This window comes from Halocatena pleomorpha (assembly GCF_003862495.1).
GTDB lineage: Archaea > Halobacteriota > Halobacteria > Halobacteriales > Haloarculaceae > Halocatena > Halocatena pleomorpha.
In genome coordinates this window covers 55,849-97,815 of the sequence record NZ_RRCH01000017.1, presented here as the reverse complement: position 1 = coordinate 97,815, position 41,967 = coordinate 55,849, and the positions used below count along the sequence as shown (strand labels likewise).

Genomic DNA, 41,967 nt, shown 5'->3' with positions numbered 1-41,967 from the left:
CGCACGCGGCCACCATTGTCGAACCAGCCGGTGGTGACCAGCTCGCCCGTCGCCTCATACCGCGTGATGTTCGCAATGCCGGGTAGGTCGTCGTACGCCACCTGTGACCGGCCAAGCCCGGCAGTTGCTAGAATCTCCTCGATCTGGGTGGCGTGCGCACAGCCCGTGCTGCGACAGGGCTTACACCACACTCCTGTCCCCACGTCCATCACGTAGTACAGCTCAGCCTTCGAGATCCGTTCTCGATCGTCGAGGGTCGAGATGTTCACCGACTCACCAAGCCGATCCCAGAACTGAAACACTGGCAATGTCATCGGCGGCCCTCCAGTAATGGACACCCCACCCGATGCGCGTGCCGCGACCGAATCGGACGGCCACAGTTCCGACAGCGCGTACGCTGGTCACGTTTCTGATACGATTCGACACCGTTACATGTCTCTGTTGCGTTCCCAATCATGGGTCGTTCTTGCAATGAGGACCCCAGCGTCGGGTGCCTTCTACACCCGGCGCGTTTCAATGAACGCGCACCGTCTCGTGGCTGGCGTCCCCATTTACCGTTCGTTACCCCATCACTCATAAAGGTACTGATGTAACGTATATTGTTACAGAAGCGTCTCGGTGAATCTGCTGGAACGGTGCTACGCTGCGACCAGTGGCCGACATCCGGCTCATTAACACCACAACGCTGAGAGATGCTGAGAGATAGAACGAATCATGAATAACAATTCATTGTCATTATCGCACCAACTGTTTGGATCGGTCCCAACGGAACACCGTTTTACGCGCTGACCTTCTCCGTATTCGTATGACCGACCCGGCGACAGAGGGACACGACGCCCCTCAAGCAGTCGGACGTAGTCCGGCGACACTCGACGTAACGATCGTGGACGGCTACGTCGACGAGCCGGCGCATTTCGGCGTTCCGCCGTACATCTCTACGTATCCGCGCTACACCGCTGGCGCGCTCGTCGACGCTGGCGTTCCAAAAGAACGGATCACCTACCACACCATCGACGCGCTCCGGGATGATCCGTCCCGCCGCGAGGACATCGAAACCGCCGATCTGTTCATCTACGTCGGCGGCATGACCGTTCCCGGAAACTACGTGGGTGGGACACCGGCAGAACCGGAGGAAGTCCGTCGGATGGCGTGGACCGCGACCGGCACGACGCTCGTCGGCGGCCCGGTCCGATTCGGTGTCGGCTCCCAAAACGAGGGAGCAACCGACACCGAACGCGACGATCTCGACTACGATTTCGTTGCGAAAGGCGACATCGAGGCCGCTGCGTACGACCTCGTGACGAACGGGCTGGAGGGCTTTGGCAACCGCATCCGAGAGACCGAGGAGGTCACCCGCTGGGCCAGCAAGGGCGCGTTCGTCGTCGAAAGCCACCCCAACCACCCCGGCTACCTCATCGCAGAGCTCGAAACCGGCCGGGGCTGTCCGTACCGCTGTTCGTTCTGCACGGAGCCGCTGTACGGAAACCCGACGTTCCGCCCGCCCGAAACCGTCGTGAGCGAAGTCGAGGCGCTCGTCGACCACGGACTGCGCCACTTCCGACTCGGCCGTCAGGCGGACATCCTCGCGTACGGTGGTGACGGCGAACGGCCCAACCCCGACGCGCTCCGTTCGCTGTACGGCGGCATCCGTGCGGCGATCCCTGAGGATGGGCCGCGAACGATCCACCTCGACAACATGAACCCGATCACGATCGTGAACTGGCCTGAACTGGCTCGGGAGGGAATTCAGATCATCGCTGAGCACAACACGCCGGGGGATACGGCCGCGTTCGGACTCGAAAGCGCTGATCCGGTCGTACAGGAGGAGAACAACCTCAACGTGAGCGCGGAGGAATGTTTCAAAGCAGTGAAAATCGTGAACGAGGCCGGCGGCTGGCGACCCGGCGAATCGCCCGGCGGCGGGCCAACACACGGGACACAGGCCGAACGCCTGCCAAAGCTGCTCCCCGGTATCAACCTCTTGCATGGACTAAAAGGCGAGCGCGAGGAGACGTACGAGCACAACCTAAACTTTCTCCACAAGGTGTACGACGCGGGGCTGATGGTCAGACGGGTGAACATCCGGCAAGTGATGGCCTTCGATGGCACTGAGATGAGCGATACAGGCGCTGAGATCGCCCACGACCACAAGCGACAGTTCAAACAGTATAAACAGACGGTGCGGGAGGAAATCGACAATCCAATGCTCGAACGGGTCGCTCCCCGAGGGACTCGTCTGCCGGATGTTCATTTGGAGTATCACAAGGACGGAAAGACGTTCGGTCGCCAGCTCGGCACGTATCCACTGCTCGTCGCAGTGCCGGGCGAACGCCAGCTGGGTCGTTCGATCGACGTTGCGATCACGGACCACGGCTACCGGTCAGTCACCGGCGTTCCGTACCCGCTTGACCTCAATAGCGCCTCGATGGATGAGCTGACTGCGGTTCCGGGGGTCGGACGGAGCCGAGCCGGAACGATCGTCGTGAACCGTCCTTACTCCTCGATCGACGACGCCACTGGTGACCTCGATATCGACGTTCACGACTTCACGACCGTCGATCGAACCGGTGAAGAAACGTCGTCTTGATCGTCCGAACGAAGTGATATCGGTTCGGATGCGACTGGCCCTAATGCGGAATGCTCTTTAGGAAGTGTGCTGCACCACACAGCAATGAGTACTGAGGTGAGTGTCGTCCTCCCCGCGTACAACGAGGAGACCCAAATCGAGCACACGGTGCGGACGACGCTTGATACGCTCGCCTCGTTTCTTCCGAACGGGAGCTACGAGGTGATCGTCGCGGAGGATGGATGTGATGACGCTACACCGGAAATCGCTGCGCGCATGGCAGACGAGACGGACGCAGTCCGACACGTTCACAGCGACACCCGTCTCGGGCGCGGGCGAGCGCTGGAATACGCGTTTCGGCGCTCGAACGGCGATACGCTCGTCTATTTCGATACAGATCTTGCGACTGATATGTCCCACCTTCAGGAGCTGGTCGAGAGCGTTCGCTCCGGAGAGTACGATGTCGCAACCGGCTCCCGGTGGATTCCAGGATCGGTCGCTGACCGACCCGTCAAACGCAGCCTTCCGAGCCGCGGGTTCAACTGGCTCGTCAGACAGTTACTCAGCTCCGAACTCCGCGATCACCAGTGTGGGTTCAAAGCCTTCGATCGAACGGTGCTGTTTTCCGTGCTCGATACCGTCGAAGACGAACACTGGTTTTGGGACACTGAGGTGTTGGTACACGCCCAACGACAGGGATATCGCGTTAAGGAGTTCGCTGTCGACTGGGAGCCTATCGAGGACACGAAAGTCGATCTCATCCGGGATCTCGCCGGGATGGGGAGTCAGATCCTCCGGTGTTGGTGGGCGTTCACCGTCCAGCCCCGCATCACTCGGGGCGTGACCATCGTGGGGGGTGTGTTGCTCGTCGTGGCAGCCATCGCGCTCATGTCCGTTTACATCGATCCAACCGAAGTCATCAATGAGATGCAGCAGGCGAATCCGTGGTATCTCGCCGGCGGAGCGGTTGTGTATCTCTTCTCGTGGCCGCTCCGTGGAATGCGGTACCGCGATATCCTCAGAGAGCAAGGATACACTGAAAACACGTGGTTCCTCACGGGAGCGGTGTTCATCAGTCAAACCGGCAATCTCGTCATCCCTGCGCGGATCGGTGACGCCGTTCGTGCGTACGTAGTGAAAATGCGTCGGGAGATCCCATACGCCTCTGGTTTCGCGTCGCTCGCCGTCGAGCGCGTGTTCGATCTTCTCACGATCACTGTTCTCTCAGCAGTCGTGTTTCTCGGGTTGGCTGTTTCGAGCGTCGACGTGTGGCAGCTCGGGTCGGTGTTCCAGAACGGATCGCAAAGCGGTCGTACTGCGCTCATTGTCGCGTTCGGTGTCGGCGTGGCGGCGATCATCGCCACGTTCGCCATCATTCTGAGTGCGCGATCCGACCGGAATTACATCCGATCCGCGATCACGGCCGCCAGTTCCGACACCTACGCCGACCACATGGCAAGCGCAGTCGAACGGTTTGCTGGCGACATCCAAACCGTGACCAACTCTCCGAGTGCGTTCGTTCGGGTCGGTGTGAGTAGCATCGCCATCTGGACGCTTGATGTCGTGACGGCGCTGTTCGTCTTCGCCGCCTTCGACATCGATCTCGCGTTAACGACGTTCATCGCCGTCGGCTTTTTCGCTGTGAGCGTCGGTAATCTCGCAAAGGTGCTTCCGCTCTCGCCCAACGGCGTCGGACTGTACGAAGCCGCGTTTTCGATCATCGTTGTCGTGTTCACACCAGTCGTCGGTCCAACCGCGTTCGCAGCTGCGACCGTCGATCATGCTGTCAAGAACGTCATGACGGTGGTCGGTGGCATCGTCTCAACATTCGTGTTGAACGTCTCGCTCACCACCGCCGTCAAGGAGAGTCGAGAGATCCAACCGAGCGAAACGGATTGATCCCGATCTACCTGACGTGTAACCGAGCGCAAAACATTGATCGCTCGATTCGGTCGGTATTGCGGGTCAACGGAGGAACAAATGAACTCCTGTTCCGTCGTAGTGAGTGTATATCCCGTACAGTAGATACCGGAACGGTTAAGAAGGTTTCGACCGAATATAAAAAGTACTGAGCGGACATCCGGGGGTTTCGGGGAGTGGTCTGCCCGGATAGCACCCGCCCTCATCATGAGCGATTCGAACACGCGAATCCGAGAACGTACAGAGGAACAGGAGACGGAGGACACAGGAGAGACGGTAAACTGTCCGGAGTGTGGTGGCAAACTCGCAACGGACAGCGAACACGGTGAGACGGTTTGTATAGAGTGTGGGCTGGTCGTCGAGACGGACGAGATCGACCGTGGACCGGAATGGCGAGCGTTCGACGCCACCGAGAAGGACAAGAAGTCCCGCGTCGGTGCCCCGACGACCAACATGATGCACGACAAGGGGTTGTCGACAAACATCGACTGGCGCGATAAGGACGCCTACGGCAACTCGCTTGGGTCTCGTCAACGCGCGAAGATGCAGCGGCTGCGCAAGTGGAACGAGCGGTTCCGGACACGGGACTCCAAAGAGCGTAATCTGAAACAGGCACTTGGCGAGATCGACCGCATGAGTTCAGCGCTCGGTCTGCCCGAAACCGTGCGCGAGACCGCGTCAGTGATCTACCGACGCGCACTCGACGAGAATCTCCTGCCGGGGCGCTCGATCGAGGGGGTCGCAACGTCCGCCGTGTACGCCGCTGCACGGCAGGCAGGAGTTCCACGGAGCCTCGACGAGATATCCGACGTGTCTCGCGTTGAGAAAAGCGAGATCGCACGCACCTACCGGTACGTCGTCCGAGAACTCGGTCTCGAAGTCAAACCAGCCGATCCCGAAAGCTACGTGCCACGGTTTGCGTCGTCGCTCGGTCTCTCTGATGAGGCCGAAAACAGAGCGCGCCAACTCCTTCGCAGCGCCAAAGAACAAGGCGTTCATTCAGGGAAAAGCCCGGTCGGATTGGCTGCTGCCGCGGTGTACGCTGCTGCTCTCCTCACGAACGAGAAGACGACACAAGCAGCCGTCAGCGAAGTCGCTGACATCTCCGAAGTCACGATTCGTAATCGGTACCACGAACTGCTCGAAGCCGAACAGGATCTACCAGCGTAATATCACATCGGTCGGCCGCCGCTCTATCTTCCCGACAGCTTTCTCTTTCAAATTGATATTTATTTTTTGATGCGGTGTGGGGGATTCTATGATCTAGAAAATATGTGTACTGATCCTCAAAACCCGATTTTATCTGTCGTTATTGAACAGATATTTATCACAAATCACTGATGGTATTTCCTTTTTAAACATGTAGTTGACTATCTGATGATTAATGCTTTCGCATACCACACGCTATATTGGGGATAGAGAGGCTCAGATACTTGTTTTATATGGCTCCGTTTTGTGGCCTAATTTCATATAACTGTATTGCACAGTAAAATAATCCGCCCGGGTAATACATCATAACAAAAAGGGTTTTTACCCTATCGAGATACCATACTGGTGGGTGTAACAACCAACGAAATGGTTAAGAACGAACAATCAACAGATAACACACGACGGACATTCTTACAACTAGTTGGCGTAACGGGAGCTGCCACTGCCGGATTCGGTACGTTTAGCACCAGTGCAGCCGCGAAATCCTCGTCCACGACTACGACGATGACGATCGATCTCACCGCTGATGACCTCGTACCGGCTAATAAGTACCTCTCGCTCTCGTTTACGGAACTCGTTACCGACGAGATCGAGACGTTGACCGTCTTGGTCAATGGAACACCAGCTTCGAACGCCCAGATGTACCAAGTTAATGATGAAACCTCTGGCGTACTCGTTAGTGTGTTTGACATGCTAACGAACCACGACATGGAGGCGGGACAAACCATGTCCATCGAGGTGAAAGGTGAGACGGTTTCAGGGAAGTCATTCAAGGGGACTGATAATATCAACGTTATTGATCCGACCAACGTCCTCGAGAGTGCGACCGATAGTGATGTTTCGGACATCGCAGACGCGGCGAACAAGATAACGGATACTGTCGATTCGAACGGCGTTCTCGGCAAACCATCGAGCAAGATGTATCGACAGCAGATGTACTGACGGGTGAATTTGACGCATAAACATCCGGTGTCTGATCTTTTCTGACTACTGTATTTATTGGTGCCGTCGTCGCGAGCCGTCGCTATCTTCCTTCAAGGAGAGACTCCCGCCGTTTACGGCGTTGACGAGACGCGATGCGTCTCGTTCGCACAGCAGAACGCTTCGCGTTCTGCGGACGGGCGTGAATCCGACAATTGGGGTCTCAAAATAATCGGTATCGAAAACAATATCGGTAACGGTGGGTTCCTTACTTGCCTCGTCCGTCGTCGCTTCGGATACTCGGACGGGTGTGTTCAGTTCCTTTGCCGCGCTGTCTGAGTCCGCGTCCGCGCTGCCCTGCGCTGGTCGTCCCGTGGAACGCCCGGCTCTTTTGGGTGTCGTCACAGATCCAGTTGAGATCGTCGTCGGCTTGGATCGCGCCGTGCTCCGGATCGAGCAGGATCGCCTCGAACCACTTCTGTGAACCATCCTCTCCCACCCAGTAGGAGTTAAGCGTTCGTAGATTCCGGTATTTGCGTTGTGCGCGCTCTTCTGCGATGCGCTGGAGGTTCTTCCGGCGTGTGATTGGGTTGACCCCCTGCCGTTTCGAGCGCCGGCCGGCGGTAAACCGTTGTTTGCGAGCGCCACCCTTGCGGACACTCACCCGCACGACGACGACGCCCTGTTTTGCCTTGTAGCCGAGCGAACGGGCCTTATCGAGCCGAGTCGGGCGCTCGATCCGCTCGATCGCACCTTGTTCGCGCCATTCCTGCTGGCGTTGCCACTGCAGCTCCGCCAGTTTCCCGTCTTCGGGAGACTGCCATGCCTCACGGATGTGTGAGTAGAAACTCCGTGCCATTTCGATCACCGACGGGCGTCGTATGGTTCAACCGTTGCGGTCACATCCCGACCTGTTCAGACAGGTGCCCACTGGTGCCCGTCACAGCCAGCGAGATACCGATGTTTCGCTCGGTTCGCACTTAGCAGCTTCGGACCGCAGCTACTGAGTCATAATCCTAATTACAGAAATCTGTTTGAGAGAACACTTTAGCTGGTAGAACGGTAATACTGGTATCATGAGCAGAGCGGACATTCAGGTGAATGAGAATCGGCTCGCGCCGGCGGAGGCGTTCTCGATCGTGGGTAACGAGACGCGGCTTTCGATTCTCAAGGCGCTGTGGGCCACCGACGATCGGCCGGTGCGGTTCTCGCGGCTTCGCAAACGGGTCGGGATGCGCGACAGCGCGCAGTTCAACTATCACCTCGATAAACTCACAGGACAGTTCGTCGCTCGGACCGACCGGGGGTACGATCTCCGGAGCGCAGGCGAGCGCGTCGTTCAGGCGGTCCTTTCGGGATCGTTCAACGAACATCCCCACGTTGAACCGTTCACCGTCGATTCGCCGTGCACGCGGTGTAGTGGATCGCTGCGAGCGCGGTATGAGGACGAACAGCTTTCGATCGGCTGTCCGGAGTGTGGGCGAGGGCACGGCACGTATCCGTTTCCGCCGGGTGGACTCAACGATCGGTCTCGTGATGAGCTACTCACCGCCTTCGATCAGCGTGTTCGTCACGTCTACTGTTTAGCCGCTGATGGGGTTTGTCCGGCGTGTGCCGGCCGGATGGAGACGACGATCGTTCGAGAGGGATCGTGCTGTTTGGGTGTCGGGCTGCGCGCCGAACACGTCTGTGTGCAGTGCAACCACGACCTCTGTTCCGCGATCGGGTTGAGTCTCCTCGATCAGTCTGATGTCGTCGCGTTCCACAACGACCACGGTATCGATCTCTCCAGTACGCCGTACTGGCGGTTCGACTGGTGTGTCAGCGACGATCGAACAACGGTGCTCGCAGAGGACCCATGGCAGCTGCGCGTCACGATCCCGCTCGATGACGAGACGCTCTCGATCGATCTCGACGCGGATCTGACAGTCCGTCACGTCGATCGATCGTGATCGTACACTCACTGAAACGGTGACGGCTCTTCGATCTCGAAGCGCGCGCCGCCGGTCCGGCCCTCTGTGACACTGATCGACCAGCCGTGTGCTTCAACGATTGTTTTGACGATAACGAGACCAAGTCCGGTTCCCTCCTCGGCGGTCGAGTACCCCCGATCGAACACCCGTTCTCTTTTTTCAGGTGGGATTCCGGGACCGTCGTCCTCGACGTAAAATCCGGCGGTTCCGAGCATCCCCACAGTGACAACGACATCCGGCCGACAGTGTTCGATCGCGTTCCGGAACAGGTTTTCGAACAGTTCTTGTAAGCGTTGGCTGTCGGCGTCGATCTCTGCCAGCGGTCCTTCGATAGCGAGCTCTCCCTGTTCGCTGCCGGCCATCTCCCACGCCTTTCGTACGACGGTAGCAAGGTCAGTCGGCGTCGGCGTACTGACGATTTTCCCCTGCCGTGCGAGCGTCAACACGTTTTCGATGAGCGACTCCATCCGCTGCAGCGCGTCGTTGATGTCGTCCAGATGCCGCGAATCGTGGCGTTCCTGAACGATGCTGAGCTTTCCCGACGCGATTCCGAGGGGCTGTCGGAGATCGTGTGACACCACGCTGGCGAACTCCTCAAGTCGCTTGTTCTGTCGTTCAAGTTCGTTCTGGCGGCGCTTTTGATCCGTAACGTCTTGATAGATCGCGTATCCCCTGTCCGGATCGGCGCCCACGGACATCTGTGCGGTTGAGAGACGGAACGTCCGAAGCCCGTCTTTCGTCTCCCGCGTCACCTCCACTTCGATCTGATCGCCACGAGTGACGTGTTCGTTGAGTGCATTCGCTTGGGTTTCTTGGCCGCTCGGTAGAATAACAGCGTCGAGCGATCGACTGACGACTTCCTCTTGAGAGTAGCCAAACACGTTCTCGAACGCCGTGTTGACCGCCTCGATGTGCGGTGCACCGTCTTTCATGACGTACTGCACGGTTGGTTCTGTGATGTTCTCGAACAGGGCGGCGAACTGATCGCGTTCGTCTCGAAGTTCCGCCTTAAGATCTTGCTGTTTTGAAACGTCTCGAACGACGCCGACTGTTCCGTTGAACGTCCCGTTGTGCGTGAGTAGCGTGATGTTCGTTTCACACGGCAGCGTCGATCCGTCTGCGGTCGTCAAGGCGATCTCGTAGGATTTGCTCATCCGGGTTTTGGCGTCGTTGTCGAGTAACTCTTGAATGTGGGCCTTACCGTCGGAGATCGCTTGATCGTCGAGCACCAGCGAGGCGTGTTTCCCGATGATTTCCTCACGAGAGTAGCCCGTCAGATGGAGACCCATGTCGTTGACGAACGTGAACCGCCCGTTCGCGTCCAATGCGTACACGATGTCGCCGGCAGTGTTCACGAGCGATCGATAGCGTTTCAGCTCCTTTTCCCGGCGCTTTCGAGGGGTAACGTCTGTAAGAAGCCCGAGCACTACAGAGGTGCCCGTCGTGTTGATCCGGTCGCTGCGAACCTCGACGTGAATCAGCGTTTCGTCTTTTCGGGTTCCACGAAACGTGTGTAACGGATCATCGATAAGGTTCCACTCCCGCCGTTGGAGGTGTTCGATGAAGTGCGGTCGGTCGTCTTCGTACACGATATCCGGAACCGACAGCTCAGTCACCAACTCCGTCCTCGAATAGCCGAATATCTCCGCCAGCTCTTGGTTGACGTACTCGAATTCGAGATCACGGGTGAGGAACACCCCGATCAGATTTGATTCAGCGAGCCGACGGAGGGTAATGTCGTCCATCGGTGAGAGCTGTCCGCTTGCCTGAGCGGGAGATCTCTGTTGCCAGTGGACGGGCGGATCACTCGAAACTACGTTTCGAATTCGCTTAGCAAGCTTTCTGTAACAGTCGTCATCTGGCGTTCGTTTTACGTACTCCGAGACGCCGGCAGTGATCGCTCGGCTGAGTAGCTCTGTCGATTCGCTGTCGGTGAACAGAACAAACGGGACATCTGGGGTTCCATAGTCACGTCGTATCCGCTCACGAACTGCGATGGCGTCGATCCCCGATCGGTCGTGTGCACAGACGAGACAGTCAACCCGACTCCCGGTAAGCGTTTTCGAGAGATCCCGAGTTCCCGCCGTGGTTGCGCTGATCTTCCCATCGACACGTTCGAGAGAGAGCGCTGTCGCGTTCGCTCCCACGGGATCATCATCGACGATAAGAACGCTTATCGACTCACCCATCGTTGGTATCCTTCCATCCCTGCTAGCATAGAACCCTCAGACATCGAAACCGGAGGATTTGCAGTCGGTTCCCTGTTCCGATCGATCGACGGCTGGTGTCGAGGGCAGCGCCCGTCGAATCTGTTCCGTCCTCCGACGTTCGGTGTACACAGTACAGTCTCATTCGGTACAATGATGCGAACGATAGTGGACCCGCTGGAAGCCGTCTGTTCCACGAGCTGTGTAGCCGCCACCTCCTGTCCGAACCTACCCTCGATCCTGCTGAAACGGCGGTCTTGTTCGAGCGTGTGTCCCGGTTACAACGGCGTTCGGCTGGTGTGGTCCGACCCGGATCCGTCCTCCGGTCCCGACCGAGAACGTTCTCCACAGTCCTCGCGCGTATGGACGATTCGACGGTCGGAGTAAGGCAGCGAGTCCTGCTCACACGAGGTTTCGATTCCAAGCCGGCCGTAAAATCACTTACGGCATTGCAGAGAAAGTATCACCATTCGTTATTTTCTTCTTATTGGTAGTGTGGGTAATAAACGACCGTGCTGATCATCGTTACTGACGATCCGGGTACGTCAGGACCTCGTTTGCGTCGGTATGTCGATATCTTTATCGGAATAGGTACGGCTGTCGGGTTCGTGACCGAACGTATGAGTAGTATCGAAGAAAAGCGGGTGTTCGATACATCGACCGGGAAAACCGACGTGTTCGTCGCTACCGGACTCGGTATCGCTCGCGTCGAGTGTTCTGGTGGTTTGGTTGGCGGGTTCGAATTGGTTCATCAGTGTACCGCTACCGACATCGCCACCGCGGGGGGACGGATAGCTGTCGGGACCGAAACGGCTGTGCTCGTCTGGCGCGATGGGGACTTCGTTGCGACGGGATTCCGTTCGCAGACGGACCAGCAGCAGGCAACCGAACGGAACCCAGTAAGCGCAGTCGGGTTTTCCGATGGACTCGTCGCTGCCGGTCCGACTCGGATCGCACGACACACCGATGGGACGTGGCGTGATCTCCGCGTGGAGGGGACTGATTCCGATGTTCCGGAGGTCAACGCGTTCGCCGGTCCACTGGTAGCAACTGACGCGGGTGTGTACCGCGTCGAGAATGAGAGTCTCTCGTCGGTCGGACTGGAAGACGTTCGGGACGTTTCCGTGGCCGGGACGCCACTGGCTGGGACGGAGACCGGACTGTACCGGCTCGAAAACGGGTGGGAGCCCGCGTTCGAGAAGTCGGTACACTGCCTTGCAAGCGACGGGAACCGCGTTCACGTGGGGACCGACGAGGGGGTATTCGTCCGTTCGAAACGGCCGGAATCAAGCGAACAATGGGAACGGGTGGCGCTTCCGACACCCGAACGGATCGCCGGCATCGCGTACGGCGAGTCGACGTACGCGGTGACGGTCGATGGGACGTTCCTCGTCGAATCTGAGGACGAATGGCGTGCGCGATCACTCGGACTGCCGGCTGTCTCTGGGATCGTTGTGCCGTGAACGAAAACCGGTTTAACTGCCGCTCTGTACTCCACAACCATGATACTACCCGGATCGACGGCGCAGTCCCTTGCCGCTGCGCTCGCGGCCCAGACGAACGACTCGCTCGCTGTTCCGCAGACGACTCGGTTTGCTGATGGAGAATTCAAGGTTCGCGTTGCGTCGAAAGACGACCGAGCCGTCATCGTTTGTTCGACCGTCTCTGCTGAGTCTCACATCGAACTCCTGCAGCTACAGGAGATCGCCAGTCAATTCGCAGAGGAGGTTATCACCGTGCTTCCTTACATGGGGTATGCCCGGCAAGACGCGGCGTTTACGGCGGGCGAGCCCGTCTCTGCCCGGGCCGTCGCACAAGCCATCTCGACGAACACGGATCGGGTGCTCACCGTCACGCCCCACGAAACCCACGTACGAGACTTCTTCGGCGTTCCGTGTGACATCATCGACGGCGCGCACCTGCTCGCTGATCCACTCCCCGATAATCTCACAAAGCCACTGTTTCTCGCCCCCGACGAGGGGGCGACCGACCTCGCTGGCACCGTTCGGGACGCCTACGGCGCCGGTGAAACCGATTACTTCGAGAAGACCCGCGACCGCGACACCGGCGCGGTCGAACTCAAGCCGAGTGAAACCGATGTGACTGGTCGGGACGTGATCGTCACCGACGACATCATCGCCACCGGATCCACGATGAGCAAGGCGATCGACCACCTGCGAGCAGACAGCGTCGCCCGCGTGTTTGCCGTCTGCGTCCACCCGATGCTCGCCGGCAACGCGCAGACCAAACTCGCAGACGCCGGTGTCGAAGCCGTTTTCGGCACCGACACCATCGAACGGAGCGCCACCACTGTCAGTGTCGCTCCGGCGATCGCTGATGCGCTGTGAAAGCCGGCTTTCACGCGGAAAATGCGTTCGAACACGCGACCCGCTGCATTACGAAAACGTCCCCTAGCACCGTGGACACGAGCACCCCTGATGATACTTGCTGCCGTGTGTCGAACAGTTTGATTCCGATCCCTGAATCGTTCCACCGCATGCATCACATGTCGTTGCCATGCAAGTGTATTATACATCCGATATAATTTAATATTTTCTATTATTTATTAAATTATGTAGGGTGGAAGGGGGGAAGTAGAACTTCAAATCGGGATAGGTGTGGCTCAGAGGATCGCCTTACCGAGCGCGCTGGCGGTGAGTTCGACGGCAAGCTCGGCTGTTTGGTTATGGTCATCGAGGATGGGGTTCACTTCGACGAGTCCGATCGATCGGAGTTTCGTCTCGTCGATCGTTTCCATCGCGGCGTGTGCCTCACGGTAGGTAACACCGCCGCGAACAGGCGTTCCGACGCCGGGCGCTTCCCGCGGATCGAGCCAGTCCAGATCAAGGCTGACGTGGACGCCATCCGGTGCGTCAGCGACCGAGAGCGCTGCTTCGGTGACGGCTGTCGCGCCGCGTTCATCGATGTCGCTCATGGTGAACACAGTCACGCCACTGTCGCGGAGGGCCTCGCGTTCGGCGTCATCGAGGTTTCGGATCCCAACGAGTGCGACGTTTTCGGGATCGATGGACGCGGGTGCCCAGTCGAGGGTTGCGAAGCTGCCGTGTCCGAGTACAGCAGCCAGCGGCATGCCGTGGACGTTTCCGCTCGGTGTTGTTTCGGGGGTGTTGAAATCCCCGTGGGCATCGAACCAGACCACACCGATGTCGCCGCTGCGCGCGCTTCCGCGGACGGAGCCGATGGCGATCGAGTGGTCTCCACCGAGCACGATCGGCACCGTACCGTCTGCGACTGTTTCAGCGACTGTCGCTTCGAGATTGACGCACAGTTCCCGGATCTCCGCGAGATATTTCGCCCGGCCGGTCGACGGTTGGACGCTGTCCGGGTCGCCCAGTTCGGGACGCGTTACGTCGAGATCACCGATGTCTGTGTACTCATAGCCGAGCTCGGTGAGCGCGTCGGCCAGTCCGGCGTACCGAATCGCTGAGGGGCCCATGTCGACGCCCCGCCGGTCCGCTCCGAGATCCATCGGGACACCGATGGCACGAATCGGTCGTGTCATGTGTTGCGCTATTCGTGTGTGTGATATATGGGTCTCGATCGTGGAACGCTCGCGCAGCGCAGACGGGGATCACGCGTCCGGCTCGCACCGTGTCCGATCCCTCTTCGGAGTTGCTCTATGATTCCCTGCCGGTCACGTCGGGATCTTCCTGCCGCCTATGCGATCGATGAGCACAACAGGTGGCGGACACGCGCTGTCGGGACCGAGATGTGCATCTGAAACAAACAGCACGTTGGACAACGGAGCTAGCTCACCGCGAGACTTATCAAAGGCGGTATCAAATTGTCCAGCATGTCGTCAATCGAGCTCACGACTAGCCAAAAAGACATCCTTCGGGAGCTAATCAACCTGTATGGACAGAGCGAGCGCGCGGTCAAAGGCGAAGACATCGCTGATGGTGTCAATCGAAACCCCGGTACCATCCGCAATCAGATGCAGAGCCTCAAGGCGCTCCAGCTTGTTGAGGGTGTTCCGGGACCGAAAGGCGGGTACAAACCGACAGCCAACGCATATGAAGCCCTCGGGGTACAGGATCTCGATGAGCCGGCGAACGTACCGCTGTTCCACAACGGCGAGCATGTCGACGCGAACGTTCAGGAGATCGATCTGACGAGCGTTCATCACCCAGATCTCTGCCGAGCGGAGATCCGACTTCACGGCTCCATCAAGCGGTTCCACGACGGGGACGACGTGACGATCGGACCGACCCCCCGATCGAAACTCCAGATCGAAGGCACAGTCGACGGCAAAGACGAGACCGACAACGTTTTGATCGTCTCAACGTCGACGATGGAAGCCCCAGTGAGCGAGCCAGACCACTGACTCCGGTAGCCTGCTCCCGCTGTTGACGTGGCTCTCTGGTGGTGTGACTGTCAGCAGCGGCTCTCCCCGTTTATCAGGCGGTATCGGCTGTGTCACGGAACTGTGCACGGGTCGAATCTGCAAATGCGTTTCAAAGCCTTTGTATCTCAGGAAAGCAGACCAGGACACATGACGGAAGACGTTGTCGTCCTCGGTTCTGGGTATGCCGGCGCGGGCGCGATCAAGAGTTTAGAACAGGAGATCAGCAATCGAGCGGATATCACGTGGATTTCGGATGTCGACCACCACCTCGTTCTCCACGAAGTCCACCGCTGTATCCGCGACCCGGAGCTGCAACGGAAGGTTTCGATCCCGATCAACGAGATCAAAAGCAGTGATACGGAGTTCATTCAGGGGACGGTAACGACGCTCGATCCGGACGAGCGCACGATCCACCTCGACGACGGTTCGACGGTCGAGTACGACTACTGTGTGGTCGGTATCGGCTCTCGAACCGCGTTTTTCGGCATCGACGGGCTGAAACAGCATTCACACACATTGAAAAGCCTCCAAGACGCGTTATTGATCCACGACGACATCAAGTCAGCTGCCAAGGAGGCTTCCCGGACCGATCCCGCGTCGGTCGTCGTTGGCGGTGCCGGGCTGTCCGGCATCCAGAGCGCGGGCGAGATTGCGATGTTCCGCGATCAGTACCGAGCACCGCTAGACATTTACCTCGTTGAGGGACTGGACAGCGTTTACCCGCCGGGCGATCCCGAGGTCCAAGGCAAACTCACGAAAATGCTCTCCGATCGAGGGATCAACATCAAGACTGGCGAGTTCATCACCGAAGTCGACGAGGAGACGGTGTACATCGGTGACGAGACAGAACTCGACTACGACGTGTTGCTCTGGACCGGCGGCATCACTGGTCAGGACTGCACCGAAGAGATCGATCTGGAGAAAGACGACCGCAGTCACCGGCTGCACGCGTCTTCGACGTTCCAAACGAGCGACGAGCGCGTGTTTGCCATCGGTGACACCGCTCTCGTCGATCAGGTCGACGGCGATCCTGCTCCCCCGACTGCACAGGCAGCGTGGCAGGCAGCAGAGGTCATCGGAGAGAACGTCCGGAGAACAATGCGCGATCAACCGCTCACGACGTGGACCTACGATGACAAAGGCACCGTCATCTCCGTCGGTGACGCGGCCGTCGCAAACAACGTCATAGGCTCCCCGATCGATACGTTCGGCGGCATCGCTGCCGAAACCCTGAAGAAAGCGATCGCTACGCGCTGGATCAACAGGGTCACCAGCGCCAAACGCGCCGCGAAAGCGTGGCCAGATATGTAAATATCTCCACGAGATCTCTACCTCCGGGCTGTTCTCCCCCCCAGCTGTCGTGCACGAGCGATCTGATTCCGAGACCGATGGCTCGGCAGCATAGGACGGTAATGGATTCTCGGTTCTCCGTACCGTATGTGTGTCATGGTTCACGATCCGGCGGACACACCAGCTGATAGGTCGTTCACCGATCGGTTGTTACACCGGACGTTCGGGCAGCCAAGAGGACTGCTGGGACGACTCGGCGGCTGGGTGATGGCTGGTGGGAAGGACGCGACGATCGAGTGGGTATTGGAGCAGCTCTCGATCCGTCCGACCGACCGAGTGCTCGAAATCGGTTTCGGACCGGGTGACGGGATCCGGATGGCCGCACAAGCCACTTCGGAGGGATCCGTCGCCGGCGTCGATCATTCGACAGTGATGGTGCGGATGGCTCGTGACCGGAACGCCACCGCCGTTGACGCAGGCAACGTCGATCTCCGACACGGCCGAGCGTCCGAGCTACCGTTCGAGACCGACAGCTTCGAGGCGGCGTTTTCAGTCAACTCGATGCAGCTGTGGCCAGACGTGCACGCCGGACTCGATGAGCTACAGCGCGTTTTGGTTCCCGGTGGGACGGCCGCCTTCGGGTTCACTCACCACGCGAAACAAAACCCCAATGAACTCGTGGATGTCCTCATGTCTGCCGGATTCGAGTCGATCGAACTCCATGAACGCAACCGGGCGATCTGTGCCGTCGTGGTCACTGCGTGAACGGCGAGATGGCTCTCAGCTTCCGATCAGACAGATGTCTGTGTCAGACCACCGTCGTATATCTCGCTGTGAGATGAATCTACAGTATGGATCCGTCAGTGTGGCACGAAAACGAGGCGTTTTGGGACGCGTTCGAAGACTACGTGTTCTCCCCCGCGGTGATCGAGAAAGCGCCAGCGCAGATCGAGCAAGTGCTCTCTCTGCTTGATCTTCCCGACGACTGGAGTTGGATGGAAAACCGGTGGATCCTCGTCTCAGACGAAGAGGAACGGGAATTCACTGTCTCTCACCGACTGTACTCGGCGTACGAACTGACCACACTGTCAGAGCGGGTGGGGTTTGCAAACGTGTCGGTGTACGGAAATCTGAACGGGGACCCCTACGACGAGGACGCCACCCGTCTCGTGGTTGTCGCTACCGCCTGACGATCAGTCGAGATTGAGGCTCAACCCGGCGTGCCACCGATCGGCTCCGGCCGCCCGCTTTGTCTCGTCCATCTTCGCCAAGAGTGCGGTTGCGAGCGTGGCCGTTTCGGCGGCCCGTGATTGGCCCTCGACACGGAACTCTTCGTTCGTCCGGTCGGCGTAGACCGTACAGACTGCCCCTGCGCGAAGCCCGTAGATGGACGCGAGCGTACAGATTGCGCTGGCTTCCATCTCGAAATTCAACACGTTCACGTCCCGTAGCTCCTCATACAGCGCCCGACCCTCGGGTGATTGGAACCCCTCGAACCCGTCGCGGCCCTGCCCCGCGTAGAAGCTGTCGGTGCTGGCGGTTACACCCACATGGTACTCATATCCCAGCCGTTCGGCGGCGGCCACGAGCGCGGTCACGACCTCGTGGTCGGCCACGGCCGGGTAGGTGTCCCGAACGTATTCGGTGCTGGTTCCCTCCCGTCGCACAGCTCCATTCGTGATAATGAGATCACCGATCTCCACGTCGGGCTGGATCGTTCCACACGATCCCACCCGGATGAACGTCTCGACGCCGACCGCGGCGAGTTCCTCGACAGCGATGGCCGCCGACGGACTTCCGATCCCGGTCGACGTGACGGAGATCGGCGTTTCGTCGTACGTCCCCGTGACAGTGCGGTACTCGCGGTGGCTCGCTACCTCCTCGGCGTCGTCCCACTCTCCAATGATCCGGTCAACGCGTTCGGTATCCCCCGGCAGGAGCACGGTTTCGGCAACGTCGTTCGGTCCGACTTCGAGATGATACTGGACGGCGTCTGTCTCGTCTGCCATACCGCCCGTGCGTGCCCGTTCCTGTCAACCGTTTCGGTCCCTGTGGTTACGCGTTTTCGAGCGTGTCTCGGGAGATCGCTGCCGGGAGGAGCGCGCCGAGTGTGTACGCCTCGATTCCGTCCTCGACGGCACAGAGGATCCGTAGCTCCTCATTGCAGAACTCGGCTAGCGTCTGGCGACACATTCCACACGGCGTCACGCCGTCGCGCGCACTGGAGACGACTGCGAGCCGGGAGAACGACTGGTGGCCTGCAGCGACGGCGGTACCCACTGCGATCTCTTCGGCGTGCAGGGAGTTCGAGTAGTTGGCGGTCTCGATGTTACACCCTGTGAACACGGTTCCGTCATCGGTTTCGATCGCCGCCCCGACTCGGTACTCCGAGTAGGGGACGTACGCCGAATCGAGTGCCGTTTCTGCCTGCTTTATCAGATCAGAGTCGTCCATACCAAGACGAACACGGCGGAGAACGAAGTGGTTGTCCTACTCCTCGCCCGATTCGTAGTGGTCGCCCGCGGCGTCAGGGGTGCGCGTTCGGCCCACGCCTGCGAGCACGATAATGACAGTGATATACGGGATCGTTTGGACCAACGAACTCGGGAGATACCCCGATTGGAGCTGGATTTGTGCCGTCTGCAACCCAGCGAACAGGGTTGTCGAGAGAAACGTCCCGATCGGATTGTAGTTGCCAAGCAGATACACAACGATTGCGATGAACCCCCGGCCGTCGACCATCGTCTGGCCGTTGCCGCTGAACTCCCCTAGGCTGAGGGAGAGGCTCGCGCCGCCGATGCCAGCCAGCACACCCGACAGAAGCACGCTCGCGTACCGAACCCGTTTGACGCTCACGCCGGCGGTGTCGAGCGCCTGCGGGTTCTCACCACTCGCGTGCACCCATCGCCCAAACGCTGTGTAGTTGAGAACGTACCACGATCCCACGACCGCGAGTAACATCAGATACACCGGCGGCTTGGCGTCGAACAGCGCGCCCAACACCGGAATTTCTGACAGTCCCGGGATCGTGATCGGGTCGAAACCCGCGCTGCCGGCGTTCACGCTCTCGTAGATCACCGTAGACAGAAACGGCGCAAGACCGAGCGCGACGAGCCACACCGCCAGCCCAGCGATGATCTGATCAGCACGGAATTCGAGACAGACGATCGCGAACACCACAGCGAATAGCGTGCTCGCAAGCACGCCGGCCGCGAATCCGATCCAGACGTTTCCAGTAAGATTCGTCGCATAAATCCCCACGAACGCAGAAATGATGAGGTGCCCTTCCAATCCGATGTTGATGACGCCGCTTTTCTCTGCGAAGATCCCGCCGAGCGCGGCGAACGCGATCGGCACGGAGAGCCGGAGTGTCGAACTCAACGCGTTCTTGTCTACGAATCCCGACAGCACGCCTCCCACGAGAGCGAGCACTACCACGCCACCGAGCGTCTTGCGCCCGAGCGACGGTAGCTCACGCATCCTCATCACCGCCGTTCGGTACGCTCGGTTCGTCTGCGATCGCCCGCCGACCGATCAGCCGGAAGAACTCCGGCATCGCTACGAACAGAACGATCAATCCCCGCAGCACATCCACAAGCTGTGGCGGCATCGAGGTGGCGGTGTCGATAACGATCGATCCGCTCTTGATGATCCCAAACAACGGCGCTGCGAACAGGACGCCTAACGGGTTGTTGCCGGCAAGAATGGCGACCGTGATGCCGTCGAAGCCGTAGGACGGCACCCCGGTCTGGAAGTTACCGAGAATCATCATGACGTACATCGCGCCGCCGAGACCGCCCAGCGCCCCCGAGAGCGTCAGACTCGCAATGATGGTTCGTTTGGTTTTGACACCGCCGAACTCGGCTCCGGCGGGTTGGAGTCCGCTCGTGCGGAGCTCGTACCCCATCGTGGTGTATTGCAACAGATAGTAGATCACGCCGCCGAACCCGATCGCAATGGCGAGCGCGAGCAACGAGAAGTTCGTTCGGGGATCAAACACGACGGACGGGATCGTCCCGACATCGGGAAGCGGGACCGTCTCGACCACCTGACTACCGGGCCGTTGGAAGTGGTTCGAGACGAGATACAAGGCGAACTGGGCAGCAACGAAGTTGAGCATAATGGTCGTGATCACCTCGTTGGCGTCGGCGTACGCTTTGAGGACGCCGGGAATGGCTCCGTACAGCCCACCAGCTACCGCGCCGATGCACAGCCCGGCGGGAACGAGCAGGACCGCTCCCACCGCGCCACCGGGAACGATCGGCGCCAACACGAGCAGCCCGAGCGCGCTTGCGAGCGCACCGGCGACGAGTTGGCCCTGCGTTCCGATGTTGAACACACCCGCACGGAACGCAAGCGCTACCGACAGTCCCGTGAACACGAGCACGGTCGTTTCCCGCAGCGTCACCGCCATCGCCGCGTTGAACGGACTCCACCCCTTCCGGAACGGCGGGGCGAATTCGCCGTGAAGCGGCCGAAACAGCGGGTTCATCGGGTCGCCTAACGCCCCGAGGAACAGTCGATCGAACACCGTGACCGGATCGTAACAGAATCCAACACCGAAATACGTCGCCGCTGCGGTCGTACACGTCGTCATCCGTCCCGAAACGAGAATGAGCACTGTGCCGACGAGCACCGCGAGACCGAGCGCCGCCGTGCTGATCAGGAGCCGCTCGACCGCCGACGTTTGGGCGGACCGTCTGAGCACAGCTCGTAACCGCTCTTTCACGCGCGCGAGCATGTCACTCTCGCTCATCGGCGCTCACCTCCTGCGCCGGCTGTTCGCCGGCCATCAACAGCCCGAGTTCCTCCTCGGTGACCGCTTCTGGATCGACGGTGTCCACGAATTCGCCTTCGTACATCACACCCAACCGGTCGGATATCCCTCGAACCTCCTCTAGCTTCGAGGAGACGAGCAACACCCCAACGCCCGCGGCGCGGAGTTCCAACAGCCGTTCGTGGATGAACTCCGTCGAACCGATGTCGACGCCGCGAGTCGGGTGGGTGGCGACGACGAGCTGTGGATCACGAGCCAACTCCCGACCGACGATGAACTTCTGCTGATTGCCGCCCGAAAGCGCCGACGCCGACGCGTCCGGATTGGGCGGTTGCACGTCGTACTCCTCGATGATCGTTTCTGTGTGCTCGCGGGTCCGCTTCCAGTCGATCCGTCCATTATTCACAAACGCTTCGGCGTGCTGGCTTCCCAACAGTCCGTTTTCGACCAGATCAAAATCCATCACAACTCCCCGCTCGTGTCTGTCTGCTGGGATGTGTGCCATTCCCTGATCGATGCGTTCCCGGCGGTCGTCGTCGGTGATCTCTCGGTCACCGAGTTCGATCACGCCGGCCTGCGGACGGCGCAGTCCGGTGATCGCTTCGATCAGTTCGCTCTGTCCGTTGCCGTCCACGCCAGCGATCCCGAACACTTCCCCACGCCGGACCGTGAACGATACGTCAGAGACCACGTCGATCCCCTGCTCGTTCGTCACCGTGAGGTCGTCGACTGACAGGGTTACAGCACCTGGATCGTAGGACGATGTTTCGACTTCTAACAGCACCTCTCGGCCGACCATCAACTCCGCCAGTTCCTCGCGGGTGGTCGCCTCGGCGTCGACAGTGCCGACGTTTCGACCGTCGCGGAGCACGGTGATCTCATCGGCGGCCTGCATCGCCTCGCCAAGCTTGTGTGTAATGAAAATTATTGTTTTCCCTTGATCAGTAAGCAACTCGAACACCGAGAGGAGTTCTTCAATCTCCTGTGGGGTCAACACCGCCGTCGGTTCATCCAAAATGAGAACGTCGGTCCCTCGATACAGCGTCTTTAGGATCTCGGTGCGCTGTTGAACGCCGACGCTCAACTCCGAAATCCGGGTCTCGGGATCAACAGCAAGCCCGAACCGCTCACAGAGATCAACCACGTCCTGGCGGGCCTGGTCTCGATCGATCGCCAATCCGCCCCATTTCCGTGGTTCGGTCCCGAGCGTCACGTTCTCAGCGACCGTCATCGAATCGACGAGCATGAAATGCTGGTGGATCATCCCGATCCCCGCGTCGATCGCGTCCTGTGGTTTCTCGAACGATCGCTCGGTTCCGTCGACGACGATCCGGCCCGAAGTCGGCTCGTACAATCCGTACAGAACGTTCATCAACGTCGTCTTTCCAGCACCGTTCTCACCGAGGAGCGCGTGAACCGTCCCGCGTTCGACGGTGAGATCGACATCGTCGTTTGCGAGAACCCCAGGGAAGCGTTTCGTGATTCCATCAAGAGAGATGGCTGGCGTCATCTGTCTATCTGGTAGTGTACCGACCGTCCGGAGACACGAGACATCATCTGAGTATTAGACGTTAGATGGATCCGTCGGAACGGAGATCTTGCCCGACACGATTTTCTCTTTCGAGCTTTCGAGTTTTGATTTGGTCTCAGCAGGGATTTCCGATCCCAGCGTCTTGCCGTACACCGTCTTCACTCCCTCTTGTTTCAGCCCGAGAGTGGTTGCCGTTCCGCCTTCGAAGGCGTCTTCGACCACACCCTTAATGGCGTTGAACATGGCGATGTTAACGTATTTGACCATACTGGCGAGGATGTGATCGGCGTACTTCGACTCCGTCTTCGACTGATCGCTATCAACCCCGATCGCGTACCGGCCTGCCTCCTGTGCGGCCTGAAAGACTCCCGTTCCGGTGTTGCCCGCGGCGTGATAAATGATGTCGACGCCGTTGCTGTACTGCGTCAACGCCGCTTCTTTCCCACTCGTAACGTCGTTGAACGAGCCGACGTAGTTGCTCGTAACGTTGATGGCGTCGTCAGTGTGTGCAACACCAGCTTTGAACCCCGCTTCGAACTTCTTTATGAGCGGGTTTTCCTTGCCGCCGATGAACCCGACGCTCGTCGCGTCGGTCGTCGACGCCGCGCCCGTCGACAGTCCGCTCTTCGTGAGCAACCCAGCGAGATGGCCGACTTGGAAGGAGCCTTCCTCCTCTCGGAACTGGTAGTTCTCAACGTTCGGCTCATCAACCTTTCCGTCGATAAGCATGAACCGCTGCTCGGGAAATTCCGGTGCAGTGTCTGACAGCGGATCCTGCTGAAGCGAACCGATACAACAAACGAGATCGTAATCCGGCGATGTCGATTGCGCGTATCGACTCTGGAACCGAGAGAATTCAGATGTATTCGACGGCTGGGAGTGTTCTGTCTTGATCGAAAGCTCCTTTTTAGCGCGTTCGAGGCCGGTCTGTGCCTGGTCGTTGAACGAGCCGTCACCGAGTCCGCCGGTGGCGTACACGACTGCGACGGACGCCGCTCCCCCGTCGGTGCTCTCCGTGTTCCCGCCGTTGTCTGTCGGACCTCCGGTACAGCCCGCCAGTCCCGCGATACTTGTCACTCCGAGTGTTCGCACAAAGGTACGTCTGTCCATGGCTATAGAACACTACAGATCATTCACAACTTTACCGGGTTAAAAACGTCGCTTCCTTTCTGCGCTCAATTGCGGGCATCGCTCACTGCCCGATCGACCACAGTCGTAACGGTGTCGACCAACTCGTCGACTCCCGTGCTTTCGGCGTATACCCGGATGTACGGCTCCGTACCGCTCGGTCGAACGAGCGTCCAGCCCCCATCGTCGAACGCCAAACGGACGCCGTGTTCTTCGTTCATCGTCGCCGTAGGGAACTGTTCTGAGAGTCGCTGTGGCACCCGTTCCATCGCCCGTCGCTTGTGCTCGTCGGGGCAGGCGACGTTTTCCTTTCGATACGGACGCTCAGTGATAGGATCTCGCAACACCGCCAATCCGTTCCGTCCCCCTTCTACTTGTGGATCGTCCGGCTTCTCGGCCGCGGTTGCGATGAGCACCGACACGACGGCAGCGCTGGTCACGCCGTCGATCCACGAGCCGAATCCGGGATGGATGTGTTTCCACGGTTCGCCAGCAAAGACGACAGAGCCGCCGTCGGCCTGAACGGCGGCGATGCCGTCGTGAAGATATCCGAGTCGGACCCGCTCGGTCCGTCCACCGACCGCCTTGACGCGCTCATCGATCCGATCGGAGGCGTTTGGCGTCGTCACAACGACCGGATCACTGGCGTCGCTCGCATGAGTGTAATGCTCAGCGAGGATGGCAAGCACAGTGTCCTCGTGGACCACTGCCCCCGTCCCGTCGACGATGACGATCCGGTCGGCGTCGCCGTCGTGTCCAATCCCCACGACCGGATCGTCATACCCCCCGACGAATTCCCGCAGATCCGACAGCGTGACCGGTGTCGGTTTGCTCGGTCGGCCAGGGAAATGTCCATCGACGTTTGCGTTCAACGCCACAACATGCGCACCGAGCTCGCGAAGCACCTGCGGCGTTGCGAGCGACGCCATCCCGTTGGCACAGTCGACAACGACCGTCAGTCCGTTCAGATCGATCCCCGTTGCTCCGGTCTCTCCGTCGGCGTAGGAACGTGCGTCGGTCCCGACAGCACGGGCGTAGTCGACGACCGCTTGCCGATAGGTCGACAACGCTTGGAAGCGTTCAGTCACTCCCCACGCATCCCACTCGACCGGCCTGAGTCCATCCGCAACGCGTTCTTCGATCCGTGCTTCCCGTTCGGCGTCGAACTCCTCGCCGTCAACAAAGAGCTTGATCCCGTTATCGGGCGGTGGATTGTGGCTCGCAGTGAGCATCACCCCGTGACGACCGCGGGAAGCGTACGCCAGCGCGGGCGTCGGGAGCTGTCCGGCGCGCAACGCCCGCGCTCCGCCACTCGTTACCCCCGATTCAACCGCTCCGGCCAGTGCCGTCCCGGTCTCACGACCGTCCCGTGCGATGACGACTTCCGTTGCCTCCTGTCCGACAGCTTGCCCGACAGTGAGCGCCAACGACGGCGTAACGCTCTTTTGCGCGTCGCCGCGGATTCCAGCGGTTCCGAACAGACTCATACCGGCTATCAGCGTGGCCGATACTTACGAATGACGTTGCCCAACGACCGTAGGAGTGCGATGTGAAAGAAGGCTGTATCGGATCGATCCGCCCGAGCGTCTCGGATCCCGTCGGTTGCAAACCTGCGCTCCTCAGTTCACAGCTCCACACCGCTAGGGATGAGGCTTTGTTGCCGGAGGAGTTCGCCCTCGGTACTGTAGACGAGAAAGAGGTCCCGATCACAGGAAAGCACCTCGCGGTCGTTTATCGTGAGCGTGAACTGATACTGTCCGTCTGTCGTCGAATTGTCGTGTTCCCGTGCGGCGGTGACGAGGCTGTCGATTGTTCCAGCGTCGGCGTTGCATTCGAGGATGAAATCGCCCGTGACGCGGTCGGTCACAGCGAACACTCCCGATGTCCCGATAGCCATCGAATCATCGTGCATTCTATATGACACGTCGAGCCGATCGGAGTCGAGTGACGGACTCGCCCCGGTGTCCACACCCAACTGTTCCATGAACTGCTCGGATGGCCCATCGAAGCTGACGGTGATCTGGGGCTTCGATCTGCCCCCGGTGGTGACATCGAGAGTGAAATAGTCTCGCATCATCCGTATCAAGCTATGACATCAGGTACCATGAACGTAACGCCCATAATAGATATCTTACATTTATATTTGAGACATTGGATATGAACTATATTTCTTTCTCATCTCTAATTAAGATTTCGATGTGTGGTGTGTTTTTTCACACTGATGACTCTATCAGTTATATAATTCACGGGTACTATTCTTCGAGTCGGTTTACTCACATGGGACGACATCGATGGTCGTGACTCGATCACTTTCGTCGGGATTCATCACTTGAACGCCCATCGTGTTTCGTCCCTGACAAGACACTTCCTTGGCGTGCGTTCGCATGATCTGTCCGTCATCGCTCATGAGAATGAGATCATCCTCGTCGCTGACGGCTTCGAGTGCGACGACAGATCCGTTTCTGCTGGTGGTTTTGATGTCGACAAGCCCTTTCCCGTACCGTGATTGTGCCCGGTACTCTTCGATCGGCGTGCGCTTTCCGTAGCCGTGTTCTGTGATTGTCAATAGGGTGGTGTCTGCGTCACTGACGGCCACAAGCCCCGCGACCCGATCGTCGTCAACGAGTTCGATTCCGTTGACACCCCGTGCGGATCGTCCCATTGGCCGGACATCACCCTCGCTGAATCGGATCGACCGTCCCTGTTCGGTACCGATGAGCACGTCGGCCGTGCCGTTCGTCACGACCACGTCAACGAGTTCGTCGTCGGGTTCGAGGGACACGGCGCGGATCCCCGTCGAGAGGATGTTGCCAAACTCGGTCGTGGGCGTGCGTTTGATGTAGCCGTTTTTCGTGACCATCGTGAGCGACTGATCGCCGTTGAACTCCTCGGTGTTGACGATGGCAGTCACGTCTTCGTCGGGATCGAGATCGAGCACGTTCACTGCCGATTTCCCACGGGCCGTTCGGCTCATCTCGGGGATCTCGTACGTTTTCAGCTGGTACACTTGTCCCTCGGTGGTGAAACACAGCAGATAATCGTGAGTGTTTGCGTGGAACACCGCGTTCACTCGATCACCGTCTTTGAGCTTCGTTCCAATAATTCCCTTTCCGCCCCGGTGCTGGGCGTCGAACGTCGACAGCGCCATTCGTTTCACGTAGTTCGACTCGGTCAACACCACGATCGATTCCTCTTGGGGGATCAGATCCTCGTGACTCACCGTGCCGGCGTCCTCGATGATGGCTGTGCGACGGTCGTCGTCGTACTGCGCTTTGAGATCCCGGAGCTCGGATTTGATGACTCCCAGTAGTTCGCTTTCCTCGGAGAGAATCGTCTCGTAGCGCTCGATCTGGTCGGTGAGCGACGCGTACTCCGATTCGATCTCCTCTGTCTCTAGGGATGTGAGGCTGCCGAGTTGCATCCGAACGATGTGATCAGCCTGACGCTCCGAGAAGTCGAACGTCGATCGAAGCATCGCTTTCGCTTTCGATCGATCCGACGCGTCACGAATCAACTCGACCACTTCCTCGGCGTTGTCCAGCGCTAGCAGTCGCCCCTCAAGTACGTGTGCGCGTTCCGTGGCGTTGTCCAACTCGTGTTGGATCCGGCGACGCACCACTTCGCGGCGATGCTCCAGAAACGCGTCGAGCATCTCTTGAAGGTTTAAAATTCGTGGCTGGCCATCGACCAGCGCGAGCATGATGATGCTGAACGTTCGTTCGAGGTGGTGTTTGACGAGCTGATTTTTAACCACATCCGGGTTCGCGCCACGCTTGAGTTCGATAACAACGCGCACGCCGTCCCGGTCCGACTCGTCACGGATGTCCCTGATGCCCTCGATCGTTCCGTCGTTAACGTCGTCAGCGATGCGTTTTATGCGCCGGGCTTTGTTCTCTTGGTACGGAAGCTCCGTCACGACGATCTGTCCCTGTTCTTCGTCGACTTCCATGTCCGCACGCAGCCGAACTTTTCCTCGCCCCGTCGTGTAGGCGTCGTAAATTCCCGACCGGCCAACGATGTTCGCGCCTGTTGGGAAGTCTGGCCCCTTAACGTGCTCTATCAACTCCGAGATCGCACAGTCCGGATTGTCGATGCGGTGGATGAGACCGTCGATGACTTCCCCGAGGTTATGGGGGGGGATGTTCGTGCTCATTCCGACGGCGATCCCCGACGAACCGTTTAACAACAGGTTTGGAAGCGCGGAAGGGAGCACGATCGGCTCTTCGAGACGGTCGTCGTAGTTCGGTTGGAAATCGACGGTGTCCGAATCGATATCAGTGAGCATCTCCTCACCGAGCGGACTCATTCGGGCTTCGGTGTACCGCATCGCTGCCGGCGGATCGCCGTCGACCGAACCGAAGTTTCCTTGGCCGTCGACCAAGGGATAGCGCAAGGAGAATTCCTGAGCCATCCGGGCCAGCGCGTCGTAGATCGAACTGTCTCCGTGGGGGTGGTATTTCCCCATCGTGTCTCCGACGATGTTCGAACATTTTCGGTGGCCGGTGTTCGACGTTATCCCGGACTCTTCCATCGCGTACAGGATCCGCTTTTGGACGGGCTTGAGTCCGTCACGCACGTCTGGCAGCGCACGTCCTGCGATGACGCTCATCGCATAATCGATGTAACTCTGTTCCATCTCCTCTTCGATCCGGATCGTCTGTGCCTGGTCGGGATTGGAGACCGGCTCATCGGGCAGTTCGGAACTCATTGTGTATCCTCTGTTCGTACTCCGTGTGGTCGGCTATCGATGCGATCGCGTGTGTTCATGGCGTTCGTCATTGTGTAACTCTCTTCGCCGGTCAGATATCAACCCATTCGGCTTCGGTCGAATGCTCCTTGATGAACTGTTTGCGTGGCTCGACTGCCTCTCCCATCAACACCGAGAACATCCGATCGGCCGCGGCCGCGTCTTCCACGGTGATCTGTTTTAGGATCCGGTTATCGGGGTTCATGGTCGTCTCCCACAGCTGTTCTGGGTTCATCTCCCCCAGCCCCTTGAACCGTTGAACCTGGTCCGGAGAGCCGTTACACACGTCAGCAACGATCCGTTCGCGCTCGGTCTCGGTCATCGCGTCGTGCGTTTTACCGTTGTTTCGGATCCGATACAACGGTGGTTGGGCGGCGTAGACGTGGCCCTCCTCGATCAGCGGCCGCATATGACGGTAGAGGAACGTCAGGTACAGCGTTCGGATGTGTGCCCCGTCTACGTCCGCGTCCGTCATTATCACTATCTTGTCGTATCGTATGCCATCTAGATCGAACTCCTCTCCGATGCCGGTTCCGATGGCGGTGATGAGACTCCGAATCTTCTCGTTTTCGAGCACCCGGTCGAGTCGGCGTTTCTCGGCGTTGAGGATCTTTCCGAACAGCGGGAGGATCGCCTGATACCCCGGATCTCTCGCCTGTTTGGCGCTCCCGCCGGCACTGTCACCTTCGACGACGAACAGCTCTGCGTCTTCTGGGTCCTGTGTCTGACAGTCCGCGAGTTTTCCGGGCAGCGATGTCGTTTCGAGTGCGCTCTTTCGGCGGGTAAGCTCCTCCGCCTTTTTCGCGGCGATACGGGCTTTGGCCGCTTCAACGGCCTTGTTCACGATACTGGTGGCCGTGTCCGGGTGCTCTTCGAGATACGTGCCCAACTGCTGGTGGACGGCGCTTTCGATGATCCCACGTACCTCGCTGTTCCCGAGCTTCGTCTTCGTTTGGCCTTCGAACTGCGGGTCTGGGTGTTTGACCGAAATGACGGCTGTCAGCCCTTCGCGGATGTCTTCGCCTTTGAGATTGCCGTCGATGTCGTTGAGAAAGCCGTTGCTACTGGCATAGTCGTTTACGATCCGTGTGAGCGCCGTTTTGAACCCAGTGAGATGCGTTCCCCCGTCCCGTGTGTTGATATTGTTCGCAAAGGCGTGGATCGACCCCTGAACGCCGTCAGTCGCCTGTATCGCAACCTCGGCGTGGATCTCCTGTTCTTCGGTCGTGAAGTAGACGATGTCGTCGTGCAGCACCGACCGGGTTTCGTTGAGATACGCGACAAACTCACGGATCCCACCCTCGTAGGCGAACGTCGCCTCGCGGTCTTCCGGCTCGCTCTGAATGGTGATCTCGACGCCGGAGTTGAGAAACGCCAGTTCGCGCAGCCGGTTTTCAAGCGTCGAATAGGAGAATTCGACCGTCTCGAAGATCTCTTCATCGGGCCAGAACTGAACTCGCGTTCCGGTCTCCTCGTCCGACCGGAGATCACGGATCCGTTCGAAGGCCTCGATGTCGGGTTCTCCGCGGTCGAACGCGTGTGTCCAGACGCCACCGTTACGTTTGACCGTGACTTCGAGACGCTTTGAAAGCGCGTTGACGACGCTCACCCCGACGCCGTGGAGTCCTCCGGAGACTTGGTAGGACTTGCTGTCGAACTTCCCCCCTGCATGGAGCACCGTCATGATCACCTCAAGCGCCGGTCGTTCGTATTCGGGGTGTTCGTCCACGGGGATCCCCCGCCCGTCGTCGACGACCGTCACGGAGTTGTCGTCGTTGACTGTCACCTCGATGGAATCGCAGTACCCCGCGAGCGCCTCGTCGATCGCGTTGTCGACGACTTCGTGAACGAGATGGTGCAACCCCCGTGAGTCTGTCGACCCGATGTACATTGCGGGCCGTTTTCGAACGGCTTCAAGCCCTTCGAGAACTTGGATATCGACGGCCCCGTATTCAGAGTTCTTCGACATAAACTACTTGCCTCAGCTAGCACCGTTTTCCCTATAAAACCCTCGCACGCGCGCGAGGACTACCGAACGCTGATAAATTGAATCCGACATACCGGTTCGATTTTTCTAACTACCTTTCTTCACCGCCTGTGGTGCGTGATCGGATGGCAAGATCGCCCCCATGCCATTTTCACTTTCACTCTGGTGTCGGGGCTGTTTTAACCCCTGATGCAGTACGCCCGGCTAGCATGACATCGTATCAATCAGAGCTCGGGGGGCGCTCGAACGTCGCCGAGGAGTTGGCGGAGAGCCAGCGCTCCATCTCGATTGCCGAGTTCTTCGAGAAGAATAAGCATATGCTCGGATTCGACAGCGGGGCCAGAGGCTTGGTCACGGCTGTCAAAGAAGCAGTAGACAACGCACTCGACGCGACCGAAGAAGCGGGGATTCTTCCGGATATCTACGTGGGAATCAAAGAAGAAGGTGATTACTACCGGGTCATTGTCGAGGACAACGGTCCGGGGATCACGAAAGAACAGCTTCCGAAAGTGTTCGGGAAACTGCTGTACGGATCCCGGTTTCACGTTCGTGAGCAAAAGCGAGGACAGCAGGGAATCGGGATCTCTGCGGCCGTGTTGTACTCGCAGCTCACGAGCGGCAAGCCAGCGATGATCACTTCCCGAACGGAAGGTGAGTCCGCGGCTCAGTATTTCGAGTTGATCATTGATACGGACACGAACGAGCCGGAGATCTCCGTCGACACGACGACAACGTGGGATCGCCCTCACGGAACGCGCATTGAACTGGAGATGGAAGCCAACATGCGCGCCCGCCAGCAGCTCCACGATTACATCAAGCACACCGCAGTGGTCAATCCCCACGCCCGTATCGAGTTCGAAGAGCCACGCGAACAGTTGAAGTTCGAACGCGTGACCGACCAACTGCCCGCAGAAACCGAAGAGATCCGTCCACACCCCCACGGCATTGAACTCGGTTCGCTCATCAAACTACTGGACGAGACGGCTTCGCACTCTATCTCTGGGTTTTTACAGGACGAGTTCACCCGTGTGGGACAGAAGACAGCAGACTCGATCATCACCGCGTTCGTGGATCGTCATTTCGGGCGCGAGATGTCGTGGCGACCACCGGAGCGGTCGGCGGTCGAAACAGCAGTCACCGACGCGGTGACGAACAAAAGTGAAGAAGCGACGGCCGCGTTCGCCCAGCGCATCGGGACGGTGCTCACCGAACGCGACCGAGTTGCACACCACGAACTCGTTGACATCGTGGCGAACGCAGCCGAACACGTCAGATCCGAGTCCAATGCGACGTTCGGAACGGCTGCACAGAAAACCACCGCTGGAGCCGTGTGGTCCGTGTTGACTGATGATATCGAGTCTGATCTCTCCCGGATCGTGGACGATACGACCACGAGCCGAAAGGACGCGGAGACGATCGACGGGATGGCCCGCCGCATCGCCGTGAAGTTCGAAGATGTTGAACGTCACCGGCTCCAAAAAGAGACGGTCGCGTCGTTCGTCGCTCGCGCGGCGGAGCAGACCGAAACCCACGACGGAACGACATTCGGGGAAACCGCACAGGAGAACGTGGTGTCCGGTATCTGGTCGGTTTGCCGGAGCGTTCCCGACGATCCACCCAAAGTACGGGCGGTCGAGCGCGACCGCGACACGGCGAGCGAACTGCTCGGAGCGATGCGCGAAACCGACATCCTCGCTCCGCCGACAGACTGCCTCGCTCCGATCACCGAGACGCTGGTCGAAGAAGGACTCCGAAAAGAGTTCGATGCGGATTTCTACGCCGCGACGACCCGCGACGCGGAAGTACATGGCGGGGACCCGTTCATCGTGGAAGCAGGGATCGCGTACGGCGGTGATATCAAAAGCGAGGGCCGAATCGACGTGCTTCGGTTTGCCAATCGGGTTCCGCTCGTCTACCAGCGGGGTGCGTGTGCCACTGCTGACGTGATTCAAGACATCAACTGGCGCAACTACAACTTGGACCAGCCCGGCGGGAGCGGGACACCGAACGGCCCGGCGGTGGTGATGATACACGTCGCTTCCACGAACGTCCCGTTTACCAGCGAATCCAAAGACGCCATCGCGAACGTTCCAGAGATCGAACACGAGATTGAACTGGCGCTCCGGTCGGCGGCCCGAGAACTCAAACGGTATCTGAAAAAGCGCCGAACGCTCGAACAGCGCCAGCGCAAACGGAACGTGATCGCTGACATCCTGCCGACGATGGCGGACAAGCTCGCTGATATGACTGAGCGTGAATCGCTCGCCATCGAAGATTCACTCGCCCGTATCATGAACAACGTCCTCATCGAGCGGACAGTCGACAACGACGCCGTCCGACTCGTCGTCACGAATCATTCCGATAGCGTCGCTGATTTGGCGTTAACGGACATCGTGAGCGTCGATCCCGGCGATATCGAGGACGCGACCGTCGTCGAGATGGACGGCGAGTGGTTCGTCAAGTGGGATCCCAGCGTTCGAAGCGGTGAACAAGCCGTTATCGAGTACGACGTGAACGGAAACGCGTCGTTCGACATCTCTGTCGAAGGAATCGAACCGGAAAAACTCTCCATCAACGCCTAACAACCATGAGCACCAACACCGAACTAGACGCTGACGCACGCGAGCGACTTCTCGATCTCGCGGCGGAGTTTTACGATCAGTTTGCCGAGGGAGAAGTCCCCTCGATGCGGATTCCGACCCGGACGAAATCCAACATCGAGTACGACGACGACAAGGAGGTATGGGTGTACGGCGATCGACACTCAACGCGCTCGGCTAACACGGTAACGGGCGCGAAAAAGCTCCTCAAAGCGATCTACGTCATCGATTTCCTCGCCCAACAACTGGACGAGGATCGGTCGTCGACGCTTCGTGAGTTGTACTATCTCAGTGAGTCGTGGAACCACGAGACGGCACAGTTTTCGAGTCAGGACGAATCCAACCAACTCATCGAGGATCTCGAAATCGTCTCTGATGTCACACGGGAAGACTTCCACATGCGCCCGGAGGAGTCGGGCGCGACGCTGATGGGACCGATCCATCTCCGCGAGCAGACCCGCCGCGGTGAGCGTGATATCCACTGTCAGGAAGATGTCGGTGAGGGCGGATATCAGATCCCAAACAACCCCGACACGATCGAGTTTCTCGAACACGACGCGGATTTCATCCTTTGTGTGGAGACCGGCGGAATGCGTGATCGCCTCGTCGAAAACGGATTCGACGAGGAGCACAACACGATCGTCGTCCATCTCAAGGGTCAGCCAGCCCGTGCGACGCGACGGATCACCCGTCGACTCCACGACGAGTTGGACCTCCCAGTGGTGGTGTTCACTGACGGTGACCCATGGTCGTATCGCATCTTCGCCTCGGTCGCGTACGGGAGCATTAAAAGCGCTCACCTCTCTGAGTATCTGGCGACACCGAACGCCAAATTCATCGGCATTCAGCCCACCGATATCGTCGAGTACGATCTTCCGACGGACCCGCTGTCGGATTCGGACGTGAACGCGCTGGAAAACGAACTCGAAGATCCACGCTTCCAGTCCGACTACTGGACTGAGCAGATCGAGCGCCAACTCGATATCAACAAGAAGGCCGAACAACAGGCGTTGGCCTCGCGTGGCCTCGATTTCGTCACTGACACGTACCTCCCCACGCGACTCGAAGAGATGGGCGTGCTGTAGTCCTACTTTTTCCGCTCGGGAGCGCCACAAAACCCTCACCGTACGCGAGCGCAGCTTTTGCTGTCGCCGGAAGTCTCTGGCTGTTGGACGAGCTACCAGTCCTCGTCTAGTCCCACGGGAATTCCGTTCCGGGCAACGTCGGCGGCGAATGCGCCTGAATCAGCTTCGAGCGCGGCAAACGTATTGTAGTGGATCGGAAGCACGAGATCTGGATCGAGTCGGGCAGCCAGCTCGGCAGCCTCCCGCCGATCCATCGTGAAACTCCGTCCGATGGGTGGAACGAACACCGAGAGATCCGTTGTGGCGTCGGATGGAGACAGCTCGACTCGCTCGTGTGCGTCTATTACGTCTGTGTCTCCTGGCCAGAACACCGACACGCCATCGATAGTCAGATGGTAGCCACACCCGAACCCGCGAGGATGCAACGGCGTCCCATCGGCGTGCGTGTTGGGACCGTCGGGATCGTTGTACGCCGGAATCGAACGCACCACTCCGGTGTCAAGCGCCAGTTTATCGCCAGTTTCGATCCGCTGCACGTCGTATTGAAGATCAGAAACGGGACGCACATCCCGGTCGATGCCCGACGCATCGACGCCATCGTAGATGACGACCGTCGCGTCGGGGTGGGCAACGCGTTCGATCCCGTCAGAATCGTAATGGTGGTTGTGGGTTACACAGACGAGATCACCGTCACGAGCGTCGTATTCTGCTCCGGACGGATGTGCCGTCGAGTGATCCGTGTTTTGAGACGCCTCAGGCGGTTGCTCGGGTGACCACTCCCCTGTGAGAACGCCGTAGCGTCCGGGATCGAAGTACGCAACGAATCCGTCCGGTGTTTCGAGTCGCAGCGTGGCGTATCCCAACCAATCGAATACGTAGCCGGTGTGGGTAACTGTCATGTACGAGTGGATGGTGGGCAACAATGATAAAACAGTACCCCACTCACTCCCAGAGGTCGTACAGCGCATCCTCGACGGGTCCAACGACCGGCTCCGCATCAAGGCAGACCCCGGCTTCTGTCTCGTCCGCAGTGTCGACCTGACCAATAACGGCGGCTGTGAGATCCTTCTCTTCGAGTGCCCTGAGGGCCGCGTTGCGTTCCGCTTGGGGAACTGTCGCCAGCAACGCTCCAGATCCAAAGATCCGAACCGGATCGATATTCAGCACCCCACAGAGCGTTTCGGTTTCCGGTCGGACCGGGATCCGTGTTCGCTCGACCATGAAGGTAGCCGACGACGCAGTGGCCATCTCGTGGAGTCCAGCGAGCACACCGCCCTCAGTCGGGTCGTGCATCGCTGTCGCGTAGGGGGCAAGCGCCGACGCAGCGGCTTGTACCGAGAGGTCCTCATAACACGCCTCCGCTGCGGTGAACGTTTCCTCTGTGACCTGTTCGTCGAGTTCATCACGGAAATCTGACCCGAGAATCGCGGTGCCCTCGGTGCCAGCGTGTCCGGCGATCACGATCAGCTCTCCGGCGCTGGCTCCCGAGGTGGGAATGTACCGGTCTGTCGTCCCGAGACACGTCATCGACACCAACGGCCGGGACAACTCCTCGGAGTACTCCGCGTGACCACCGATCACGTGTGCACCTACTGCCGCCGCGGCGTCATCGATCTGGCGGGTGATCCGATCCAGCTCTCGGTCGCCGTCCGCCGGAAGGATACAGACGTTCGTTAGCCACCGTGGCGTCCCACCCGAGGCAGCGATGTCGTTGCACGCGACCGTCACGCCCAAGGTTCCGACCCGATCGACAGCGAGTGAGATGGGATCGGAGTTGATGACTAGCAGTTCCTCATCTCCTGCCGCGTCCACGCGGAGGGCTGCGGTGTCCTCGCCGTACGCCGGTCCCTGTACCACCGCCGGATCCGAGTCACCGAGCCGCGTGAACACCAACCGCTCTAACGCCTCGGGCGGAACTTTCCCGACCATGTGCTATCACTGGCGATGGTCTGACCAAAAGCTGTTGACCGAACGAAGAAGTGGGGTATCCCACGAATCGTGAAACCGGTACCGGTGCTGGACTGATTCGAATGGATCGTATGCCACTATCTGCTGGCCAGTCGTCTGTAACCGCGACACAGCGTTGACCAGATCCACCGTGATGAGACGCTACGGTGCTATTGGATGGGAAAACAGGCACGCGTCTTTAGTCGTCTGCTGCTGCCTGTTGGGTCTCCATGTGGTCAACGATCTCCGTTGTTTCGTCAACGAATTCCTCGTAGTCGACTTCCGCCCCGTGAAGTATCGTCGAGAAATACTGTACGTTGGCAGCAACGTTCGTCGCTTCTCTTAGTTCTTCATCTGTAACGTCTTCCATCTTCGCCCCTTCGGTGTGGAAGTGGATGCAGTACGGGCAGTTCATCGCGGTCGCTGCCCCGATCCCGATGAGTTCTTTCTCGCGCTGGGTGAGTTCCGTCTCTCCGAACTCCAGATCACGAACGACGCCCCAACTGTGATCGGCGGCAGGCTCTGCGAGCGTCTCCATCCAGCTCGGTACCTGGCCGAAATACTGCTCGATTTCGTTCTGAGCGTTGTCTGAAACCATGGGTGGTCTCCTCCGCGCCCACCTCGAAAATCTCGTTCGCCGTCTCTCTGTCTGCGGAGTGGGCGCAGTTGTAACTGCGGTGTGGTGTGTAATAGCATTTGTCACGATATACGTACGCACACCGGGGGTTGTCCGTCACGTCGCTGTTATCTCACTGGTTACGTTCGGTCTGTGATATCGTCCGCGATCGTCTTGAGTTCCGCATCACTCAGCTCCGGTGGCGAGCCAGCGACCGCGTGAATCGGACCACCGTCGTCGTCGTCGAATCGAGGGATAATGTGGCCGTGGACGTGCGGAACCTCCTGACCCGCAGCCGGCCCGTTGTTGAACGCGACAGTCGTTCCGTCCGCTTCGACCGCCGTCTCGACCGGTGACACCAACTGATACAGCGTTTCGAGCACAGTCCCCGCTAGCTCTTCGGGAAGATCGTCCAACCGTTCGTGGTGTGCTTTGGGAATCACGAGCACGTGGCCGGGAGCGAGTGGATTCGCGTCCAAGAACGCGAGCGTGTCCTCGGTCTCGTAGACGGTGTGGCTAGGGAGTTCACCGGCTACGATCGAACAAAAGATACAGTCATCGCTCATAGCCGTCAATCTCTTGCCCGCCTCAAATATGTTTCCCGCAACCAGCTTCTGTCAGGGCGCACCTTAATGAGCGCACGCGCCGGGACAGTACGTATGTACGAGTATCTGCTCACGATCGACGGGAACGAATCACGCGCACGAACACAGGCCGAGACCGTCGTCAACCACCCGACGAACGCCACGGACATCCACGCAACACTCCTCCACGTAACCACCGAATCGGATCCGACACCGATCGAGGAGATGCCTGCCATCACGATCGCCCAAGACATCCTTGCGGACGCCGGAATCGGAACCGATCTCATGCGCATCGACGGAGACCCGACGACGGTGATTCTCGAAACAGCGGAGGAAATCGACGCAGAGCGGATCTGTATCGCAGGCCGAAAACGATCACCCACCGGAAAAGCGGTCTTCGGCAGCGTCACACAGGGAATCATTCTCAGCACCACTCGGCCTGTGTTAGTGTGCCACACGGAAGAACAGTAACCGTGAGTGGTTCGGCCTCACGACTCGTGACCGTCCGCCCGCTCACCACGGAAGCAAGCAGGTGGTATCGACGCCGAGTACGGTCAAAGCCGTCGGGATGCAAAGCGGGAGGATCCCAGCGACGAGCGAGTACGCGCCTCCCCGTACTTGTCGGTTGACCGCCCGAATGACCGCTTTCAACAGGAAGTACGCCGAGATCATGCCTAACCCGAGCACCACGAGCTGCCCGATGTTGAACCCACTCGAACACAACATCTGTTCCGCTTTCGAGATCCCAATCGGCAGGTCTATTCGATCGAGTAGAAGTAAAACGACCCCCGGTAGAATCACGGGTGCTGTCGTTCGAGCGTCGGGTGCCGTCCCAGATCGAACCATACGTTTGAATCATCCGAAGCCGTTAAAAATCCTTCTGATTGTTATATAATATTAGTAATTACAATGGAAAATAATTTTGTTCGTTTCGGTAGACAGGAAATACTACCGCAAGATGGGAATCCGCTGAATCCTACCCGAATAATCAGTAGTCTTCTTCACGATAGGCCAGTCGTATGCACGCCGCAGTCGGGACCACATTGACGGATGAGCGTGTCGTTGTCACTGATGGCTATTCGAGCGTCGGTCTCGCAACGGCGCGAGCCATCGCTGATCAGGGGGGTGAGGTGCTCATCACGGGCCGTCCGGACGAGTCACCCGAGGAACTGTCTTCCACCCGTGAGGATACTGAATCAGGCTCTTTAGACCGAACGCGCATCGATGAGCAGACACTCGAAAGCACGGACGAAGCGGCGGTGAAAGCGTTCTTCGATGAAACTGAGTTCGACCATCTCGTGTGTGCCGGCAGCGCCAGACCCACGGGCGGTGTCACAGAGACCGACACCGAAACGTTTCGTGCGATCATCGATTCGGTGTTTTGGCGGTCGTACTACGCCGCAAAGCACGGGGTCGAACGGCTCGGAAAGGGAAGCTCCGTGACGTTCATCACGGGGACCACGGCCGAGCGACCGGCAGTGCAGTTTGCCGCCACCGGTATCGGGAACGCGGCGCTCGAAACACTGATGAAGTATCTCGCTGTCGAAACCGGTCCGGTTCGCGTCAACGCTGTCAGTCCCGGCCGTGTCGACACGATCGGTCTTGCCGACGACACCCGCCAAACCGTGGCTCGCGCGCTTCCTGCCGATCGAATCGGGGAACCCGAAGACGTTGCCGACACGGTCCTGTTCGCTGTGTTGAATCCGCACACAACGGGCACCGTGATCCGCGTCGACGGTGGTGATCTCCTTGTCTGATCACGCGACTCCTCATGTGATCGAGTCGAGCGCCTCCTGAATGGCGTTGCGATACGAGTCGTGCGTGTAGCCGAGCCGCGAGAGCCACACGGATTGATAGGACGGATGGAGAAGCGGGAGTACGGGCCGACCCAGCGTCGGACAGTTGATCGGGTCGAGCACTGTTTCGAGAAAACCATCGATCGTTCGTCCTTCCACGGCGAGCAGCGACTGCGTCGCGTGTTTTCCAGTCGCAACGACGCAGCGGGGGGCGATCTCTTCGATCTCTTGGCGGAGATACGGCCGGCAGTTCGCGCGTTCTTCGGTGGTCGGTTCGCGGTTCGATCCTGTCCCGTCGCTAGGAAAGCACTTGACAGCATTCGTATAGTAAGCGTCGGGATAGCCGACTGCGGCCATCATCTCGCGGATCTTTCGACCGGAGTGGCGGGCTGTGTACGCCATCCCAGTCCAATTACCACCCTTCCAGCGGTCGGCGTCGGGTGTCCCAGCCCCTGGCGCTTCGCCAACCACCACGAGATCGGCGTTCCGTGGCCCGACGCCCCACGAGATGTGTTCCCGCGATGCGGCTAACGCCGAACACCGCGTACACGCCTCTGTAAGCTGATTCTGCTGATCGGGATCGGGGTACTCGGCCATGCGTGGACTACCGGCGGTACCGGGGTGAGCCTGTCGAGTTCCACTGATCCACACGCTCATTACGGTCGGTCTGTAACTGCGCGTATGCGCCGTCGGGAGGTACGCCGAACGTACGACCGTATCGCGGAACATTTCGCCCAGACCCGTGCCCACGCGTGGCCCGATGTCGAGCGGTTCATCGAGACGGAGACCGAGGGCTCCGCTGACTCGACCGCACTCGATCTCGGTTGTGGCAACGGCCGGCACGCCGAGCTACTGGTCCCACATGTCGATACCGTCGTCTGTGCTGATCTGAGTCGCTCGATCCTCGAAACGGCCCGCGACCGTACCGGCGGCCGAACCGTCGAGTTGCTACAAACCGACGCCGCCGACCTTCCGCTTCGCTCGGAGAGTGTCGACGTTGCGGTGTACATCGCTGCGCTCCATCATCTCCCGACGCGCGCGACGCGACTCCGCAGCCTCGACGAACTCGCCCGCGTGCTCGCGCCGTCAGGACGAGCACTAGTGAGCGTCTGGAGCACTGTCCATCCCACGTTCGAGGCGACCACGGGATTCGACACAACGGTCGACTGGACGCTCCCCGATGGCGAGACTGTCGATCGATTCTACCACATCTACGATCCCGAGGAATTCGAGCGCGACGTGCGTGACAGCGCTGGCGATGTACAGGATGTCTTCACTAGCAATGGAAACTGTTATGCGGTCCTCGGAACCGACAGGGACTGAACTGATGATGTTACCGTGCGTCGTTCGCGTCGTCGTGGATGGGCATATTTATCAGTGACCGCGCCCTCACCCATAGATGTCCTCTAGGACGAAGCGATACGCGCCGGTAGTCTAGTGGTAGGACATGGGCCTTCCAAGCCCATAGCCCGGGTTCAAATCCCGGTCGGCGCATGGTCATTTTTTGCAGACCTCAGTACCCGCCGACACCGGCTGTCCGAAGCCGTTCTTTAGCGTTTGAGATGATGTTCGAAATATGGAGTGGCACGATGACGAAGCCAAGGAGGAGGTAGTTGAGCGTAAAAACGTTCAGGAGTGCCCATCCCCATTTGTTCACGTACACGTAACTGATCGGTGGGGCAAAAAATCCGAGAACCATCCCGATGATCCTGCTCTTTGTGGCGACCTGTTCGAGTTCGTACTGCCGCCGCTCCGTGAGACTTCGATCCGATCGGCTGTCGACAGCTCGAGGCTGTTCGCTGCCACAGCGGGGGCACATTGCGGCTGCTTCTTCGATCAGTTCCCCGCAACTCATGCAGTACGCCTCTCCGGGTCCTGTGATCGCTCTCTGTTCGTCCGGTTTCTCAGCCCACCCTGACGAGTCGGCTCTCGTCGATCGATCCCTGTCGTTTTTCATCCACTATTACGAAGATACAATAAATGTTATAATTTTCGATATATCTATATGCTATGTCTACCCCGACGGTTCTCGATGCTGTGTTACTCACACTCATCACCGGTCGATCCATCAATCGGGACGGAACGGATGGTGCATATCGAATAAAAAATGACGATTAGACGTAGCCAGTCGAACCTGTTAAGTCGGGGCACGACAGGTGACTGGCTACCTGGCCTGGTTATCGTTCCTATCAATAGTACTTACGAACAGTACAACATGATCCTGATCCGGAGCAGTCATCTGACGCCCGGATCGTTCCCTTTTGAGATTCGGGCGTCGGCCAGCAGTCAGTGGTTTTCGACGTCAGTTTCGAGCAGGCGATCGGTGATCCGTTCGGGATCGAACCGTTCGATATCGTCGTACCCCTGCCCAACACCGAGAAAGAGAATGGGTTTCCCGGTGACGTGAGCGATCGAGATCGCTGCACCGCCCTGTGGGTCGGCGTCCGCTTTGGTGAGGATCGCGCCGTCGATCGCGGCCGCGTCATCGAATTCGGACGCGCGCTGAACGGCGTCCTGTCCGGCGACGGCCTCGTCTACGAACAGGGTCATATCCGGATCAACAACGCGATCAATCTTTTCGAGTTGGGCCATCAGGTCGTTGCTGGTGTGGAGTCGCCCAGCAGTGTCCCCAAGAACGATGTCTACGTCGTTTGCGCCTGCGTACTCGACAGCGTCGTAGAGAACGGCCGTCGGATCGCCGCCCTGTTCGTGGGCGA

38 protein-coding genes and 1 tRNA gene (1 of these 39 only partly in view) are annotated in these 41,967 nt (G+C 59.0%); 17 read left to right on the top strand and 22 right to left on the bottom strand.

Translation table 11 applies throughout. From position 1 onward, the window contains the following. On the bottom strand, window positions 1–314 hold a 314-nt coding region (locus EIK79_RS08630), incomplete at its 3' end, for a hypothetical protein (protein ID WP_148094138.1). Between the two features lie 491 nt (window positions 315–805). Here EIK79_RS08630 and EIK79_RS08625 point away from each other — a divergent pair. The 4 genes from EIK79_RS08625 (at window position 806) to EIK79_RS08610 (ending at window position 6,637) form a co-directional block, all read left to right on the top strand. Then, entirely contained in the window at window positions 806–2,587 is a 1,782-nt protein-coding gene (locus EIK79_RS08625; protein WP_124954719.1) for a radical SAM protein, read from the top strand. 84 nt (window positions 2,588–2,671) lie between these two features. Next, the gene (locus EIK79_RS08620; protein WP_124954718.1) at window positions 2,672–4,465 is read left to right on the top strand and encodes a flippase-like domain-containing protein; all 1,794 of its coding nucleotides are present in this window, start codon (window positions 2,672–2,674) and stop codon (window positions 4,463–4,465) included. 228 nt (window positions 4,466–4,693) lie between these two features. Continuing rightward, window positions 4,694–5,656: a transcription initiation factor IIB gene (locus EIK79_RS08615; RefSeq protein WP_124954717.1), complete on the top strand. Its 963-nt coding sequence runs from the start codon at window positions 4,694–4,696 to the stop codon at window positions 5,654–5,656. A 543-nt stretch (window positions 5,657–6,199) separates the two neighbouring features. Then, complete coding sequence (locus tag EIK79_RS08610; protein ID WP_124954716.1) at window positions 6,200–6,637, top strand: hypothetical protein; 438 nt, start codon at window positions 6,200–6,202, stop codon at window positions 6,635–6,637. Window positions 6,638–6,884: 247 nt separating this feature from the next. Here EIK79_RS08610 and EIK79_RS08605 read toward each other — a convergent pair whose 3' ends face one another. Then, a complete protein-coding gene (locus EIK79_RS08605) occupies window positions 6,885–7,475 on the bottom strand; it encodes a 50S ribosomal protein L15e (protein WP_124954715.1) in 591 nt (196 codons plus the stop codon). A gap of 217 nt (window positions 7,476–7,692) precedes the next feature. Here EIK79_RS08605 and EIK79_RS08600 point away from each other — a divergent pair, with 217 nt between their 5' ends. Next, on the top strand, window positions 7,693–8,568 hold the full coding sequence (locus EIK79_RS08600; RefSeq protein WP_124954714.1) for a winged helix-turn-helix domain-containing protein: 876 nt from the start codon (window positions 7,693–7,695) through the stop codon (window positions 8,566–8,568). 8 nt (window positions 8,569–8,576) lie between these two features. On the opposite strand, the gene EIK79_RS08595 is transcribed toward EIK79_RS08600, so the two are convergent. After that, a complete protein-coding gene (locus EIK79_RS08595) occupies window positions 8,577–10,778 on the bottom strand; it encodes a PAS domain S-box protein (protein ID WP_124954713.1) in 2,202 nt (733 codons plus the stop codon). Window positions 10,779–11,416: 638 nt separating this feature from the next. On the opposite strand from EIK79_RS08595, the gene EIK79_RS08590 reads away from it, so the two are divergent. Next, window positions 11,417–12,259 carry an HVO_0234 family beta-propeller protein gene (locus EIK79_RS08590; protein WP_124954712.1) on the top strand — a complete coding sequence of 281 codons (843 nt, stop codon included), beginning with the start codon at window positions 11,417–11,419 and terminating at the stop codon, window positions 12,257–12,259. 39 nt (window positions 12,260–12,298) lie between these two features. Further along, on the top strand, window positions 12,299–13,144 hold the full coding sequence (gene prs / locus EIK79_RS08585) for a ribose-phosphate diphosphokinase (protein ID WP_124954711.1): 846 nt from the start codon (window positions 12,299–12,301) through the stop codon (window positions 13,142–13,144). Window positions 13,145–13,419: 275 nt separating this feature from the next. On the opposite strand, the gene rocF is transcribed toward prs, so the two are convergent. Further along, complete coding sequence (gene rocF / locus EIK79_RS08580) at window positions 13,420–14,319, bottom strand: arginase (protein ID WP_124954710.1); 900 nt, start codon at window positions 14,317–14,319, stop codon at window positions 13,420–13,422. A gap of 291 nt (window positions 14,320–14,610) precedes the next feature. Between rocF and EIK79_RS08575 the strand changes: the two genes are divergently transcribed. The 4 genes from EIK79_RS08575 (at window position 14,611) to EIK79_RS08560 (ending at window position 17,642) form a co-directional block, all read left to right on the top strand. Further along, window positions 14,611–15,141 carry an HTH domain-containing protein gene (locus EIK79_RS08575; RefSeq protein WP_124954709.1) on the top strand — a complete coding sequence of 177 codons (531 nt, stop codon included), beginning with the start codon at window positions 14,611–14,613 and terminating at the stop codon, window positions 15,139–15,141. Between the two features lie 168 nt (window positions 15,142–15,309). Beyond that, window positions 15,310–16,473, top strand: a complete 1,164-nt coding sequence (locus EIK79_RS08570) for an NAD(P)/FAD-dependent oxidoreductase (protein ID WP_124954708.1) — start codon at window positions 15,310–15,312, stop codon at window positions 16,471–16,473. Between the two features lie 135 nt (window positions 16,474–16,608). Then, complete coding sequence (locus EIK79_RS08565; protein WP_124954707.1) at window positions 16,609–17,217, top strand: class I SAM-dependent methyltransferase; 609 nt, start codon at window positions 16,609–16,611, stop codon at window positions 17,215–17,217. An 86-nt stretch (window positions 17,218–17,303) separates the two neighbouring features. Continuing rightward, window positions 17,304–17,642, top strand: coding sequence for a hypothetical protein (locus EIK79_RS08560; RefSeq protein WP_124954706.1), 339 nt, complete (start codon window positions 17,304–17,306; stop codon window positions 17,640–17,642). 3 nt (window positions 17,643–17,645) lie between these two features. On the opposite strand, the gene udp is transcribed toward EIK79_RS08560, so the two are convergent. The 10 genes from udp to gyrB all read right to left on the bottom strand — a co-directional run bounded on the left by udp (window position 17,646) and on the right by gyrB (window position 30,604). Continuing rightward, on the bottom strand, window positions 17,646–18,461 hold the full coding sequence (gene udp / locus EIK79_RS08555) for a uridine phosphorylase (RefSeq protein ID WP_124954705.1): 816 nt from the start codon (window positions 18,459–18,461) through the stop codon (window positions 17,646–17,648). A 46-nt stretch (window positions 18,462–18,507) separates the two neighbouring features. After that, complete coding sequence (cdd, locus tag EIK79_RS08550) at window positions 18,508–18,906, bottom strand: cytidine deaminase (RefSeq protein WP_124954704.1); 399 nt, start codon at window positions 18,904–18,906, stop codon at window positions 18,508–18,510. A 36-nt stretch (window positions 18,907–18,942) separates the two neighbouring features. Beyond that, the gene (locus EIK79_RS08545; RefSeq protein ID WP_124954703.1) at window positions 18,943–19,932 is read right to left on the bottom strand and encodes an ABC transporter permease; all 990 of its coding nucleotides are present in this window, start codon (window positions 19,930–19,932) and stop codon (window positions 18,943–18,945) included. Further along, window positions 19,925–21,208: an ABC transporter permease gene (locus EIK79_RS08540; protein ID WP_221621719.1), complete on the bottom strand. Its 1,284-nt coding sequence runs from the start codon at window positions 21,206–21,208 to the stop codon at window positions 19,925–19,927. The genes EIK79_RS08545 and EIK79_RS08540 overlap by 8 nt, the downstream gene beginning before the upstream one ends. Further along, on the bottom strand, window positions 21,195–22,739 hold the full coding sequence (locus EIK79_RS08535; protein WP_124954702.1) for an ABC transporter ATP-binding protein: 1,545 nt from the start codon (window positions 22,737–22,739) through the stop codon (window positions 21,195–21,197). Before EIK79_RS08535 ends, EIK79_RS08540 begins: the two co-directional genes overlap by 14 nt. A gap of 54 nt (window positions 22,740–22,793) precedes the next feature. Further along, complete coding sequence (locus EIK79_RS08530) at window positions 22,794–23,870, bottom strand: BMP family lipoprotein (protein WP_124954701.1); 1,077 nt, start codon at window positions 23,868–23,870, stop codon at window positions 22,794–22,796. Between the two features lie 65 nt (window positions 23,871–23,935). After that, window positions 23,936–25,375 (bottom strand): phosphohexomutase domain-containing protein, encoded by a 1,440-nt coding sequence (locus EIK79_RS08525; RefSeq protein ID WP_124954700.1) that lies wholly within the window; start codon window positions 25,373–25,375, stop codon window positions 23,936–23,938. Window positions 25,376–25,512: 137 nt separating this feature from the next. Further along, entirely contained in the window at window positions 25,513–25,965 is a 453-nt protein-coding gene (locus EIK79_RS08520) for a DUF5793 family protein (protein ID WP_124954699.1), read from the bottom strand. Window positions 25,966–26,157: 192 nt separating this feature from the next. Next, a complete protein-coding gene (gene gyrA / locus EIK79_RS08515; RefSeq protein WP_124954698.1) occupies window positions 26,158–28,596 on the bottom strand; it encodes a DNA gyrase subunit A in 2,439 nt (812 codons plus the stop codon). A gap of 91 nt (window positions 28,597–28,687) precedes the next feature. Further along, window positions 28,688–30,604 (bottom strand): DNA topoisomerase (ATP-hydrolyzing) subunit B, encoded by a 1,917-nt coding sequence (gyrB, locus tag EIK79_RS08510; RefSeq protein ID WP_124954697.1) that lies wholly within the window; start codon window positions 30,602–30,604, stop codon window positions 28,688–28,690. Between the two features lie 227 nt (window positions 30,605–30,831). Here gyrB and EIK79_RS08505 point away from each other — a divergent pair, with 227 nt between their 5' ends. Beyond that, window positions 30,832–33,204 (top strand): DNA topoisomerase VI subunit B, encoded by a 2,373-nt coding sequence (locus EIK79_RS08505; protein WP_124954696.1) that lies wholly within the window; start codon window positions 30,832–30,834, stop codon window positions 33,202–33,204. A 5-nt stretch (window positions 33,205–33,209) separates the two neighbouring features. Next, entirely contained in the window at window positions 33,210–34,307 is a 1,098-nt protein-coding gene (locus EIK79_RS08500) for a DNA topoisomerase IV subunit A (protein WP_124954695.1), read from the top strand. Window positions 34,308–34,399: 92 nt separating this feature from the next. Here the strand turns inward: EIK79_RS08500 and EIK79_RS08495 are convergent, their stop codons facing one another. The 4 genes from EIK79_RS08495 to EIK79_RS08480 form a co-directional block, all read right to left on the bottom strand. Then, window positions 34,400–35,206, bottom strand: coding sequence for an MBL fold metallo-hydrolase (locus tag EIK79_RS08495; protein WP_124954694.1), 807 nt, complete (start codon window positions 35,204–35,206; stop codon window positions 34,400–34,402). Between the two features lie 43 nt (window positions 35,207–35,249). Further along, window positions 35,250–36,236 (bottom strand): AIR synthase-related protein, encoded by a 987-nt coding sequence (locus tag EIK79_RS08490; RefSeq protein ID WP_124954693.1) that lies wholly within the window; start codon window positions 36,234–36,236, stop codon window positions 35,250–35,252. 217 nt (window positions 36,237–36,453) lie between these two features. Then, complete coding sequence (locus EIK79_RS08485) at window positions 36,454–36,852, bottom strand: carboxymuconolactone decarboxylase family protein (RefSeq protein ID WP_124954692.1); 399 nt, start codon at window positions 36,850–36,852, stop codon at window positions 36,454–36,456. Window positions 36,853–37,010: 158 nt separating this feature from the next. After that, complete coding sequence (locus EIK79_RS08480) at window positions 37,011–37,445, bottom strand: HIT family protein (RefSeq protein WP_124954691.1); 435 nt, start codon at window positions 37,443–37,445, stop codon at window positions 37,011–37,013. A gap of 57 nt (window positions 37,446–37,502) precedes the next feature. Between EIK79_RS08480 and EIK79_RS08475 the strand changes: the two genes are divergently transcribed. After that, a complete protein-coding gene (locus EIK79_RS08475) occupies window positions 37,503–37,925 on the top strand; it encodes a universal stress protein (RefSeq protein ID WP_124954690.1) in 423 nt (140 codons plus the stop codon). A 42-nt stretch (window positions 37,926–37,967) separates the two neighbouring features. Here EIK79_RS08475 and EIK79_RS08470 read toward each other — a convergent pair whose 3' ends face one another. Further along, on the bottom strand, window positions 37,968–38,300 hold the full coding sequence (locus EIK79_RS08470) for a hypothetical protein (protein WP_124954689.1): 333 nt from the start codon (window positions 38,298–38,300) through the stop codon (window positions 37,968–37,970). Window positions 38,301–38,473: 173 nt separating this feature from the next. On the opposite strand from EIK79_RS08470, the gene EIK79_RS08465 reads away from it, so the two are divergent. Then, window positions 38,474–39,211: an SDR family oxidoreductase gene (locus EIK79_RS08465; protein WP_124954688.1), complete on the top strand. Its 738-nt coding sequence runs from the start codon at window positions 38,474–38,476 to the stop codon at window positions 39,209–39,211. A 12-nt stretch (window positions 39,212–39,223) separates the two neighbouring features. On the opposite strand, the gene EIK79_RS08460 is transcribed toward EIK79_RS08465, so the two are convergent. Next, window positions 39,224–39,847, bottom strand: a complete 624-nt coding sequence (locus tag EIK79_RS08460; RefSeq protein ID WP_124954687.1) for a uracil-DNA glycosylase — start codon at window positions 39,845–39,847, stop codon at window positions 39,224–39,226. Between the two features lie 84 nt (window positions 39,848–39,931). Here EIK79_RS08460 and EIK79_RS08455 point away from each other — a divergent pair, with 84 nt between their 5' ends. Then, window positions 39,932–40,573 (top strand): class I SAM-dependent methyltransferase, encoded by a 642-nt coding sequence (locus EIK79_RS08455; RefSeq protein WP_124954686.1) that lies wholly within the window; start codon window positions 39,932–39,934, stop codon window positions 40,571–40,573. Window positions 40,574–40,673: 100 nt separating this feature from the next. Beyond that, window positions 40,674–40,744: transfer RNA gene (locus tag EIK79_RS08450), tRNA-Gly, on the top strand. Window positions 40,745–40,763: 19 nt separating this feature from the next. Here EIK79_RS08450 and EIK79_RS18060 read toward each other — a convergent pair. Then, window positions 40,764–41,207 carry a hypothetical protein gene (locus tag EIK79_RS18060; protein WP_185715569.1) on the bottom strand — a complete coding sequence of 148 codons (444 nt, stop codon included), beginning with the start codon at window positions 41,205–41,207 and terminating at the stop codon, window positions 40,764–40,766. Between the two features lie 329 nt (window positions 41,208–41,536). Beyond that, window positions 41,537–41,967, bottom strand: partial view of a signal recognition particle-docking protein FtsY gene (gene ftsY / locus EIK79_RS08440; protein WP_124954685.1) — the 3' end only. 670 nt of this gene lie beyond the right edge of the window; 431 of the gene's 1,101 nt are visible here — the last part of the coding sequence; its start codon lies beyond the right edge, outside the window — the gene reads right to left on this strand; it ends in the stop codon at window positions 41,537–41,539.

What these genes read in the sequence shown, in the direction of transcription:
- EIK79_RS08625 (WP_124954719.1), top strand. Translation starts at nt 806, where the DNA reads ATGACCGACCCGGCGACAGAGGGACACGACGCCCCTCAAGCAGTCGGA.
- EIK79_RS08620 (WP_124954718.1), top strand. Translation starts at nt 2,672, where the DNA reads ATGAGTACTGAGGTGAGTGTCGTCCTCCCCGCGTACAACGAGGAGACC.
- EIK79_RS08615 (WP_124954717.1), top strand. Translation starts at nt 4,694, where the DNA reads ATGAGCGATTCGAACACGCGAATCCGAGAACGTACAGAGGAACAGGAG.
- EIK79_RS08610 (WP_124954716.1), top strand. Translation starts at nt 6,200, where the DNA reads ATGACGATCGATCTCACCGCTGATGACCTCGTACCGGCTAATAAGTAC.
- EIK79_RS08605 (WP_124954715.1), bottom strand. Translation starts at nt 7,475, where the DNA reads ATGGCACGGAGTTTCTACTCACACATCCGTGAGGCATGGCAGTCTCCC.
- EIK79_RS08600 (WP_124954714.1), top strand. Translation starts at nt 7,693, where the DNA reads ATGAGCAGAGCGGACATTCAGGTGAATGAGAATCGGCTCGCGCCGGCG.
- EIK79_RS08595 (WP_124954713.1), bottom strand. Translation starts at nt 10,778, where the DNA reads ATGGGTGAGTCGATAAGCGTTCTTATCGTCGATGATGATCCCGTGGGA.
- EIK79_RS08590 (WP_124954712.1), top strand. Translation starts at nt 11,417, where the DNA reads ATGAGTAGTATCGAAGAAAAGCGGGTGTTCGATACATCGACCGGGAAA.
- prs (WP_124954711.1), top strand. Translation starts at nt 12,299, where the DNA reads ATGATACTACCCGGATCGACGGCGCAGTCCCTTGCCGCTGCGCTCGCG.
- rocF (WP_124954710.1), bottom strand. Translation starts at nt 14,319, where the DNA reads ATGACACGACCGATTCGTGCCATCGGTGTCCCGATGGATCTCGGAGCG.
- EIK79_RS08575 (WP_124954709.1), top strand. Translation starts at nt 14,611, where the DNA reads ATGTCGTCAATCGAGCTCACGACTAGCCAAAAAGACATCCTTCGGGAG.
- EIK79_RS08570 (WP_124954708.1), top strand. Translation starts at nt 15,310, where the DNA reads ATGACGGAAGACGTTGTCGTCCTCGGTTCTGGGTATGCCGGCGCGGGC.
- EIK79_RS08565 (WP_124954707.1), top strand. Translation starts at nt 16,609, where the DNA reads ATGGTTCACGATCCGGCGGACACACCAGCTGATAGGTCGTTCACCGAT.
- EIK79_RS08560 (WP_124954706.1), top strand. Translation starts at nt 17,304, where the DNA reads ATGGATCCGTCAGTGTGGCACGAAAACGAGGCGTTTTGGGACGCGTTC.
- udp (WP_124954705.1), bottom strand. Translation starts at nt 18,461, where the DNA reads ATGGCAGACGAGACAGACGCCGTCCAGTATCATCTCGAAGTCGGACCG.
- cdd (WP_124954704.1), bottom strand. Translation starts at nt 18,906, where the DNA reads ATGGACGACTCTGATCTGATAAAGCAGGCAGAAACGGCACTCGATTCG.
- EIK79_RS08545 (WP_124954703.1), bottom strand. Translation starts at nt 19,932, where the DNA reads ATGCGTGAGCTACCGTCGCTCGGGCGCAAGACGCTCGGTGGCGTGGTA.
- EIK79_RS08540 (WP_221621719.1), bottom strand. Translation starts at nt 21,208, where the DNA reads ATGAGCGAGAGTGACATGCTCGCGCGCGTGAAAGAGCGGTTACGAGCT.
- EIK79_RS08535 (WP_124954702.1), bottom strand. Translation starts at nt 22,739, where the DNA reads ATGACGCCAGCCATCTCTCTTGATGGAATCACGAAACGCTTCCCTGGG.
- EIK79_RS08530 (WP_124954701.1), bottom strand. Translation starts at nt 23,870, where the DNA reads ATGGACAGACGTACCTTTGTGCGAACACTCGGAGTGACAAGTATCGCG.
- EIK79_RS08525 (WP_124954700.1), bottom strand. Translation starts at nt 25,375, where the DNA reads ATGAGTCTGTTCGGAACCGCTGGAATCCGCGGCGACGCGCAAAAGAGC.
- EIK79_RS08520 (WP_124954699.1), bottom strand. Translation starts at nt 25,965, where the DNA reads ATGATGCGAGACTATTTCACTCTCGATGTCACCACCGGGGGCAGATCG.
- gyrA (WP_124954698.1), bottom strand. Translation starts at nt 28,596, where the DNA reads ATGAGTTCCGAACTGCCCGATGAGCCGGTCTCCAATCCCGACCAGGCA.
- gyrB (WP_124954697.1), bottom strand. Translation starts at nt 30,604, where the DNA reads ATGTCGAAGAACTCTGAATACGGGGCCGTCGATATCCAAGTTCTCGAA.
- EIK79_RS08505 (WP_124954696.1), top strand. Translation starts at nt 30,832, where the DNA reads ATGACATCGTATCAATCAGAGCTCGGGGGGCGCTCGAACGTCGCCGAG.
- EIK79_RS08500 (WP_124954695.1), top strand. Translation starts at nt 33,210, where the DNA reads ATGAGCACCAACACCGAACTAGACGCTGACGCACGCGAGCGACTTCTC.
- EIK79_RS08495 (WP_124954694.1), bottom strand. Translation starts at nt 35,206, where the DNA reads ATGACAGTTACCCACACCGGCTACGTATTCGATTGGTTGGGATACGCC.
- EIK79_RS08490 (WP_124954693.1), bottom strand. Translation starts at nt 36,236, where the DNA reads ATGGTCGGGAAAGTTCCGCCCGAGGCGTTAGAGCGGTTGGTGTTCACG.
- EIK79_RS08485 (WP_124954692.1), bottom strand. Translation starts at nt 36,852, where the DNA reads ATGGTTTCAGACAACGCTCAGAACGAAATCGAGCAGTATTTCGGCCAG.
- EIK79_RS08475 (WP_124954690.1), top strand. Translation starts at nt 37,503, where the DNA reads ATGAGCGCACGCGCCGGGACAGTACGTATGTACGAGTATCTGCTCACG.
- EIK79_RS08470 (WP_124954689.1), bottom strand. Translation starts at nt 38,300, where the DNA reads ATGGTTCGATCTGGGACGGCACCCGACGCTCGAACGACAGCACCCGTG.
- EIK79_RS08465 (WP_124954688.1), top strand. Translation starts at nt 38,474, where the DNA reads ATGCACGCCGCAGTCGGGACCACATTGACGGATGAGCGTGTCGTTGTC.
- EIK79_RS08460 (WP_124954687.1), bottom strand. Translation starts at nt 39,847, where the DNA reads ATGGCCGAGTACCCCGATCCCGATCAGCAGAATCAGCTTACAGAGGCG.
- EIK79_RS08455 (WP_124954686.1), top strand. Translation starts at nt 39,932, where the DNA reads ATGCGCCGTCGGGAGGTACGCCGAACGTACGACCGTATCGCGGAACAT.
- EIK79_RS18060 (WP_185715569.1), bottom strand. Translation starts at nt 41,207, where the DNA reads ATGAAAAACGACAGGGATCGATCGACGAGAGCCGACTCGTCAGGGTGG.